Genomic DNA, 57,671 nt, shown 5'->3' on the forward strand with positions numbered 1-57,671 from the left:
CCCGCCGACCGCATCGGCGTCGTCCGCGCGCGCACGTGCGGCGCGGGCGAGCAGCGGATCGGCGGCCGCGAGGTCGCCGCGCGCGAGCGCCTGCAGGCCGCGCTGCTGCGCGATGTAATCGGGATCGCGTTCGAGCCGGCGCTGCGCATCGCGCCGGCTGTCCAGTTCGGCAGCGCGGTCGCGGAATTCGGTGTCGTCCGGCACGAGTGCAAGATACGCATGCAGCGCGTCGAGATACGCCGGATCGCTGCCGGCCGATTGCAGCACGCGCCGCCACAGCGCCATCGCCTCCGTATGGTCGGCGTCGTCCCGCTTCGCGAGCGACCATGCGATCCGGTTCGCCTCCGCGCGCGTGTCGGCACGCTGGTTCAGCAGCCGCGCGAGCGCCATCGACGCGCTCGTATCCTGCGGATCGGCCGCGGCCGCGCGGCGCAGCGCGGCGATCGCCGGCTCGCGACCGCGCGGCGCATTCGACACGATCTGGTAATACTCGGCGCCGAGCGCACCCGACGGCGCGCCGTTCGGAAACAGCGCGACGATCCGCCGGGCTGCCTCGTCGGCGCGGCCGCTGCGCGCGAGCAGGCGGATCTGCGCCATCTCGCCGCGCCCGCTCGTCGCGACGCGATATTCGTCGGCCACCCGCCGCGTCGCGGGCGCATTCGGCGACTGCGCCTGCAGGCGCGCGAGCGCGGCCTGCGCGCCCTTCGCATCGCCGAGCCGCAGCAGCACACGGACCTGTTCGGCAAGCAGTTCGGGATCGCCCGGCGCGATCAGCAGCCCCTTGCGCAGCGCATCGTGCGCGAGGTCGTCGCGATGCTTGACGCCCCACATCCGCGCGGTATCGAGCTGACGCTGCGCATCGGCGGAAGCGGCGGCCGCCGGCATGGCGGTTTTCGGCGTCGCCGCGTCGGCTGCGGTGCCCGGCGCTGCCGCGCACACCGACGACGCGAGCCATGCGAACCCCGCGACATGCGGCGCGGCGCACTTCAGCGGGCGGCGCACGAATGGCCTCCCCAGCGGGCGTCGAGCGTGCCGTCCGCGCCGAACCTGTAGCGTCCGTCGCGCCAGCCGAGGCCGAACAGCGTCAGCACGCTCGTGTAATAACCGGGCGCCGACTGGCGCGCGAGCGACTCGACGCGGGCCGCCTGCGCATCCGCGAGCGCGCGCTGGCCGCGCGCGTCGAGAAACGGCACGGCCGCTGCGGAAAATCCGCCGTTGCCGTCGTTCGGCTCCGCGACGCCCGTCGTCGTATCGACCTTCTCCGGCGGCGCGCCATGCGCGGCGATATGGTCGGCGAACGGCGCGAAACGCGCGAGCAACGGCGCGGCGAGCGGATCGGCGCGGTCGAGCATGCCGGCCCACAAGTACACGCGGATCGCGTTGTACGCGCTCTGCGCATGCGTCTGCGGATCGGGCCCGAAGCCCGTGCCCGCGCGATACAGCGCCCAGTCGGGCGAAAAACCCTTCGGCGCCGTGTCGAGCAGCACGCGCCCGGTGCTGGACGCCAGCGCGGCCCAGCGCCGGTCGTCGGGCAGGCGCGCGCCGAGCGCGCGGATCACCTGCGGCGGCGAATAGCTCGGGTTCACGCGCCACTGGCCGTTGGGCAGCCTGAAGCCGGTCGGCCCCGGCAGCAGCGTGACGCCGAGGCCCGGCACGGTCGCGGTTTCCTCGTCGAGCACGCGCTTCGCGAGCAGCGCGCCGCGCGCCGTGTAGCTGCGCTCGTGCCACAGCCGCCCGGCCTCGACGAGCGCGTACGCGATCCACAGGTCGGCGTCCGACGCCGCGTTCGCGTCGAGCACGCGCCACGCGCCGTCGGGCGCGCGGCCCCACAGCCACGCCGGCAGATGCGCGCTCAGGTCGCCCTGCGCGAGGTTGTTCTCGGTCCATGCGAGGATCGTGTCGAACATGCGCCGGTCGTTCGCGACCAGCGCGAAGAAAAGCCCATACGCCTGCCCCTCCGACACCGTGCGTGAATCGGCCGAACCGACGTCGATCACGCGGCCGTCGGCCGAGATGAAATCGCGCTTGAACGCGTCCCAGCGCGGCCACGCCGCGCTGCATCCGGCGGCGGCCGCATCGGTCGCGCTGGCTCCCGCGGCCTGCGCGCGAGCGGCCATGCCGCCCGCCGCACACGCCATCGCAACCGCCAGCGCGAGTGCCGCGCCGACGCGCCGCGCCGGCCGCGTTGCCCGTCGCTTCGCCATAACCCGCGCCATCCGTTACATCCCCCGTCGACGCGCGGCGATTCTCTGCAGCACGCTGAACACGCCGAGCGCGAGCAGCAGCCCCGCGACGACACCGACCGCGCCGAGCACGACCGGATGCCGCGCCGCCTGCGTCCAGACGCGCGCATACCACGGCACGAAGCCGACCACGTAAGGCTCGCCGACGCGCAGGCTGTCGACCTGCCCCGGCCGCACCAGCGCGAGGTCGCCCTGCAGCTGCGACACGAGGCCCGAGTTCTCGAACACGTTCAGCAGATCGCCGAGGCGCGGCTGGTCGGTCGCCGTCAGCGCAACGACGCTGCGGCCATGGCTGCCCGGCAGCTCGAAACCGGCGAGCGCCGCGAGCGGGCCCGTCTGCTCGATATGCGCGCCGCCGTCGGCCAGGCCGACGCCGTTGCGCCAGCGCTCCTTGACCGTGAACGCGACGCGCGTCGCGCCGTCGCCGCCCTGCTCGCCGATCGCGAGCGGCAGCGCCGAGCGCCAGTGCGCGAGCAGCGGCGACGCGGGCGAGCCGTCGATCACGAGCAGATCCTTGCTGCCCGACAGCGCCGCGACGTCGCCGGGCCGCGCGACCTGCACGCGCAGTGCCGGGAAACCCGTCCACTCGCCCATGTGGCCGAGCATCGTCAGGTAGGCCTCGAGCTCCTGCGGCGACGGCCGCTCGGGTATCACGACGGCCGTCTGCGACAGGTCGGCGAAGCGCGTGAACGGAAAACCGCTGTTCGCGAAATACGCGAGGTTCGGCAATTGCGCGTAATGGACGAAGTGCGAGAAGTCGATCGTCGAATCGGGATCGATCGCCGCGCGCTGCGGCTCGGTGGCCGTGCTCGAGCACAGGCCCGTCTTCTGCGAATCGAGCGTGAAGCGGAACTGCAGCTGGTTGCCGCTGCCGACACGGAACGCCGGGATGTCGACATCGCTCGTCACGCGCCCTTCCGGCACCGACAGCAGCGGCAGCTGCATGCGGCCGCGCGCGTCCTCGGCATGGGCCGGCCCGAGCCGGTACGACTTCACGAGCTGGTCGTTGATCTCGACGGCGAGCGTCGAGTTGTCCTGCAAGGTCGGCGCCGTGTAGCGGTAGCGCAGCGTGATCGGCACGCCCGAGCCGTTCCATGAATGGAGATCGGCCGGCACGCGCAGGTTCAGGCGAATCGCGTCGGGCGTCGTGCCGCGCGCTTCCAGCTCGCGCAGATCGGACACGAGTTCGCGGAACGCGATCGGCCGGTTCACCGGCAGCCAGCGCGGCGCGTCGTACGGCTTGCGCGGCGCGCCGAGATCGACGTGCGCGACCGTCGCCGCCGGCCCCGACAGCGCCGCGCGGCCGAGCACGAGCGTCGCGACCGCGTCGTCGACCTCGGCCGCCGTGCGGCCCGTGACGACGAGCAGCTTGCGCCCCGGCGCGGCCGGGTTGTCGGCAACCGCGAGCAGCGGACCGTTGACCGACGGCAAAGCGAGACCGGCCGGCAGCGTCGCGGTCGTGCCGACCACCACCGCCTGGTCGTCGGCCGGCAGCGTGGACGACACCGGGAAGCGCGCATGCCGGTAGTCGGCCAGCGCGCCGAACCACGACGCGAGCACACCCGCGCTGCGCAGCGTCGCCGAATCGGGCGCCCCCGGCAGCACGAACGGCAGCCGCACGCGGCCGTTGTCGCGCCGGTCGAAAAACGGCGCGGGCAGCAGCGCGAGATCGTTCGGCAGGCGGACCGGCGATTCATCGAGGATCAGCTCGCTCGTCGGGCTCACGTCGGCCCACAGCGCCGAATTCGACGGATCCTCACAATGGTCGAGCGTGTAGTGCGCGATCAGGCGCAGGCCGATCTGGTTGAAATCCGAAAAATAGCGCGGATCGATCGGAATATCCTGCGTGACCGTGCGGCCCGCGCGCGCGGCGTCGAACGGGACGGTCGCGATGACCTCGCCGTTCACCGACACCTTCAGGTGCGACATCGGGAACACGAGCGACGGCGAATACGCGTAGGTCAGGCGTAGCCGCGCGCCCGTGACCACGCGGTCAAGACGCACGCCCGCGTGGATCGTGCGCGCGTCGTCGGCGCCGCGCAGGCGCAGCGGTTCGAACGCGCCGAGCGACGCGAACGGCACGCGCACGGTCGTCGCCGGCAGCCCGGCGGACGGCGCACTGGCCGCCGTCGGCGCAGCCGCGAGCACCGACGCACCGCCGGGCGACGCCGCATTACCGGCACCGGGCGCCGCAGCGGTCGCAGGCACCGCCGGCATCGGAGCGGCCGACAGCGCGGCCGCGTGGAAAGCGCCGACCATGGCAACCGACAGGACGAACAGCGACGCGACCGGCTTCATGCGCCGCTCCGTTTCGTCAGGGTCATCCCGTCATCCGTCGCGTCGACACCGACGCGCGCAAAGCAGCCATGCCCGTGAGTGAACATCCCCACTGCTTCCCCTCATATAGCTAACTGGCCTGATTCATTTATCAAAACGAAGCGGCCCATTCTTTAATCGGCTGTCGTCGTGTTGCGCGCGCGCCTGGCACCGGCACGCGCCCATTCGTCACACTATCTCAAAAACAGGACAAAACTTACCCCGATTCGCGACGATGAAGCGGAAAAAACCTCAATCCGGTCGGAAATGCTGCGCGAGAAGCACGAATGGCAAGAATTGCGCCGTTGTCGCCGGACGGGCCGAACGGCATGCTGCCGGCGCGGTGCGGCTTGCCGGCGGCAGTCCGTTGCAGACCGCCCGGGCCCGGGGCCGCACTGCCGCGGGGCGGCGCGTATGCTACCGCAATCCCGTTACGCCGAACGTGCTTTCTTTCATGGAAAGCTGACCTGTATCAAATCACCGACACCGCCACTCCGTCCCCCGATACGCTGCTGCGCATCATCACCGTGCAGACGGAGATCGCGAAGCTCGGTCTCGACCTCGGCAGCGCGATGGCCCAGGGCCTGATTACATTAACGACAGGCTTGCGCTGGCCGCCCCGCGGACGATTTATTTGAATTCGGGGGAACGTGCGTTGCGGGCCCGTTGCAACCGTAAAGAGGCGCTAGCCGATCTGCGGCACCGCGATCGCGAGCCCGACCACAACCCACTGCACAACCGCGACGAGCACACCGGCCCGGCACAGCCCGACCGCGCCGCGCACGCGCGCGTCGAGTGCGCGCCCGGCCTTCGCTGCGTCGATCCAGCCGAGATCGGCAAGCGCACGGTCGAGCGCCGCAAGCCCGTCGTCGACCGACGCATCGCCCGCCGCCGCCCGCGCCAGCGCGGCGAACAGCCGGCGGTCGATCTCGATGCGCACCGCGTACCACAGCGCCGCGATCCCTGACCCCGTGCTGACGACGGCCAGCAGCACGCGCGCGATCGTCGCCGGCGCCCAGCCCGATGCAACCCACCAGCCCGCGCCGGCCGCGGCCAGCGCAGCCGCAATCGCCCACACGCCCGCATCGAGCGCGCCGCGCGCGGCGGCAATCCGAAATGGAGCGGACGGATCGCGCATCACACACCTCCCGCGCTGCGACGGCGATCGATCCAGTGCTGCAGCACGGCCACGCCGTCGTCCGACCACACCGCGTGCGGCCGCACCGGGCGCACCGCGGCAAGCGCGTCGCGCGCATCGCCGAGCCCGCGCCGCGCGGCGAGCCATGCGGCCGCGCACAGCACGCTGCGCCCGTAACCGAGCGCGCAGCAGACCAGCACGTCGCGCCCTTCGCCGTGCAGGCGTTCGAGCGCCGCGACTGCCTCCGCGAGTTGCGCTGCGGTCGGTGCGACGAGGTCGAGCTGCGGCACGGCCGCATACGCGAGCGCCGCATCGGCCGCCGCCCAGCGCGGCATCTCGGCGGTGAGGTCAACCAGCGCCGTGAAGCCATGGCGCCTTACGTCGCGCGTCGTCGGCGTGCGGCCGATCGACACGCGCTCGTCGATCCGCACCGGCGCCGGCTGCCGAAACGTCCACAGCCGCGAATTGACGAACGCACCGGCGATCGTCGGCGCGAGCAGCCCGCGGATGAAGACCGGGAAACGCCCGTGCGCATCCTTCTGGAATGCACCGGGCGCGCCGCGCCGGTAGAGCCACGCGACGCACGCGAGCGCCAGCGCGATCCACCCCGCCGCCAGCGCCCAGCCCGGCGCGCGCGGCACGCACCACAGCGCCACGAGCGCGACCAGCACCGCGCCGAGCGCATAACGACGCGCGAGCGCGCGGCCCGCCGCGCCCGGCGACGCATCGGCGCCCGGCAGCCGGCCCGCGGCATCGCGCAGCGGAAACAGGAACAGCGCGAGACAGCCGACGGCCGCGCCGGTCGGCACGTCGATCGCGTGATGCTGGTAGGTCGTCAGCACCGACACGCCGATCGCCGCGAACCACAGATGCAGCACGACGCGCGCGACCGTGCCGCGCAGATGCTTCGCATAGACGGCCCACAGCACGACGAGCAACCCGATGTGCAGCGACGGCGCCTGGTTGAACGGCTTGTCGAACCCCATCAGCAGCGTGAACAGCGCGCCGGCCGCGCCGCCCGGGTCGGGCCGCTCGAAACCGAAGCGCAGCGGCCACGCGATGAAGCACGCGACCGACACCAGTTGCACGGTCAGCAGCCGCTTCACGTGATCGAGCAGATCGGCGCGGCGCGTCCAGAAGAAGAACGACAGCGCATACAGAAGATCGATCGACCAGTACGGCACGATCGTCCACGGCACGAACGGGATCGCGTGCTCCCAGCCGAACGCGAACGTCGGCACCGCCGCGCGGCGCGCAGCGAGCCAGTTCGCGAAGCCGTACGTCGAGAAGAACACGGCACCCATCGCCGCGAGCCAGCCGAAGCGCAGCGCGAACGACGCGTCGCGCGCGCCGGCCGCCGGCTCGGCGAGGCCGCTCGCGCCGCCGCCGAGCGCGCTCATGACGCGTCGATCCGCTGCGCGAGGCTGACCGTGAAGATGCCCATCTCGTCGATCCGCTGGTCGAGCTTGCGGAAGCCCGCGCGCGCGACGAGTTCGTCCATCTCGGCCTGCGAGCGGCGGCGCATCACCCAGGTCGCCTCGCCGCGGTGATTGTTCAGCGCGCGCGCGATGAATTCGAGCTGCGGATGCCACGGCTGCCCCGTATAGACGAGATAGCCGCCCGGCGGCACGGCCTGCGCGAGCCCGCGCAGCGAACGTTCGATCAGCGCGTTCTCGCCGAACAGTTCATAGAGACCCGACACGATCGCGAGCGTCGGGCGCGGCTCGAGCGTCGCGAGCGACGTCTCGTCGAACGCGTCGCCGCGCTCGAAGCGCGCGATCGGCTCGAGCCCGCGCTGGGCGATCAGCACGCGCCCGGCCTCGACGTTCGGCGGGCTGTAGTCGCGCAACGTGATGTCGTCGGGCGCCGCGCCGTCGCGCTCGGCGGCCGTTGCGATCGCGTCGAGCACGTAGCGCCCGTGCCCGGCCGCGATGTCGACGATCCGCACCGGCGTGCCGTGGCCGCGCAGGCGGCCGATCGCCGTGCCGATCAGCTCCTGCAGATGCACCTTGCGCTGGCGGATGCCGACCCAGCCCGGCGAATCGAGATACGTACGGTCGATCAGCGCGCCGACGCCGAGCCGCCCTTGCGCGCGGTTGCGATACACGTAGTCGAGCGTCGAGCCCGAATCGAAGCCGAGCCGCAGCCCGAGAGCGATGCCGTCCGACAGCGCGCCGCCCGCTTTCAGGCCGGCGCGCGTGAGCGCCCAGTACGCCCGCGCAAACACGTTCGCGGGCGGGCGGCCGAGCGCCGCGTATTCGTCGTGGAACGCGCCGCGCCGATCGGCGTCGGCGAGCGACACGCGCGGGCTCGGCGCATCGAACTCGCGCAGCACGAACGCGCGCAGCGGCGCGAGCGCCTGTGCGCGGTCGCGCTCGCCGAGCGTGTCGTGATAGAAGCCCCGCAGCACGATGCGCTCCTTGCGCGCCGAGCCGAGCCGTTCGAAGAAGCGGTCCTGCGGGCCGCGATGCACGACCCAGTCGGCGCCCGAGATCAGCAGTTGCGTCGGCACGGTGATCGCGGCCGCATCGGCGACGATCCGCTGCGCGGTGTCGTGCAGGTCGAGCAGCATGTTGACCGCGATCGGCCGCGTGATCAGCGGATCGGACGCGTAGCTCGCGATCCGCTCGGGATCGTGCGTGAGGAATTTCGGCTTCACGTAGCTGTTCACGTAGAACAGCCCGCGCAGCTTGTGCATCAGCCGCAGCCCCGGCCGCGCGAACGGCACGTAGAGCTTGATGTGGAATGCCGGCGACGCGACGACGAGGCAGCGGATCGGCGGCGCGTAGTCGTGCGCCCAGGTCGCCGCGAGCACGGCGCCGACGCTCTGGCCGACCACGGCCATGTCCTCGATCGCGATGCCGTGCGTGTCGCGGATATGCTCGACGAAGGTCTGCAGGTCGCGCACCGATGCGGCCGCGCTCGGGCTATAGCCGCGCGCGCCGGGCGAGCGGCCGTGGCCGCGCGCGTCCCATGCGAAAAACGCGAAATCCGGCAGGTCGAGCTCGCCGACGAGGTGCGCGACGCGCGCCGAATGCTCGTGGCCGCGATGCAGCAGCACGATTGCGCCGCGGCAGCGCGGGCCCGTCGCGGGCCAGTGACGATAGAACAGCGTTTCGCCGTCGTGCGTGATGAAGTCGGCCTCGCGGGCCGTGCGTGCGCTCATGTGATCTCTCTCGTTTCGTTATTCGAATCATGTGGCGCCCCCCTCCGGCGCCTCGTAGGTCAACCGCCCTTTTCGGCGATGCCGGCCTGCACGCGCCGCACCACCGTCACGATCGACAGCACGATCAGCAGCCGCCACAGCCACGCGGCGATGCTGCCGACCGGCAGGCCGAAGCCGATCCACAGCGCGAACGCGCCGAGGGCCAGCGCGCGGTCGCTCTTGCCGAACGGGCCGTCGTAGCGGCGCGTTGCGCCGACGAGCGGCCCGATCAGCCCTGCGCATTCGACGATCACCGCCGTCAGCGCGAACAGCCAGACGTCCGCCGCAGCGAACGCGGAAACGGCGAGGAACGGCAGCACGAGCGCGACATCGGACACGATGTCGCCCAGCTCGTTCAGGTATGCGCCGAGCGTGCTCTTCTGCCCGTGTTCGCGCGCGAGCATGCCGTCGATCGCGTTGAGCGCCATCCGCGCGAACAGCCACAACGGAATCAGCAGAAACAGCACGCGGGCGAATACGCCGAGCCCGGCGAGCGCACCGACGACGATCGAGCCGCCGGCCGCGAACAGCGTGACCTGGTTGGCGGTGACGCCGCGTTCGGCGAGCGAATTCGCGAACGGGCGCAGACGGTCCTGGAATTTGGGTTTGAGTGCGTAGAGGCTCATCGTTTCGTATTCGTATTTTTCGCGCGGCACAGTCGGACACGTTTCCCGCCGCCATGCCCCGGGCGGCGAAACGGCCTTCGTCGGCCTTCAATGGACGGCCCTCATCGTCGCCGAGCCGCTCCGATGCGTCAAGCACGCCACGGGCCGCCCGCGCGGCGCCAATCTGGCGTTTTTGACGGAAACTCGCGATAATCCGCTGGCCCGATCGCAGCGAAGATCCATTCGAACTGCAAACGGGCGCTCGTGCAATGGCCGATCATCACGCCGCCGACCGGCACATTCGCCGCTACGCAACGTGCGTGTGACGGCGAACCGTCCGATTATCGCGGACCTGCGACAGGCAGCCACGAACTTGAAAAAATTTAAACAAAGGCCGTCCGGCGCGCATCCTGCCGCGCCGGCATTCCGGGATCCCGCCCGCCGCGCATGCGCGGCAGGCCGGGCATGCAGGCAGGAGGCGCCGCGCCGATGAACATCGTCAACGTCTGGCAGCGCGACTTCCTGCTGTCCATCGTGCGGCTCGTCGCCGGCGCGTATCCGGTCTGGCATCAGGCGCCGCCGTCCCCGACGCAGAAGATCTATTTCTCGAACCATACGAGCCACATCGACACGCTCGCGATCCTCGCCGCGCTGCCGCGCGACGTGCGCGCGGTCGTGCGACCGGTCGCCGCGCGCGACTACTGGGACAGCAGCGACATGAAGCGCCACATCGCGCAGAAGCTGCTGAACGTGGTGCTGATCGACCGTCACCGCGAATCCGGCGGCGACCCGCTCGAGCCGGTGCGCGACGCGCTGCGGCAGGGCCACTCGATCATCATCTTCCCGGAAGGCACGCGCGGCGCCGACGTGCTGCCGCAGCCGTTCAAGAGCGGGCTGTTCCATCTCGCGACCGAGTTCCCGAACGTCGCGCTCGCGCCGGTCTACCTCGAGAACCTGCAGCGCATCATGCCGAAGGGCGCGATCTGGCCCGTGCCGCTGATCTGCAAGGTGCACTTCGGCGCGAACGATGCGCTCGGCGACCAGGAAGACAAGCCGACGTTCCTCGCCCGCATGCGCGACGCGGTCGTCGCGCTCGCGCCGCAGCGGCCCGCAGGCTGAACGCGGCGCCCTCCTCTCCCTTTTTCCGGATATCCCCATGCGAACACTCTTCTGGGAACTGGTCGCGGGCGTCACGGGCGTGCTCGTCGTCGCCACCGTGATCGGCGCGATCCTCGGCGCGCGCAGCGGCGGCACGAGCTCGACCATCGTCAACCTGAACCAGCGCATCCGCGCGTGGTGGGCGATGATCGCGATCATGGCCATCGCGATCGGCCTCGGCAACAACGTCACGTATCTCGTGTTCGCGCTGCTGTCGTACCTGACGCTGCGCGAATTCATCACGCTCACGCCGACCACCGCGAGCGACCACACGACGCTCTTCATCGCGTTCTTCGTCGCGATCCCCGTGCAGTACCTGCTGCTCGGGATCAACTGGTACGGGATGTATTCGATCTTCGTGCCCGTGCACCTGTTCTTCGCGATGTCGCTCGTGTCGGCGCTCACGCAGGACACGCGCGAATTCCTGAGCCGCAACGCGAAGATCAACTGGGCGCTGATGGTATGCGTGTACGGGCTGAGCCACGCGCCGGCCGTGCTGATCCTCGACATTCCGCGCTACGCGGGGCAGAACGCGCTGCTGCTGTTCTTCTTCCTGGTCGTCGTGCAGATCAGCGACGTGCTGCAGTACGTCGTCGGCAAGCTGTTCGGGCGCCGCAAGATCGCGCCGCAGCTGTCGCCGTCGAAGACGGTCGAAGGCTTCGTCGGCGGCGGCCTGCTCGCGACGCTGTGCGGCGCGTCGCTGTATCGCGTGACGCCGTTCAGCTTCGGCGCGGCGTTCGGGATCTCGCTCGCGATCGTGATCGCAGGCTTCGTCGGCGGGCTCGTGCTGTCGGCCGTCAAGCGCTCGCTCGGCACGAAGGACTGGGGCTCGATGATCGCGGGCCACGGCGGGATGCTCGATCGCGTCGACTCGATCTGCTTCGCCGCGCCGGTGTTCTTCCACCTGGTGCGCTACCTGTACGTGTGATGCGCGGAGGGTGCGACGCGGCCTGCGCGTCGCGCTGCAACCACTCAATACCCTTCCCGCACCGCCTTCGGCACGACGTAGCGGCCGCGCGCCGCGTCGAATTTCACCACGTAGCGCGCCCGGACCGCGCGATCGCCGCGCGTGCCGGTTTCGGTCACGATCAACGGATAGACGGCGCCGGTGCCGGTCAGGTCCGGCGTGATCTCGAAGCGCAGCGCCTCGCAGCGCACCGGGGCGTTCGCGCATTCGTTCGACTCTGCATTGTCGAGCGCCTCGTTGATGCGCGCCGCCGCAAGCACCAGCGCATCGCCGTACGGCAGCCAGATCGAGCGGATACGTTGCGTATAGCCTTGTCGCGAATCGCCGTCGCCGATGACGAAACCGAACAGATGCGGCCCGAGCCGCTCGATGCGCGGCGTGCCCGGCTCGCCGCGCGTGCCGGACGCGATGTCCGTCTTCTTCGACACCGCTTCGAGCCCCTTGCCGTCCGGCGAAGGCCGCAGCACGTACAGATCGCCCGTGCCCGGCGTGGCATCGCTGTCCATGCCCGGCATTCCGTTCTGCACGGCCGCTTCGGTCTCGCCGCACATCGCGAGCAGATACCGCGGGCCGTCGGCAGTCGCAACGCGCAGCGAGCCGCACGGCGAATATATCGAATCCCCCGCGTCCGACTGCCAGCCCTTGCGGTCCGCGCGCCACGTGCCGTAGCTGTCGCTAATGAACTTCTGCAACTGACGGTCCGGATGAATCGGATCGGCCGCGTGGACGGGCGACGACGCGGAGAGCGCGGCGAGCACCGTGAGTGCGGCAAGTGCGGCTAGCGAAGCCGCGAACGGCTTGCCGGATTCTTTTCGGTGCTGGGCAGTCATGACGAGGTCCGGTCGAATCGGGAGGCGTGTAACAGATGGATGCAGGCGCACACGATCAGGGTTGGCGTGGCGCGATGCCGGTGCCGTCCGGCTTCAGCCGCGCGGTTTGCACCCACCCTTCGGCAATGCCGTTCGTGCGCGGATTCAAATAGACGACCGACGTGAAACGGCCGTAGTCGGTTCGCGCATCGACGTGGTCATGCTCTACGATGAACAACCCGTCGATCCGGCATGCGTCATCAGGCGCGGAAAAGAACGGCAGGCGCCCCTTGCCCGTCACGACGCGGCCCGCATCGCTGCCCGTCACGTAATCGCCCTGCGCTTGCGCACGGCGATTCAATGCGTCGCAATCGACGGCGCCGTGCAGGGGTGCGGCCGGTGCAGCACACGCGGACACGAAGCGCGCCAACGCGCGCCGGTCGATCACGAGCACGTCCGGCCGGTCGGGGTCGCGCGTAACGTCGAGCGCACGCATCGCTTGCGTATCGAGCGTCACCCAGCCGATCGTCGCATCGCGGTTCGGCGTGCCTGGGTGGTCGGGCGTGACGAACAAGCGAATGCGCAAGATGTTGCCGTCGCGCTCATCCACATTGGCGTGGATCGCGCGCCGGTCCATCGCGGTCTGCCGCAGCGCCGGCACGATCAGTTGCGTCAACTGCTCGTCGCACGATGCCGGCTGCGCGGCAGCAACAGCCTGTGCGACCGTCACGCCCATGCACGCCAGCGCGGCGAGCACAGCGACGGCCGCGAACCGGCGACGACGCCCGGCCTCGCCATTCGCGCCGGCCGGCGTTACGATTTCGTTCTTCATTGCAGGACCCGGTCGATGCGCGCGGCCCGCGCCGCGCGCGCGGGCATGCACCCGCGAGCCCGTAGCGTACACGCACGGCGCCCGTTCCGCCGCTCCCCCTTCGTGCATCCCTCTCGCAGCCTTCGGCGACCGCGGCCGGATCACGCCGATACCGTCTCGGCCCGGTGCGAACCCGCGAGCTTGAATTCGCCGACCGTCTGCGCGAGCTGCGCCGCCTGCTCGCGCAACAGCGCCGCGGCGGCAGCCGATTCCTCGACGAGCGCCGCGTTCTGCTGCGTCGAGTGATCGAGCTGCGACACGGCCTGGTTCACCTGCGCGAGCCCGGTGCTCTGCTCGTTCGCCGCGACCGTCATTTCCGCGATCACGCTCGTGATGCCGCGCACGCCCTCGACGATCTCGTCCATCGTCGCACCGGCCGTCTGCACGAGCCCCGAACCGCCCTCGATCTTCTCGACGGACGACTGGATCAACTGCTTGATTTCCCTGGCCGCCACCGCGCTGCGTTGCGCGAGCGTGCGCACCTCGCCCGCGACCACCGCGAAGCCCCGCCCGTGCTCGTGCGCGCGCGCCGCCTCGACGGCCGCATTCAGCGCGAGGATGTTGGTCTGGAACGCGATGCCGTCGATCACGCCGATGATGTTCGAGATCTCGGCCGACGCCTTCGTGATCTCGTCCATCGTCGCGACCACCTCGCTCACCACCTCGCCGCCGCGCACGGCGACACCCGACGCCGATTCCGCCAGTCGGCTCACCTGCGTGGCCGCATCGGCCGAGTTGCGCGCCGTGCCGGCGATCTCCTCGAGCGCCGCCGCCGTCTCCTGCAGGCTCGATGCCGCAAGTTCGGTGCGGCTCGACAGATCCTGGTTGCCCTGCGCGATCTCCGCGCTCGCCACGTTCACGGATTCGCTGAAGCCGCGAATCTGCAGCAGGATCGCACTGATCTTTTCGGCGAACATATTGAAAGCGTGCGCGATCTGCGCGGCCTCGTCGCGGCCGTCGGCCGGCAGCCGCTTCGTCAGGTCGCCGCTCCCGCTCGCGACGTCGGTCAGCGCATCGCGCACGAGCAGCACGCGCTTGAACGCCGCGTTCGTCAGTGCGCCGACGAGCGCTACCGCGACGCAGGCGACGACGAGGATCGCAACGAGCGTCGTCGTCGCGACGGCCCGCATGCCGGCCGTCACGTCCGACCGGTCGAGCGCCATCACGAGCGACCAGTCCGTCCCGGCGATCGGGCGCGCGCGGAGCAGCTTGGTCACGCCGTCCACGTCGATCGCCACCGGTTCGGTCGCCGCCTGCAGGCCGGCGAGGCGCTCCGGCGTCAGTTCGGGCGACAGCTCGACGGCCGGCTTCATGATCAGATCGGTCTTCGCGCCCGCGATCAGGCGCCCGCTCTTGTCGACCAGGAACGCGAAGCTCGACGGCGTCGGGTGCATCGATGCCACGATCGCGCTCGCGCGCTCCATGTAGAGGCTCGCCGCGAGCACGCCCTTCAGCGTGCCGCCGCGCACGATCGGTGCGGCGAACGCGAAGGCGGGCTTGCCGGTCGACGCGTCGCGGTACAACGCCGTGACGACGAGCCGGCCGGCCTCGACCGCCTGCTTGAACCACGGGCGCGCGGTCGGATCGTAGCCGGCTGCGAGCGGGACGTTCGAGTACGCCGTGCGGTCCGGTAGGCCGAGCGTGAGCACCTGGAAGCCGCCCGATTTGCCGAGCAGCGTCAGCGCCGGCAGCGGATCGCCTTCGCCCGGCGCCAGCGTGTCCGCGAGCGCCTGGGTCTGCTGAGCGCGGCTCGCGACCCACTCGTCGAGCGCGAGCGCGTGGCCGGTCAGGACGGACTGCAGGTTCTGGTCGATGGTTGCGTCGTTGTGTTGCTTGACGACGTAGTACACAAGGCCGCCTGTCACGGCCAGGGCCGTGACCACGATGGCGACGCAGGTCGCCAGAATCCGGGCGCGAATCGATGACAGCATGATGACGTTGATCTCCGGTTGCCGCGTTGTTTTCGATTGGTCAAATGGGCACTCAATCGTCCTTAACGACCGCGCGAGACGCAACTTGAGGTCCGACTGGTCGGACCGGCGAAAAAAAGCGAAACCGGGCCTGGAGAAGGCACGCGAGATCAATACCCGCGACGGGTCAACACGCCGACTGGATGGGAAAACCGGCGGTTCAGCGTTGTGCCCGCACCCCGGCGCCGACGCCGCCCGTCACGCCGGGTCGGGCACCTCGATTGCCAGCAACGCCGAACTGACCGACTTGCCGTGCGCATCGAGCGCGAGCGAGCGCGTCACGCCGCCGCCGAGCGCATCGCGCAGCACGAAGTTGAATGCACCCAGCGCCGGCAATTCGTAGCGCACGACGTCGCCGTGCACGATGCCCGCGAGCCACGCCTTCACCGTGCCGGCATCCAGATGCGTGCGCAGATGGTCGTAATGACGCGGATCGCGACAGATGACCGATACATTCAGCGTATTGCCCTTGTCGCCGGTGCGCGCATGCGCGAGTTCACGCAGTTGCATCATGCCTCCACGAATGAAAACGACGGCGTCACCGCCGCGCGCGGCAGCAGCACCGACTGCACCGCGATCACCTCGCGCGTCGACTTGAACGCGCCGCCGCCGCCGGCCGGCCCGTTCGTATAGAGCGTCTCGACTTCGTTGCCGATCCGCACCGCTTCGTCGGCACTCGCCGCACGGCCGGCCACCCGCACGCGCACCTCGGCCGGCTCGCCGCGCACGGCCGGCGTCGCGTCGCCATACAGCGAATCGACGCCGATCAGGTCGAAGCGCAACTCGGTCGCCGCCACGCCGGTCAGCGCCAGCCGCTCGCGGACGATGTCGAGCGCGAGACGCGCGCGTTCGAGCGCGCCGGGGCCGCCGTACGAGATCTGCCCTTCGCCGATGTAGCCGTCGACGTACGCCACCGACACCTTCAGCGTATCGGGCCGCGCGGTACCGCGCCCGCCCGTCACGTGCACACGGTCCGTTGCTTCCTCCGCGACCGCGACCCGCGTGAAATCCGCGACGACGTCGGGCTGCAGATACCGCGCCGGATCGTGAATCTCGTAGAGCAGTTGTTCCTTGCAGGTCGCCGCGCTCACGCGGCCGCCCGCGTGCGCCACCTTCGTGATCACGACCGAGCCGTCCGCCGAGACTTCGCCGATCGGGAACCCGAGGCGAGCGAGATCCGGCACGTCCTTGTAGCCGGGATCGGCGAAATAGCCGCCCGTCACCTGCCCCGCGCATTCGAGCAGATGGCCGACGACCGTCGCCTGCCCGAGCGTGTCCCAGTCGTCCATCCGCCAGCCGAACGCGTGGATCAGCGGTGCGGCGAACAGCGACGGATCGGCGACGCGCCCGGTCAGCACGACGTCCGCGCCGGCCGCGAGCGCGTCGACAATCGGCGCGGCGCCGAGATACGCATTCGCGGACACGATGCGATTGCGATACGCGGCGACTTCGTCGCCCGATTCCTCGAAACGGAACGCGCCGCGCAGCACGACGTCGAGCACGTCGTCGCCTTCGACCGCCGCGACTTTCAATCGAGCAATACCGAGCGATTGCGCGATCTGCGCGGTACGTCTTGCCGCTGCGCGCGGGTTCGCCGCACCCATGTTCGATACGATGCGCACGCCCTTCGGCACGGCGACCGGCAGCACCGCACGCATGCGCGCGTCGAGCAGCGGATCGTAGCCAAGCGCCGGATCCTTGCGGCGCGCCTGCTGCGCGATCGCGATCGTGCGCTCGGCCAGGCATTCGAAGACGAGATAGTCGAGCTGCCCGTGTTCCGCCAGTTCGACCGCGGGCTCGATCCGGTCGCCCGAGTAGCCGGCGCCCGCGCCGATGCGCACACGCCGTTCAGGTTGCTTTGCTGTCATGTCCGTACCGTCGTCCGGCGGGTGCGCCGCCGGGAAAAATCAAAAGATGCCCAGCACGACGCACGCGATCGTCATCACGATCGAGGCGCCGAACAGCAGCGGGAACGTGAATTTCTGATGCTCGGCCAGCTCGATGCCGCACAGGCCGACGACCAGGAACGTCGCGGGCGTCAGCGGGCTGACCGGAAACCCGGTCGTCATCTGGCCGAGCAACGCGGCCTGCCCGACCTGCACGGCCGGCACGCCGAGCTGGCCGGCCACCTCCGCGATCACCGGCAGCACGCCGAAGTAAAACGAATCGGGATCGAACAGCATGCTGAGCGGCATCGACGCGAGGCCGAGCACCACCGGAATATGGCCGGCCATCGACGGCGGCACGAAACCGACCGCGGCCTGCGCCATCGCCTTCAGCATCCCGCTGCCCTGCATGATCCCCGTGAACACGCCGGCCGCGAGCAGGATGCCGGCCATCATCAGCGCCGCGCGCGCATGCGCGTCGACCCGCTTTCTCTGCATGTCGACGTCCGGGTAATTCACCATCAGCGCGATGCACAGCCCGACCATGAACATGATCGCCGGCGGAATCTTCTCGCCCATCACGACCATCGTGCCCAGCACGACGAGCGTCAGCACGAGGTTGAACCAGAACAGGTGCGGCCGCCGCAGCGCCTGCTCGTCGGGCGTCAGTTCGCGCGTCGGCAGCGGGATCGATGCATCGTCGCGCGTGAGGCCGAGCCGCTTCTCCTCGCGCCGCCCGAGCCAGTACGCGACGCCGAACACGAACACGAGTCCGATCGCCTGAACCGGAATCAGCGGATTGAACAGCGCCGACACCGGCAGGTGCAGCGACGCCGACGCGCGGATCATCGGCCCCGTCCACGGCAGGAAGTTGATGCCCGCGGCCATCGACACGGCCGCGGCCAGCACGCGCCTATCCATCTTCAGCCGGTCGTACAGCGGCAGCACGGCCGGAATCGTCACGAGAAAGCAGACGGCGCCCGAGCCGTCGAGATGGATCAGCAGCGCGAGCAGCGTCGTGCCCGTCACGATGCGCGTCGGCCGCGTGCCGACCGCGCGCAGGATGCGGTCGATGATCGGGTCGAGCATGCCGGCGTCGGTGATCGTCCCGAAATACAGGATCGCGAACACGAACATCCCGACGACGGGCGCGAGGCCCTTCAGCCCGTCGATGACGAACTTGCTGGTGTGCAGCCCGAAGCCGCCGATCAGCGACGCCGCGATCGGCACGATGATCAGCGCGACGAGCGGCGACATCCGCTTCGACAGAATCGCGGCCAGCAGCACGACGATCGTGCCAAGCCCGAGTAACGGCAGCATCCGTGTCTCCTACCTTGTCTTTTGTTGGAGACGAGCGTAAGGTCGGCGCAGCGATAGCACAATTGAAATGATTTGATCGCAGCAATCACGAATCGTTATGGATCTGAATCTTCGCGACATCCGCGCGTTCGTCACCGTCGCGCACGCCGGCAACTTCACGCGCGCGGCCGCGCGGCTGCACCTGTCGCAGCCGGCGCTGACCGTGCAGATCCGCCGGCTCGAGGAAATCGTCGGCGCGCGCCTGTTCGACCGCAACAGCCGCAGCGTCGCACTCACGCAGACCGGGCGCGAACTGCTGCCGCTGCTGCAGCGCTCGCTCGACGACATGGAGCGCGTGCTGCGCGATGCGCGCGCGCTCGGCGAAGGCGCGAGCGGCACGGTGCGGCTCGCGTGCCTGCCGACCTTCGCGTCCAGCGTGCTGCCTGAGTTGATCCAGTCGTTCCGGCGCGACGTGCCGCGCGCGGGCTTCGAGATTCGCGACGGCGTCGCGAGCCTCGTCACCGCGCTCGTGCGCAACGAGGAAGCCGATCTCGGGCTGACGGGCGGCGATGCGTTCGATGCGTCGCTGGAAGTGTTGTACACAGGCGCCGACCGGCTCGTCGTCGTGTGCCCGAAAGATCATCCGCTCGCGCGCAAGCGCCGCGTGAGCACCGCCGACGTCGCGGGCGTGCCGCTCGTGCTGACCGCGCAGGGCACGAGCGTGCGCAGCGTCGTCGACGCCGCGCTGGAAGCGGCCGGCTGCACGCCCGACATCGCGTGCGAGCCGACCTACATGATGACGGCCGTCGCGATGGTGCGCGGCGGCCTCGGCGTGACGATCCTGCCCGCGACCGCGCGCGAGGTGCGCGCCGAACCGGAGCTGGTCGCGAAGCCGATCGACGATCCCGCGTTCGTGCGGCCGATCGCGCTCGTCACGAAGTGCGGGCGCACGCTGCCGCGCGTCGCGCAGGCGTTCGCCGAAGCGATGCTGGCGGAATTGAAAAAGCGCGCGTGAGCCGCGCGCCCGGACCGGGAAAGAAAGCCTGCGTAACGCTTATTGCGCGTCCGGATCGACGTGCAGCGACTCGCCGATCGCATAGAAATTGCCGCCCGCGATGTAGTGCAGGCTGCGCAGCGCCGGATCGGCCGATTCGAAATACCAGTGGCCGTCGCGGAACACGCGCGTGTCGGACCACGCAGCGACCACCTCGCCGATGAACAGGTCGTAGGTCTGCTGGTTGTGCGGCTCGGGAATCAGCCTGCACGCGAGCCAGCCCGAGCAGCCGGCGACGAACGGCAGGTCATGGCCGTCGACGTCGAACAGCGTGACGCCCGCTTCACGCAGCTTGTCCGGCCGCTCGGCCAGACTGTGGCTGCCGACCGCGTGCGTGAGTTGCAACTGCGCGGCCGTCGGCACCTGGATCACGAACGTGCCGCTACGCTCGACGAGCTCGCGAGTCTTCGCGGACTTGTCGAGCACGACCGTCAGCTTCGGCGGCAGGAAGTCCAGCGCGCACGCCCACGCGGCGGCCATCACGTTGTCGACGCCGTCGTGGCGGGCCGACACGAGCACGGTCGGGCCGTGGTTGAGGAGACGGTAGGCTTTCTTCAGCTCCACCGGAGCGATGTGACTGTCCATACGGGTTCCTTGGAGAACGGCACGCACGGATGCCGTGCGGCACGGCGCCGGCCGGCGCGCCTGCGCGCGGCCCGGTACGAGGCCGCATTCTCGCACCCATTTTCAATCGGCGCAGACTCGCCCGATCCGTCACTTCGCGAACAGTTGCCCGATATCGCGGAACGCCTTGAACTCGAGCGCATTGCCGCACGGATCGAACAGGAACATCGTCGCCTGTTCGCCGACCTGCCCCTTGAACCGCACATACGGTTCGATCGCGAATGTCACGCCGAACGATTTCAACCGCTCGGCCAGCGCTTCCCAGCTCGCCCAGTCGAGCACGACTCCGAAATGCGGCACCGGCACGTCGTGACCGTCGACGGCATTCGTATGCGCGCCTTCCTGCGACGCCGTCTTCGGATGCTCGTGAATCACGAGCTGGTGCCCGTAGAAGTCGAAGTCGACCCACTGCGTGCTCGAACGCCCTTCTTCCAGCCCGAACACGCGGCCGTAGAAATCGCGCGCGGCCGGCAGGTCGTAGACGGGAATCGCCAGGTGAAACGGGGAAAGACTCATGGTTGCCTCGTGAAGGAACGCTCGCGTGGCGCGAGGATCGCACCATGGTAGACAACGCCAGGCAAAAATTAAATCAATATATAGTTTTGCCATTCACAAACGGAATTGATCAATGATCCGCGAGCTGAAAACCCTTGTCGCCGTCGCCCGCGAAGGCACGTTCGCCGCCGCGGGCAATCGTATCGGGCTGACGCAGGCGGCCGTCAGCGCGCAGATGCAGCGCCTCGAAGCCGAACTCGGCTTTGCGCTGTTCGACCGGCAAGGCCGCTCGGCCCGTCTCAACGAGATGGGCCATCACGTGCTCGACCAGGCGCAGGCGCTGATCCGCCAGTACGAGAACCTGAGCTCGACCGCGCCCGGCTCGCCGGCCGCCGTGCGCGTGACGATCGGCGCGATCGCGTCGGTGCAGGGCGCGCTGCTGCCGGCCGCGCTGGCCGATTTCCATCGCCGGCATCCCGCGTGCCGCACACGCGTGATACCGGGGCTGTCGATCGAGCTGGTCAACCGCGTCGACGCGGGCGAGATCGACATGGCCGCGATCATCCGGCCGCCGTTTTCGCTGCAGAGCGACCTGCACTGGACGACGCTCGCGCAGGAGCCGTTCCGGCTGATCGTGCCGCGCGGCGTGAAGGGCAAGGATTGGGCCGCGCTGCTCGCGAACGAGCCGTTCGTGCGCTACGACCGCGCGTCGTTCGGCGGCCGCCAGGTCGATCGTTTTTTGCGGAAGATGCACATCGCAGTGCGCGACACCTGCGAACTCGACGAGCTCGACGCGATCGTCAAGCTGGTCGAGAACGGTGTCGGCATCGCGATCGTGCCGCAGACCGCCGTGTATCGCCGCTGGCCGGCCGGCGTGCGCGCGATCGACCTCGGACACCACACGTTCCACCGCGACATCGGGCTCGTGCATCGCGCGCGGCGGACGATGTCGGAACCGGCGCAGATGCTGGCCCAACTAATAGAAGAGGCGTCGCGACGGCGCGCGCCGCCGCGGGCGGCCTGAGTCGCGCGACCGCACGGCGACGCCGTCGCCGTTGCGGATCAGCGCCGCCCGGCCGCCCAGTCGACGGCCGCGTCGAACAGCGCGAGCCCGGCCGGCGACAGGTTCGTAAACGTGTCGTTGTCGAGGAAGAACATCACGCGGCGCGCCGGCGCAAGCGCTTCGTAGTCCATCGTCGCGCCCTTCTCGTATGCGAAGATCGTGGCCTTGTCGGGTTGGCCGTACACGGTCGCGATCGTGATCGCACCGAGCCCCGGCTTGCCCCAGCTCATCGGCGCCTGCTTGCCGTACACGTTCGTCGCGCCGGCCGGCAAGCCGGCCGAAACCGGATGCGGCGCGTTGACGAGCCACAGGTAGCGCTCCTTGCCCGTTTCGCCGAAGTCGACGTCGTGACGCTTGCCCGTCATCGCGAGATCGTCGAGCAGGTCGTTTTCCCAGGTCACGAGCGGCTTGTCGAGCGTGCGCCAACCCGGCCGCACGTTCTTCGACGACACCGTCGACGAGATCACGACCAGGTCGGCATCGCGCGCCGCATCGGGCGTCGCCGATTCGTCGATCAGGCGCACCGCGTAGCCGCGTTCGCCGAGATGCTGGCCGATGCGCTCGTCGACCTTCAGGTTCGGGCCGCGCAACTGCACGAGCATCGCGACGCGCGTGACGGCCGGCGGTGCATCGGCTGCAAGCGCGGATGCCGGTACACCAGCGCCCAGGCCCGCACACAGCGCAAGCACCGACCCCGCGATCGTACGCAATGCGCGGCGCCGCGTGCCGGCGGCAACGGCGCGCACGGCGCCGGTCTTCATCTTCCGGTTCATCTGGATCTTCTCCGAAGCCGCGCGCCGTCGTTTCGGCCGCGCGGCGATTGCCTGGTCAGAACTGCAGCGTGGTCAGCAGCGACACCTGTCGCGCATCGCCGATCGCGACGAAGTAGCGGTTCGCGCTCGACGGGTAGTACGTGCGGTTGAACAGGTTCTTCACGTTGAGCTGAAACGACAGCTTCTGCTTGCCGATCCGCGTGTCGTACGTCGCGAACGCATCAGCAAGCACGTACGACGGCAGCGTGAAGCTGTTCGCCGAATCGCCGGGCCGCGCGCCGACGTAGCGGGCCGCCGCGCCGATGCGCAGGTCGTCGCCGCCGATCAGCGTACCGACGTCGTAGACGGCCGCGAGCGACGCGGTGTGCCGCGCGACGTTCCACAGCCGGTTGCCCGCGTACAGCGGATCCTCGACCGTCTTCGCATCGATGTACGCGTAGCTCGCGATCACGTTCACGCGTTCGCCGATCTTGCCCGTCAGGTCGAGCTCGACGCCGCGCGAGCGCGCCTTGCCCGACGTGCGCCAGTCGGTCAGCTTCGTCGTGTCGTTGAACTGCGACACGAGCACGTTCTTCTTGTCGATGTTGAACAGCGCGAGCGTGCCCGTCATCCCGCCCGGCAGATCGAGCTTGCCGCCGACCTCCCACGCGGTCGCCTCCTCGGGCGGCGTCGCGCCGTCGATCACGTAGCCCGATGCCATCGGCGCGATCGACGAAGACGGCTTCAGCGATTGCGAATAGCTGCCGTACAGCGAGAACGAATCGGTCCACTTGTAGACGACGCCCGCGCGCGGCAGCCACTTCGAGCCGCTGAGGTCGGTGTTGGCCTTGAACGGCCGGCCGCGCCCCGCGACCTGGTTGTACGTGATGTAGCGGATCCCGCCCGACACGATCCACTTGTCGGTCAGGTGGATGCTGTCCTGGAGGAACACCGACGTGTCGTGCAGCGTGTCGGTCTGGTCGCTGTCGCTCGCGGAAACGGTGCTCGACGGCGGCAGCAGCCCGTACACCGGATCGATATAACTGAACGGCGCCTTCACGGCCTGCCGCAGCAGGTCCTTGCGATAGATGCGGCGGTACTCGCTGTCGACGCCGAGTTGCACGTCGTGGCGCATCCCCGCGAGCGTCACCTTGCCGTTCACGTAAGCGATGCCGTAGCTGTCGGTGCTGAGCGAACCGTGCGTCGCGTCGTTGCTGCGCGACAGCGTGCCCTTCACCGGATCGACGCCGGTCGTGCGCAGCTGGTTCGCGTCGTAGGTCTCGCGGTTGTAGCTGTAGCCGAGATGCGCGCTCCAGTCCGCGTTGAACTGGTGATCGATGCTCAGTTGCGCGAGATGCGATTCGCCGTCCATGTTGTTGAACGGCTCGTCGATCCGCCGCCGCGCGGGAATGTCGAGCGGCGCATTGGTGCGCGGGTCGAGCGCGGTGCCGCGATCGAACGGCGAATGGAACTTGCGGTACTCGTAGGACACCACGACCTGCGTATCGCGGCCGTACCACGCGAGCGACGGTGCGACGAAGGTCTGCCGATATTCGCCGAAGTTGCGCCAGTACTGTTCGTTCGACTGGTCGACGATCAGCCGGTACGCGAGCCGCGAATCGCCGACCGGCCCCGTCGAGTCGAACGTCGCGCTGCCGCCGTTCTTGCCGTGCCCGAACGTCGACGCGCCGAGCGAGATCGCGTTGTAGCGCGTGAGTTGCGGCTGCTTGCTGACGACGTTGACGACGCCGCCCGGATCCATCAGCCCGTACAGCAGCGACGTCGGCCCCTTGAGCACCTCGACGCTGTCGACCGCTGCGTTGAACGAACGCCCCTGCACGATCGGCATGCCGTTGTGCATGACCGAGCCGTCGCGGTTGTCGCCGAAGCCGCGCTTCATGATCGTGTCCTGCGTGCCCGCGAGCGTGTTGCCCTGCGTGATGCCGCTCACGTTACCGAGCGCGTCGTCGAGATTGCGCGGACGCTGGTCGCGCAGCACCTGTGCGGGCACGATGTTGACCGCCTGCGCGGTGTCGAGCAGCGGAATCTCGGAACGCAGCACGCCCGCTTCCTTCGGCGCGCGATAGCTTTCGGCCCGCAGCGCGCGGGTGCGCACCGTGATCGCCGGCAGTTCGGCGGCGGCCGCCGCGCCGGTCGCCGCGGGCCGTGCAACCGAACCGTTCGCGCGCATCAGCGTGTAGCCGCCGCCCGGCTGGCGCAGCGCGACGAGCCCCGTACCCGCCAGCAGGCGGTCGAGCGCACCGTCGACGTCGAACCGGCCCTGCACGCCGCCACTCGTCAGGCCGGCCGTCAGCTCGGTCGGAAACGCGAGCAGGATGCCCGCGTCGCGCCCGAACCGGTTCAGCGTCGCTTCGAGCGGGCCGGCTGGAATGTCGAGCGCGCGACGCGATGCGCGCTGCGCGGCAGGCGCCGCATCGGCGTCGGTGTCGGCCAGCGGGGGCAGCGGCAGCAGCGCCGACAGAAGGACGGCGCCGGCCAGCCGGCACGCGAAGCGGCCCGGTGCGGCGGGCGCGGCCGGGCGCAATGCACGCGGCAGATGACGGGCGGGCGCCGGGCGGCGCCGATACGTGAGACGGATGGAAACCATGATCGGAGAGTCGGTGGACGATGGGCCAGTGCTGCTTTCATTACCCATGTCACGCGAACATCGAGAAACAGCTCAGGTCGGCGGAGAATTTTTTCGCAGCGCTCACGATCGGGCCGGCACGACCGTTGCCCAGTAGCGCGTCAGGTAGTCGACGTCGATCGGCAGCGTCGCCTTCAGCGTGTCGAGCACGCGCGCCGGATCGTCGAGCGGATAGGTGCCCGACACGAGCAGGTCGGCCACGGCCGCATCGCAGCGCAGGCTGCCGCGGCGATAGCGGTCGAGCTCGGCGACGAGGTCGGCCAGCCGCATGCGCGACGCGACGAGCATGCCGTCCGTCCACGCGGACGCATACGCAGCGAGCGGCGCCGGCTCGCCGATGGCGTCGCGCGTGAAATCAGCACCCTCTCCCGCCGCGATCACGCGCGCGCCGGCCGTCGCGTCGACCGGCTGCACGCGCACGGCCCCGGCGAACACCTCGATGCGCGTCGCGCCGTCGCGCTGCCGTACCGCGAAGCGCGTGCCGAGCGGCCGCAGCTCGCCCTGCGCGGTTGCGACGACGAGCGGCCGTGCGGGCACGCGATCGTCGTGGCCGCTCGTCACCATGATCGTGCCGCGCAGCAGGCGCAGGCGACGCACGGTGTCGTCGAAGCGCACGTCGAGCGCCGTATCGGTATCGAGCACGACGACCGTGCGGTCCGCGAGCGTCACCGCGCGCCGTTCGCCAACCGCCGTTCGCAGATCGGCCGGCCAGATCGCCGCACGGCGCGCGGGCTCGGCCATCCACGCGGCACCACCCGCAAACAGCAGCACGGCCAGCGCCTTCACGGCCGCGCGGCGGCGGCCCGCACGCGGCGGCAGCAACGCCGCGTGCGCGGCCTGCGTATCGATCCCGGCCGCCAGCCTGCCGAACCTGCGCTGCATCGTTTCGATATGACGCCATGCCGCGTCGTGCGCCGGATCCTCGGCACGCCAGCGCGCGAGCGCGGCCTCGAATGCGTCGTCCGTGCGGCCGGTCTGCCGGTCGACCCACCATTCGACTGCACGACGCGCGACATGCGGCGGCACCGCCGGCGCTCCCGGGGCGGCCATCGGTCAGGCCGCCATCGCGAAGAAGCACTGCGTGCCGGCCTTCACGAGATGGCGCTTCACCGTCGCGAGCGACACGCCGAGTTCGCGCGCGATCTCGGCCTGCGTGAGGCCATCGAGCTGCGCGAGCAGGAACGCGCGCTTCGCCGCGAGCGGCAGGCCGTCGAGCAGCCGGTCGATTTCCAGCAGCGTCTCGAGCACGACGGCCCGCTCCTCCGGCGACGGCGCATGCGCTTCCGGACGCTGCACGAGCACGTCGAGATACGCGCGCTCGATCTGCTCGCGCCGCCAGTGGTTGCTCAGCACGCGTTGTGCGACCGTCGTCAGGAACGCGCGCGGCTCGTCGGCGCCGATCGGCTCGTCGCGCACGAGCAGGCGCATGAACGTGTCGTGCGCCAGGTCGGCCGCGCGGTGCGCGCAACCGAGCTTCCGGCTCAGCCAGCCGCGCAGCCACGCGTGATGGCCGGCATAGAGGGCGTCGATTTCTCGATGGAGAGACAGCTTGTCAGCGGACATGGCCGGGTTCCGGAGTGTGCAGGCGGCGGCAATTTTGTAAATGAGAATGATTATTATATACAAAAGCGAGCTTACGACCGTGGTTTCGGTGCGCGGCGGCTACGCGACAGCGATGGATGGCGAAGCCGCGGTGCCGTCGCCGGCCGCAGGCGACACGCCATTAACACATTCATTACAGTCCGGCCAATTCAATTCATTAAACAATTATTTGACGGATCCATAACAATAGTCCGGCCGCCGCCATTCCTCCGAAAATCACCGGAAATTATCACGAGATATGTAAAACGCCATATATAAATCGCGAAATGAAAACCAATTGATACACGATCGTCAATAATTCAAATCCATCAATAGTGAATTTCGGGGTACATCACTGTCTGCGTCAGGCCACAAAAGAGAATTTCATTTTTGCCGTTTTATTCCGAATCTGTAGTCTCCTGCCATTCCGGATCACGAACACGAGCCAATGCGCAAGGAGATGAAATGAAACGCACGACCCTCTCTCTGATTTCCGTCGCGTCATTCGCGGCAATGCCCGTCGCGCATGCGCAGTCGAGCGTCACGCTGTATGGCGTGATCGACACGTCGATCACCTACGTGAACCATGCGCAGGGCAAGGACAACGCGTGGATGCTCGGCAACAGCAGCGCGGGCAACCTGGCCGGCAGCCGCTGGGGCGTGAAAGGCACCGAGGATCTCGGCGGCGGGCTGAAGGCGCTGTTCCAGCTCGAGAACGGCTTCGACCCGAGCAACGGCCGGCAGGGCCAGGGCAGCCGCCTGTTCGGCCGCCAGGCGTTCGTCGGCCTGACGAGCGACCGCTACGGCACGCTCACGTTCGGCCGTCAGTACGATCCGCTCGTCGACCTCGTGCAGGGCATCACCGCCGATAATTACCTCGGCAGCGTATTCGCGACGCCGGGCGACGTCGACAACTACGACAACAGCTTCCGCGTCGACAACGCGGTGAAGTACACGTCGGCCGTCTATTCGGGCCTGCAGTTCGCGGCGATGTACTCGTTCGGCGGCATCGCCGGCAGCACCGGCTCCGCGCAGTCGTATTCGGCCGCCGTGTCGTACAACAACGGCCCGTTCAGCATCGCGGGCGGGTACTTCCACGCGACCAACAGCCCCGCGTCGAACGGCCTGCGCAGCGGCTGGACCAGCTCGTCGGACGGCACGTTCGACGGCCCGATCAACAACGGTTATGCAAGCGCGCACTCGATCGGCATCGCGCGCATCGCCGGCCAGTACGTCGCCGGCCCGTTCACGTTCGGCCTCGGCTACAGCAACGCGCAGTACCGCCGCGACGCGAGCTCGGTGTTCGGCTCGAACGAGCACTACAACACGGGGCAAGGCTTCGTGAACTACCAGGCGACGAACGCGCTGCTCGTCGGCGTCGGCTACAGCTACACGCGCTCGGGCGGCGACACGTCGGCCACCTATCACCAGGTATCGGCCGGCGCGGACTACAACCTGTCGAAGCGCACCGACGTCTACCTGACCGCCGCCTACCAGCACGCGAGCGGCCAGACCGGCGACGGCAACGGCGGCTCGATGGCCGCACAGGCATCGATCGGTTCGTACGGCTATGCGGGCACGAGCTCGCAGACGATGGTCAACCTCGGCCTGCGTCACCGCTTCTGATGCGAAGCGGCCGGTTGCGCGCCGCGCGGCCGGCCGGAACCGCATGCACCCGCACGGCGGCTTCGGCCGCCGTTGTCTTTCGGTCGTCTTTTCATCGCCCTTTCCGGCCCGGATACCGACTGCCGGGCGATTTCCATTCCGCTTGATTCAGCGCCGTTTTCCCGGCATGACTGACGCGATGCGTCAGTATTCAGCGCATCGCCACCGCACCGGCATTCGCCTGAAAGGCGGCCATTTTTACCGATCCAACTTTGTCGCGGCCGGTGATCCGACGCGATAAAAAGGCGGGGCGAGCGCCTGGGCAAATGCAAAGGAAAGTTTGACGCGAGCCATTTGTCTGCGCGCTATGGCACACTTCGCGTCTCTCGTCATTTCCTTGCACCGGGCGGCCGGATTCCGCCCCATCCTGCCATGCCGCGTCAGACAACCCGTTCGATCAGCCGCGAAACGCTGAAAGTCGCCTCGACGATTGCGATGTCGTGCGTGCTGCACGGCGTCGCGCGCGCCGATTGCCTCGACGACGCGGCCGCGTTCCAGCACGTGAGCGTCGCCCTGATGCGCGGCATCGCGCAGGTCGAATCGGGGATGAATCCGAACGCCGTCAATACGAATACGAACGGCACGGTCGACATCGGCCTGATGCAGATCAACAGCACGTGGCTGCCGACGCTCGCGCGCGAAGGCATCACGCGGGAGAGCCTGTTCGATGCATGCACGAACGCGTATGTCGGCGCGTGGATCCTGTCGCAGAACATCCGCCAGCTCGGCCCCAACTGGAACGCGATCGGCGCGTACAACTCCGCGTCGCCCGACAAGCGCCTCGCGTATGCGCGCAAGGTCTATGATGCAATCCGGACCATGCCGGATTCGCCGGATACTCCCATGCCCATCCTTCCGCCCTCCTTTACGCCGCCGCAACAGCAACAGGCGTACAACCCGTTCGCGAGCCTGAGCGTGTCGGCGCCGCAGCCCGTCACGCGCCCGCGCACGATATCGTCGGCCCCGCCTCCTCCTCCGCCGCAAGGCGGACCTGCCGGTCCGGCCGGTACGTACAACTTCGGATGGACGGTCACGGGCGCGGACCAGGCGAAGCCGACCCAGGTGTTCGACGACGGTGCGCGGATCTACGTGCAGTTCAGCGACATGAAACACGTGCCGGCGATCTTCACCGAAACGTCGTCGGGCCGCGTGCTGATGTCGTGGGAGCTGCAGTTTCCGTATGCCGTCTTGACGCGCCCCGCGCAAACGTTGATCTTCCAGTTGGGGCCGTTCGAGGCGCGTGCGCAGCGCGGCGCGGCCGGGATGACGGCACAGGCGGCCGGGACGCAGCGGCCCGGGGCTTCGACTTCGGCGCAGTCCGCATCGAAAGCGGCTGCGAATACGCCGGCGACGCGTACGGCGTCGGCCGATGCGCTGTGGTATCTGAACACGCCGTCGACGTCGGGCGCGACGGCGACGGCGTCGAATACGCCGAGTACGGCCAATATGCCGAATACGGCCGCCACGTGGCCGACTGCGGTGACGTCGAATACGCCGCCGACGACCCCAACGACCAAGGCGCCGGCTGCGGCCGCTCAGCCGGCGCGCGTCAGCACGGATGCGCTGTGGTACATCTCGAAATAGCGCACCCGCGCTGCCGGCTGCACACTGGTGGCGGCGATCGCCGCTTGATGGTCGGCCGCCATTCGATGGCGCTCATGCGGTCCGCCGGTTGCCGTTCCGCAGTGCCGTGGTTCATCGAGAATCACACGCGGATAGTGTGAGCGATGCCGGCAGCGAACGCACCTCCCGCCGACCGCGTCGATCACCCGCGCCGCACCCACACCACCTTTCCGTCGCGAATGCCGAGATCGCGACGATCTTCCCGATAATCCATCGTGCCCGGCAACGACTTGCCGTCACGCTCGAGCACGCGCCACTGGCAGCCGTCGAGCAATGCGGCCGCTTCGGCCTCGCTCTTGCCGATCAGCGCGTCATCCGGCCCCGCGTCTGCCTTGCATGCGCGCGACACGCCCGGCTGCCCGGCGTTCGCCGAAGCGCCGCCGCCATTCGCGTTCTTCGTGTTCATGTCCGCACATCCGGCAAACGTTGCGCCCGCAACGAGCGCAACCATCATCGTGATCGCTTTCTTCATCGATTTCTCCGTTATGCCCGGCCGGCGAACGCGCGACGTTCCGGCCGACCGGGCCTGTTCCATCCGTGACCGGTTGCGCGCGCAACCTGCATTGCCGAAGCGGCGCCGTCACGGGCCCGGCTCGATGCCGAAGCCTCGAGCATGTTACCGCACGCGATTGACCATGACGACGCGACGCCGAATCCTGCTTCGCCTGCGCGTGCGCGATCGAACCGCGCAGCGGATCGGCGTCGGCCGCGCTCAGAACTTGTACGTCACGCCGGTCATTCCGGAATAGTTGCTGCGCGTCTGCACGATCGGGCTGTCGCCGTAGCGCCCCAGCAGCCGCGTGAAGCTGCCGGTCGCGTGCACCGACCAGTGCCGCGACACGTCCCAGTTCCACGCGACCGACATCGTCGCGCTGTCGACGCCGCCGCTCGTCGAGTAGGGTCTGAATCCGCTCGTCATCGACTGCGCATCGGTCACGCCGTAGAACGTCTGCATATACCGTCCCGTGCCCGCATGCACGCTGCCCGTCACGACGATCTCGTGCCGCCCGGCCTTGAACACGGGCACCGCGAGATCGAGGTGCCCGGACAGGCCGCGCGACGTATGCGTGACCGGCGCGTCGACCGTGACGCTCAGTTCGCCGCCGTCCAGCAGCTTCACGCCCGCACGCATGCCGACCAGCACCGAGCCCGGAACACGGCCCATTCCCTTCAGGTGGTCCGAGCCCGGCAGACCGAAGCGGTTTTCGTCAGCGCGGCCCGCGTCGTAGCCCACCGCCGCCGACACAAACGCGCCGTTCGGCAGATTCAGCCGATAGCCGGCCCCCGCACCGGTGTCGATGAAAAAGCCGTTGCCGAACATCGCCGAAAACGACGGCCCGACGACGACGCGATACTGGTTGCTGCCCTGGTAGCGCGGCGCGACGCCGCCGCCAAGCGATATCGCGTACTGGTTTTCGGCGTGGGCGACGGCGGCCAGGGTCAGGCCGGCAAGCGGCATGCAATAGCGGGAGAAGTGGAGGAATGGACGCACAATATCGAGATAAGAATGACGAAGCCCGAAGTCTAGGTGCGGCCGCGCGGCGGAACTGTCCGGAATCTGCGGTGAATCTGTGCCCAATTGTGTTCGAGTGTTCCCGATTGTCTTGCGGTGGCTCAGGCCGCCGCAACGCGGATAGAATTCGAGTGCCGCGCCGCGCCCGCCTGCCGGAGTGCCAGACGACGCGAGCATTTCGGGGAGACCATGAACGACAATCCGCTCAAATACCGTGTGCTGCTGATCGAGGACGACGACCGCCTCGCGCAGCTCGTACGCGAATATCTCGACGGCTATGAATTCGCGGTGACGGTCGTGCGACGCGGCGATCTCGCGGTCGCCGCGGTGCGCGAACACCGGCCCGCGCTCGTGATACTCGATCTGATGCTGCCGAATCTCGACGGGATGGAAGTCTGCCGGCGCATTCGCGCGTTCACCAACGTCCCGGTGCTGATTCTCACCGCGCGCGCCGACGTCTACGACCAGGTCGCCGGCCTCGAACTCGGCGCCGACGACTACGTGACGAAGCCGATCGAGCCGCGCGTGCTGGTCGCGCGTGCGCGTGCGCTGCTGCGGCGCGCGCAGCCCGCCGCACCCGCATCGCCCGCCGATGCGCCGCAAGCCCTCGTGTTCGGCGAGCTGACGATTTCGCCGCCGAACCGCACGGTCACGTGGCGCGGCGAACTCGTCGACCTGAAGACCGCCGAATTCAATCTGCTGCTGATCCTCGCGCGCGCGGCCGGCACGGTGCTGAGCCGCGACGACATCCTGAAGCAGCTGCGCGGAATCGAGTTCGACGGGCTCGACCGCTCGGTCGACTCGGGCATCTCGAAGCTGCGCCGCCGCTTCGAGGACGCATCATCGGAGCCGCACCGGATCAAGACGATCTGGGGCCGCGGCTATCTGTTCAGCCCTTCCGCGTGGGACGAGTGAATGCTGCGCCCGTTGATCAAGCTGTACCTCATCGTGATCCTGTGCTGCGCGGCATCGATCGTGTTCATTCAATACGCGTTCGACCGGATCTTCTCCGAGCGCGTTGCTCAGGCGCAGCGCGATTCGCTGACCACCTACGCGTTCGTGCTGAACGACTACCTCGAACGTCATCCGGGCGCGCAGCGCGCGCTCGCCCTGCGCGAACTCGCGCAGCACGGCAACGAACGATTCGGCTTCCTGACGATGGCCGACGCCCGCACCCAACTGAGCGGTGCGCCGCTGCGCGACCTCGAAGCGGGCAGGATCGCAATCAGCTACAACCGCAAGAACTACTACATGCCGCTCGCCGACGGCTCGGTGCTGCACGCGCGCCCGATCGAGCCGGCCGACCTCGACATCAGGATATATGCGTATCTGGTCGTCGCGCTCGCGGCGCTGTTCGCCGTCGCGCTGTGGACCTACTATCACTGGCGCGACCTGCGCAAGCTCCAGGCGGCCGCGCATGCATTCGGCGCCGGCGATCTGTCGACGCGCATGAAGCTGTCGGGCCGCTCGAACGTCTATGCGTTGTCGCAGCAGTTCAACGACATGGCCGAGCGGATCGAGGCGTCGATCACGCAGCAGCGCGAAATGATGCACGCGATCTCGCACGAACTGAAGACGCCGCTCGCACGCCTCGAATTCGGGCTCGCGCTGCTCGCCGAGCCCGACGAAACGGGGCGCATGCGCGCACGCCGCGATGCGCTGCGGCACGACGTGCGCGAACTCGACGAACTCGTCACCGAGCTGCTGACGATCGGCCGGCTCGAACAAGGCGCGAGCCAGCTCGCGCCGATGGAAGTCGTCGTCGATGCGCTGATCGACAGCGTCGCCGGCAACGTCGCGAACGACATCGCCGATCGCGGGATCACGCTCGACGTGTCGACGTGCGGCGCGCCCGCCACCTACGTATGCGATCCGAAGCTCGTCGCGCGTGCGTTGCTGAACCTGATCCGCAACGGCGCGCGCTATGCGTCGCACACGGTACGGCTGTCCGCGACGAGCGACGCGTCCGGCATGCTGGTGCTGAGCGTCGACGACGACGGCCCCGGCATTCCGGCCGTCGAGCGCGCGCGCGTGTTCGAACCGTTCCAGCGGCTCGACTCCAGCCGCGACCGGCAGACCGGCGGCTTCGGGCTCGGGCTCGCGATCGTGCGGCGCGTTGCGCTGGTGCACGGCGGCTATGTGCGGCTCGAGGATTCGCCGCTTGGCGGCGCACGCTTCGTGATCACGCTGCCCGCGCGAACGCTGGCGGACAGTCTCTTCGACGTAGCGGGAACCATCGCCCGCGCCGACGCGCCCGGCGACAGCACGAGCACAGCCACACCGCCGCGCTGAAGCGCACGACAGGGCACCGCCCCGCCCTCGCCTGACGGCGTGCCGCCAGCGCGTGCGCTGCCGCTCAGCGTCGGCGCAGCAGCGCGACGAAGAACAGGCTGCCGAACAGCGCGGTCACGATGCCGATCGGTAAATCCTCCGGCGCCGCGAGCGTACGGGCCGCGACATCGGCCCACACGAGCAGGATCGCGCCCGTCAGCGCGGCGACCGGCAGCAGCCTGCCGTGCTCGGCGCCGACCACGCGACGGCACAGATGCGGCGTCACGAGCCCGACGAAGCCGATCGCGCCGCTCACCGCGACCATCGCGCCCGTCGCGAACGATGCGACGACAAACACCTCGCGCCGCATCGGCGCGCTCGCCACGCCGAGCGCGGCCGCCGCGACATCGCCCGACATCAGCGCATTCAGTTCGCGCCGGCGGGCGTACATCACACCGCCGGCGAGCGCCGCGCACACGGCCGGCACCGGCAGCAGATCCCAACGCGCGAGCCCGACACCGCCGAGCATCCAGAACAGCACCGACGACGTGGCGCGTTGGTCGCCGAGATACAGCAGCAGGTTGCCGAACGCGGCCATCATGAACGACACCGATACGCCCGCGAGCAGCAAGCGATCCGATTCGAGCCGGCCGCGCCGGTAAGCAAGCGCGACGACGCACGCGGTCGCCGCAAGCGCGCCCGCGAAGGCGGCGGCCGACAGCGTGAACGGGCCGAACGCCGCGCCAGTCACCACCGTGACCGCGACGGCGCCGAGCATCGCGCCCGCGCTCACGCCGAGCAGGTGCGGATCGGCGAGGCGGTTTGCGGTCGCCGCCTGCAACGCGACACCGACCGCCGCCAGCGTCGCGCCGACAATCGCGGCCAGCAGCGCACGCGGCATCCGGATCAGCCACACGATGCTGTCGTCCCCCGCGCCCGCCGCAAGCGCGCCGGCAGCGCCGAACGCCGACGCGATATGCGTGGCGACGATCCGCACCGCGACCGGCATCGCGATCGGCGCGGGACCGAACGCGGCCGACACGACGATCGACACGATCAGCAGCACGGCAAGCGCCGGCAGCACCACGCGCATGCCGGGCCGCGACGCCTGCATGGCCGCGCTCATCGCGCCGGCCCGGCGAACGCGGCCGGATACAGCGCGCGCGCGAGCGTCTCGACGGCCGCTACGTTCTCGGGTCCCGGCGTCGCCGCATCGTACGGAATCACGACGAAGCGCCGGTCGCGGATCGCGGCCACGCGCGCGAGCGCCGGCTGGCTCGACAGGAACTGCTGCTTCTGCACGGCCGTCACGGCCGAATAGTCGACGATCACGATGACCTGCGGATCGCGTGCGACCACGCTCTCCCAGTTCACCTGCGTCCAGCTGCGCGGCACGTCGTCCATCACGTTGCGCGCGCCCGCCGCCGCCAGCAGCGCGGTCGGCATCGCAAGCGCGCCCGCCGTCATCGGCTTGTCGGTGCCGCTGTCGTAGACGAACGCGCGCAGCGGCTCCGGGCGCCCGATCGCGCGCGACACTGCCGCGAGACGTGCGCGCATCGCGGCGACGACCTGCGCGGCGCGCGCATCGACGCCGAAGATCCGGCCGAGATTGTTCAGGTCCCGGAACACGTCGTCGAACGACGCGGCTGATTGCTTCATCACATGCGAGCACGATTCGGTCAGTTCATACGTGCGGATGCCGAACGGCGCGAGCGTCGCGGGCGTCACCGGGCCGCCGACATGCATCCCGTAGTTCCAGCCCGCGAGATAGAAGTCGGCGCGCGCGGCGGCCAGCACCTCGAGCGACGGATACTGGCTCGCCAGTTCGGGCACGCCGCGCAATGCGTCACGCACTCGCGCGGTGCCCGTCTTCCAGCCACCGATGCCCGTATAGCCGACGAGCCGGTCCTTCAGGCCGAGCACGAGCATCATCTCGGTCAGGTTCACGTCGTTGCTCACCGCGCGGGTCGGTGCGCGCTCGAACGTCACGTCGCGGTTGCAACTGCGCACGGTGACGGGATACGCGCCCGCGTGAACGGCGGCGCAGCCGAGCACGGCCGCGGCCACCAGCCGGCGGGATACGAAGGACGAGGCAGGTAACGGCATGGCGGTCATTCCGGATGAAGCGGCGTGATACGCGGCCGGCCCGTGACGGGATGCCGATCGACGAGCGCGGCGACGCCGAACACGTCGCGCAGCAGCGCTTCGGTCAGCACGTCGTCCGGCGCGCCGGACGCGACGACCCGGCCGTGCGCGAGCACATGGAGCCGGTCGCAATACGCGGCCGCGAGGTTGAGGTCGTGAATCGTCGCGAGCGTCGCGATGCCGAGGCGCCGCACGCGCGCGAGCAGTTCGAGCTGGTGACGCAGGTCGAGATGGTTGGTCGGTTCGTCGAGCAGCAGCAGTTCCGGTTGCTGCGCGAGCGCACGGGCCAGCAACGCACGCTGCTTCTCGCCGCCCGACAGCGACGCGAAGCGTTGCGCACGGCGCTCGGCGAGGCCGACGTCGTGTAGCGCGGATTCGACGATCCGGCGATCGTCGGCCGACTCCGCATCGAACGGCCGCTTGTGCGGCGTGCGGCCCATGCCGACCAGTTCGTCGACCGTCAGCCCGAAATCGTCCGGCGTCTCCTGCTGCAGCACCGCGATCCGTTGCGCGACCGCGCGCGGCCGCATGCGCCACACATCCTGCGCATCGAAGGCAACATCGCCCGCATCCGGCCGCGCGTAACGGAACACGCAGCGCAGCAGGCTCGTCTTGCCGCTGCCGTTCGGGCCGACCAGCCCGACGAACTCTCCCGCGGCGACGCTCAGCGTCACCGAATCGAGCACGGCGAGCGCGCCGCCGGGAGACCAGCTCACGCGATCGATGTCGAGCATGTGCACCACTGAAGGCTCGCGGCGCCGCACTAGAAGCGCATCGTCGCGACGAGCTCCGCCGAGCGCGACGGACCGAGCAGCCATTGCTCGCCGGCGTTCGACGTCGTCACCGCGTACGTGCGGTTCGCGAGATTGCGCAGATACAGCGCCAGCTCGGTGCGCGACGTCGGCCGCCACCGCAGCGACGCATCGAACACCGTGTACGACGGCACCTTCAGGCGGTTCGCATCGTCGCCGTACGTCGCGCCGACATAACGCACGCCCGCGTTCGCCTGCCAGCACTCGGCGAACGCCCAGCCGAGCCACAGGTTCGCCGTCTGCCGCGGCACGTTGGACGGCACGTTGCCGGCCCGTGACACCGTCGCGCCGCCAGCTACCTGGTTGAATTCGTCGTAGCGTGCATGCAGCAGCGCGACGTTCGCATCGATCGTCCAGCCGTGCGGCAACCGCGCGCCGCCCGTCAGCTCGACGCCGCGCGACGATTGCCGGCCGACCTGGTGGCGCAGCGCGGGATTGACCGGATCGGTGCTGAGCAGGTTGCGCTTCGTGATGTCGTACACGGCGAACGTCCAGTATGCGCGGCCGTCGAACAGCGTCTGCTTGAGGCCCGCTTCCCACTGTTCGCCGGTCGCGAGCCGGTAGTTCGCCTGCGACGCGGACAGCGTCACGAGCGAGCCGAGGCCCTCCGCGCCGGTCGTGTACTGCGCATACGCGCTGAGTGTCGGCGCGACCTCCAACACGAAGCCCGTGCGCCAGCCGACGTTCGCGAAACGTTTGTCGAAGCCCGCGCCGGTCGCCGCCTGCTCGCGGCTGAACGCGATGTGGTCGTATCGCAGGCCGCTCACCCACGCGAGCCGCGGCAGCACTTCGAGCCGGTTCTCGGCGAACACCGCGGCCTGCCGCGCACGCGTGCCGAACTGCGGCACCGTCGGGTCGGGGCTCGCGAACACGCCGGGGTCGAAGCCGTGCGCCGCTACCGTCGATTCGCCGCCGTACGGCGAATTGTTGATGCCGTCGAACGTGATCTGGCTGAACTCCGTGCCGACGACGAAGCGGTTCGCGCGGCCGAACAGCGTGCCGTCGAAGCGCGCGCTCAGCCGGTCGCCGATCTGCTGCTGATGGTGACCGATGTCGAGATAGTCGCCGCGCGTCACAAGCCCGGTCGCAGGGTCCAGTGCATACGATTCGGCGTTGCGCCAGTGGCGGTTCGAAGTCAGGTAGTAAAGCTGGTTGTCGATCGTCACGCCGGCCGTGGGCCGGTAGCGGGCCGACAGGCGTGTCCACTGGTCGTAGTACGCGATCGTCGCATCGCCGACGTTGTAGTTGAGCTTGCGCAGCGATGGATCGAGCACGCCGTTCGGCGCGGGCACGCCGTAGTACGTCGCAGGCATCTGGCGGCCGTAATCGTAGTCGAGCGTCAGCGTGAGTTGCGGGCTCACGTCGAATCTCAACGCACCGCCGACCGCCGTCGTATGCGTGTCGGCCCGCTCGGCAAGACCGTTGGCACGCGCATCGCTCGCGTAGAAGCGGTACGACAGCCGCGGGCCGAGCGCGCCCGTCATATCGAACGCGACGCGCTTCGCGCCGTCGGGGCCGACGCCGACCTGCAGCGTCGTCTCGCGCGTGCGCTGCGGCCGCTTCGGCACGACGTTCACGACGCCGCCGATCGCCCCTTCGCCGTACAGCACCGACGCCGGGCCGCGCAACACCTCGATGCGCTCGACCGACCACGTATCGAACGGAAACGTGATCGTGCCGGCGGCCGGCATCAGCCGCACGCCGTCGAGCAGCGTCATCACCGATTCCTGTCCGCTGAAGCCGCGCACGCTCAACGCGGTGCCGCCGTTGCCGGGCGCCATCGCGCTCGAGAATCCCGCCGTGCGCGTAACCGCATCGAGCACCGTGCGATCGCCGCGCGCTTCGATCGTGTCGGCCGTGACCGTCTCGACGCTCGCCGGCGTATCGAGGCTTGCCAGCCCGAGCCGCGAACCCGTTTCGAGCGGCTGCGTCAGCGGGTCGGCCTGCGCCGGGCGCGCGGTCACGCTGATCGCCGGCAACGCGTGCCGGTCGTCCGGTGCGGGGGCTACCGCTTCGGCAGCCAATGCGCCGGAGGTCGCCATCGCGCAACCCAGCAGGGTCGTGCAGCCGCGCGCCGCGCGTGCGCGCCAGGCGCCGGTGTTCCGGCGCGACGCAGCATGGTGCCGCCCCCCGCACGCCAGGTTGTTTCTGGATTTCGTCACGTCGTATCGATCTTCGTTTGGTGTCGTCGCCGGCGAGGTTGCCCGGCACGGCCGGCCGACGACGAAAACGTCAGATGATACAATATATCAATTTGCTTCGTCAGGATTTTGTCAGCTTGGGCCTGCGTCCGGCAGGATCACCACCTTGCCCTTCACCTGCCGGTTCGCCATCCGCGCGATCGCGTCGGCCGCGCCGGCCAGCGACACGCGCTCGGTGATCGCGGGCCGCACCTTGCCGGCCGCGAACCATTCGGCAAGCAGGTGCATGTTCGCGACATGCTGCGCGGGGTTGCGGCGCACCGCGTCGCCCCAGAACACGCCGAGAATGTCGCGCTCCTTGAGCAGCGCCAGGTTCAGCGCGATCTTCGGGATCTCGCCGGCCGCGAAACCGACCACGAGGAACCGGCCGTGCCACGCGGTCGCGCGCAGCGCCGCCTCGCTGTATGCGCCGCCCACCGGATCGTAGACGACGTCGGCGCCGCGTCCGCCGGTCAGCTCGTCGACGCGGCGGCGCAGGTCTTCGGTCGAATAGTCGATCGTCTCGTCGGCGCCCGCCGCGCGGCACAGCGCCAGCTTGTCCGCACTCGACGCCGCCGCGATCACGCGCGCGCCGAGCGCCTTCGCGATCTCGATCGCGGCGAGCCCGACGCCGCCCGCCGCGCCCAGCACGAGCAGCGTCTCGCCTTGTTGCAGGCACGCGCGCTGCTGCAATGCGTGCAGCGACGTGCCGTAGGCGAGCACGAGCGCCGCGCCCTGCTCGAACGTCATGCCCGGCGGCAGCGCGGCGATCTGGTGCACGTCGGCCACGCACTGTTGCGCGAACCCGCCGTGCCCGGTGAACGCGACGACCGAATCGCCGGGCCGCCACGCGCTCACGCCTTCGCCGACTGCATCGATCACGCCGGCAAACTCGGCGCCCGGCGAGAACGGCAGCGCCGGCTTCACCTGATACAGCCCCTGGACGATCAGCGCATCGGGGAAATTGAGCGACGCCGCCTTCACCTGAATCCGGACCTGGCCCGCAGCCGGTTCGGGAATCGCGACGTCCTCGATGCGCAAGCGGTCGATCGGGCCGAATGCGGTACACAACAGGGCTTTCATGCTCTCCTCTCTCCTTGCGCGGCGTGGCCGGGCATCGGTACGGTCTGCGGGATACGCCCGCACGGCCGGTTCACGACGAATACGCGGCGGCCGGCAGGCCGGCATCCGCTACATCTTCAGCATTCCGGAATGTCGTCACGACAACGTTCAGAACCACGCGTCGTGCATGTCGAGCGTCGTCGTGTCGACGCTCGACAGCAGATCGAACTGCGCATCCACCTTCGGCAATTCCCAGCGGAAAAAGTATCGGGCCGCCGCACGCTTGCCGTCGTGGAAATCGCCGTCATGCCCGTGCGCGGCGAGCGTCACGTCGAGCCACAGCCAAGCGACGACGAGATGGCCGAACGCTTCGAGATAGACGCTCGCATTCGCGAGTCGCGTCTGCGGATCGCCGATCGCGCCCAGCTGCCGAGTGACGTCGCACAGCCGCGCCCAGCGCTGCGCCAGCGCATCGGCCTGCTCACGTGTGCGGGCATCCAGCGCCCGCGCGCGTTCGACGGTCGCGCGGATCCGCGCGTCCAGCGCACGCAGCAAGGCGCCGTCGTCCTGCGCGACCTTGCGGCCCAGCAGATCGAGTGCCTGGATCCCGTGCGTGCCTTCGTGAATCGGATTGAGGCGATTGTCGCGATAGAGCCGCTCGACCGCGTAGTCGCGCGTGTAGCCGTAGCCGCCGTGCACCTGGATCGCGAGATCGTTCGCGGCGAGGCACCACTGCGACGGCCAGCTTTTCGCGATCGGCGTCAGGATGTCGAGCAGACGCGCGGCATTGGCGCGCACCGCCGCATCTTCATGCGCGCGCCCTTCGTCGACCAGCTTCGCGCAGTACAGGATCAGCGCGAGGCCGCCTTCGACATAGGCCTTCTGCGCAAGCAGCATGCGCCGCACGTCCGGATGCGCGACGATCGGCGCCTGCGGCGCCGCGGCATCCTTGCCGGCCGGCCCGAGCGGACGCCCCTGCGGCCGGTTGCGCGCGTAGTCGAGCGCGTGCAGATACCCCGTGTAGCCGAGCGCCACCGCACCCGCGCCGACACCGATGCGCGCCTCGTTCATCATGTGGAACATATACGCGAGGCCGTGGTTCGGCTCGCCGACCAGATAGCCGATCGCGCCCGCGCGCCCTTGCGGACGATAGCGCGTGCCTTCGCCGAAATTCAGCAGGCAGTTGGTCGTACCGCGATAGCCCATCTTGTGGTTCAGGCCGGCGAGCACGACGTCGTTGCGTTCGCCGGCTGCGCCGCCGTCGGTTCCCGGCAGGTACTTGGGCACGATGAACAGCGAGATGCCGCGCGTGCCGGGCTGCAAGCGGCCGTGCTCGTCGGGAATCTTCGCGAGCACGAGGTGGACGATGTTCTCCGCCAGCTCGTGTTCGCCGCCGGAAATCCACATCTTGTTGCCGGTCAGCCGGTAGCGCGGGCCGAGCGGCGAATCACGTTCGAAATCCGCACGCGTCGCGATGTCGGACAGCGACGAACCGGCTTGCGGCTCCGACAGGCACATCGTGCCGAGGAAACGCCCTTCCAGTTCCGGGCGCGCGAACGCGTCGATCTGTGCGGCGCTACCGTGCGCGATGAGCAGGTTCGCGTTCGCGACGGTCAGGAACGGATAGGCGGCGGTCGCGATGTTCGCGGCCTGGAAGAACAGGAACGATGCGGCTTCGATCAGCTTCGGCAACCGCATGCCGCCGAGCGCTTCGTCGTGGCCGGCGGCGATCAGCCCGGCGTCCGCAAACGCTCGCACGGCCGGTTCGACTTCCGGGATCAGCGTCACGCGCTCGCCGTCGAAATGCGGCTCCTCGCGGTCGCCGCGCGCCGCGTGCGGCGCGAACAGATCCTCGGCGATCCGCGCGCTGGTATCGAGTACCGCATCGAAGGTCTCGCGGCTGTGCTCCGCATGGCGCGGCAGCGCGACGAGCGCTCCGGCATCGAGCCAGTCGTACAACAGGAACGCGAGGTCGCGTCGCGACATCAACAGGCTCATCGTGCCGTCTCCCGGGTGCCGGCCTTGTCAGCCGAATGAATGGATCCGCGATTGCAAGTGCTGGCAGGAATTTAGCACGACCGTTCGCAAACGACAACGACAGGCGCGCGACTCCGCGTACCCGGGATGAGCCGATCGTTCAAGGATCGAGCATGCGGGCCGCACGATGCGGCCCGGCCTCGGGTATTGCGTCAACCAGCCTGCGGCTTCGCGAGCTGATCGGCGACAGGCAGGCTGCGGATGCGCGTGCCGGTCGCCGCGAAAATCGCGTTGGTCAGCGCCGGCGCGACGGGCGGCAGGCCCGGCTCGCCGACGCCGCCGAGCGGCGTCGCGAAGTCGTCCGGCGCGACGAGATGCACGCGGATTTCGCGCGGCGCCTCGTTCATTCTCAGCACCTGGAAGCCGTTGAAGTTGCTCTGTTCAGGATGCCCGTCCTTGAACGTGATCTCGCCGTGCAGCGCAATGCCGAGCCCCATCACCACCGCCCCCTCGAGCTGCGAGCGCACGCGCTCCGGATTGACCTGCGGCCCGCAGTCGATCGCGATGTCGACGCGCGGCACCGAGATCTTGCCGTCCGCACCGACCTGCACCTCGCACACCGCGGCCGTGTACGACACGAAGCTGCGATGCGCGGCTATCCCGAGCCCGTGCCCCTTCGGCAGCTTGCGTCCCCAGCCGGCTTCGCGCGCGACCGTCTCGACCACGCGCCGCAGCCGCCCGGTGTCGACCGGATACAGCGCGGGATCCTCGCCGTAGTTCACGTTCTTCACCGTGATGTGCGGCTCGAAACGCCGTGCGGGCCCGATCAGCTCGAGCAGGAAATCCTTCGGGTCGCGGCCGGCCGCGTGTGCGAGCTCCGACACGAAGCTCTGGACTCCGAACGCATGCGGAATGTTGTAGACCGAGCGGAACCAGCCGATCCGCGTGTGCGCTTGCGCGGCCGGATTCTCGATCCGCACGTTCGGAATCGCGAACGGCAGATCCGCGATCCCTTGCGCGAGCTCGCCCGGCTGCTCGTGCACGACGCCGGCCCTGAACGTCGACTGGATCGACGGCGCGACCGTGCGATGCTGCCACGCGACCACGTTCCCCGACGCATCGATCCCGCCGTCGAATGCTTCGAGCGACACCGCGTGGAAATAGTCGTGCGCGATGTCGTCCTCGCGCGTGAACGTCAGCTTGACCGGCGCGCCGACCGCCTTCGACAGCAATGCCGCCTCCACCACGTAGTCCGGTTTCGACTTGCGGCCGAAACCGCCGCCGAGCAGCGTCACGTTGACCGTCACGTGCTCCGTCGGCAGCCCGAGCGCCTTCGCGATCTCGTCGCGCGTGGTCTGCGGCGCCTGCGTGCAGGTCCATACTTCGCAGCGGCCGTCCGCCACCCGCGCGACGGCCGCGGGCGGCTCCATCGTCGCGTGCGCGAGATGCGGGATGTAGTACGTCGCGCGCACGCGTTTCGCGGCACCGGCGAGCGCCGTGGCCGCGTCGCCGTCGTTGCGGATCACGTCGCCCGGCTGCGCGGCGGCCGCTTCGAGCGTCTTGCGATACGCGGCCGAGTCGTAGTTCGCGTTGGGTCCGTGCTTCCAGTCGATCTTCAATTGCGCACGCGCCTGGATGGCCGTCCACGTGTCGCGCGCGACGACGGCTACGCCGCCGAGCGGCTGGAAGCCGGACGGCAGCGCCGTCGACGCGAGCTGCACGACCTTGACGATGCCCGGCAGCTTCTCCGCGGCCGAGGCGTCGAACGACGCCACCGTGTCGCCATAGGCCGGCGGTCGCGCGACGACCGCATACAGCATGTCGTCGAGCCGCGTGTCGATCCCGTAGTGCGCACGGCCGCCGACGATGTCGCGGCCGTCGATCAATGCGGTTTTGCCCTTGCCGATATAGCGGAATTCGGCCGGCGCCTTCAGCATCACGGTGGCGGGATCCGGCACCGGCAGCGCGGCCGCTTTCGCCGCGAGCTCGCCGAAGCCGAGCTTGCGTCCGCTCTTCGTATCGACGACCTCGTGCACCGTCACCTTGACCTGACGCGCGTCGACGCCCCACGCCATCGCGGCAGCCTGCTCGAGCATCGTGCGCGCGGCCGCGCCCGCGCGGCGCAGCGCGGCGAAGCTCTGGCGCAGGCTGCGCGAGCCGTCGGTGTTCTGGTTGCCGTAGCGCGGCTCGTCGCCGACTGCCTGCGCGACCTTCACGCGCGCCCAGTCCGCGCCGAGTTCGTCGGCCACCACGAGCGCGACGCTCGTGCGCACGCCCTGCCCCATCTCGGAGCGGATGCAGGTCACGGTGACAGTGCCGTCCGGTGCGATCGCAACGAACAGGTGCGGATCGTCGCGCAACCCGTGCGGCATCCCCGCGCCGCCGTATTGCGGATTCGCGCTGACGGGCGGCTGCACCGGCGCGGCCGCGCGCGCGAGCGACGGCACGCCGAACGCGAGCAGCAGCCCGCCGGATGCGAAGCCGAGCAGCAGCGCGCGGCGGCTTTCGTTGCGGACGGAGAGTTCGGGTGCGCTCATGCGGCACCTCCGCGGCGCACGGCCAGCCGGATCGCCGCGCGGATGCGCGTATAGGTGCCGCAGCGGCAGATGTTGCCGGACATCGCATCGTCGATGTCGGCGTCGCTCGGATGCGGATTCGTCTTCAGCAGCGACGCGGCCTGCATGATCTGCCCGGACTGGCAGTAGCCGCATTGCGCGACGTTCAGTTCCTGCCATGCCTGCTGCAGCGGATGCGTCAGGTCCGTCGACAATCCCTCGATCGTCGTCACGCGTTTGCCGGAAGCGGCCGCGACGAGTGTGATGCACGAACGGATCGCGACACCGTCGAGATGCACGGTGCACGCGCCGCACAGCGCCATGCCGCAGCCGAACTTGGTACCGGTGTGGCCGAGGACATCGCGCAGATACCACAGCAACGGCATGTCGGGATTGCCGTCGAAATGCTGTTCGCTACCGTTGACGGTCAGCATGATCATCGTTCACCTCCTGGTTGCGACACCCGCGTCGGACAGGCATCGAGTGGGGATTCGAACGGCGCGGCGCACATTCCGAACAACCAGGCAGGCGTGGCGCCGTTTCGTGGATCGTGTCGCCTGCAGACACGATCGGGCCGATGCCGCAAACGAGGCTGTCGTCCGGTTGCCTTCGCAACCTTTCGATGACATCCCGGTCAACCGCTCGTCCGCATGGATCGCCGATCGCATTATCGAACCATTTCGAATTTGCCGTCGGATCGAGACGATTCGAGAGTTTTAGGCAATCGGGAAGGAAGTTCAGCCGGGAAAGGGATGTTGCGACGGGTCATGCCTGTCGGTGATGTCGCCCGTGGCTTGCGTGCCGGCGTCTCGATGCACGGCGGAAGGCGATTCTTTCTCGTTCCCGCACGCCGCCCGATGCGATCAACGGGCCGACGAACGGGAAATGGTCGATCGCGAAATCGCGCAAATGCAAAGGTCCGGCCGGCCTCCCGGCCGGACCGGACCTTCGCACGACCACATCGAACGGTTCGGACGCTACCGCGCGATCACGTTCATCGCGACCTCAACGCCTGCAACCCCAGCGTGAGCGCGTTATACGGCATTTCCGCGGCGCCCATCGAAAAACTCGTCGTCTTCGCGGTTGCCCCCGGCGTACGCATCAGCGCGTGAACGATCCGCTCGCTCGCATGCCCGTCGCCATACGGATTGCTCGCGCGCGACATTTCCTCGTATGCCCTTTCGTTGTCGAACAGTCGCGACGCCTCCCAGACAATCCGCTCCTGATTGGTGCCGACGAGCCGCGCGGTGCCGGCCTGGATCGCTTCGGGCCGCTCGGTCGTGTCGCGCGTGACAAGCACCGGCTTGCCCAGCGCCGGCCCTTCCTCCTGAATGCCGCCCGAATCGGTGATGATGAAATGTGCGCGCGACATCAGGAATACGAACGACAGATATTCCTGCGGCTCGATCAGGTAAATGTTCCGCGCACCGCCGAGCAGCGCGCGCGCCGGCTCCCGCACGTTCGGATTCATATGCAGCGGATAGACGAACTGCGCATCGCGATAGCGGTTCGCGAGCGTGCGCAACGCCTCGCAGAAATGCCGGAACGGCTCGCCGAAGCTCTCGCGGCGATGGCCGGTGATCAGCACGACGCGACGCGACGGTTCGAGGAACGGAAAACTCGCGGCAACCTTTTCCGTCAGCTCGGCATTGTGGTCCAGCATGCGCTTGACCTCGTGCAACGCATCGATCACGGTGTTGCCGGTCAGCACGACCGCGCCCCCCGGCACGCCCTCGCTGAGCAGGTTGTCGCGCGCCTTCCCGGTCGGCGCGAAATGCCACGACGATACCGCGTCGGTCACACGGCGATTCAGTTCCTCCGGCCACGGCGACCAGATGTCCCCGCTGCGCAAACCGGCCTCCACGTGCCCGACCGGCAAGTAGCGGTAGAACGCCGCGAGACTGACCGCAAGTGTGGTCGTCGTATCGCCGTGCACCAGCACGACGTCCGGACGCAATTCGTCGAAGACCACGCCGATCGCCTGAAGAATACCGGTCGTCACTTCGGTCAGCGTCTGACTTTGACGCATCAGGTCGAGATCGTAGTCGGGCTTGATGTCGAACAACGTCAGCACCTGATCGAGCATTTCCCGATGCTGCGCGGTCACGCATACCTTGACGTCGACATCCGTCTGCGCCTTCAGCGCGCGCACCAGCGGCGCCATTTTGATGGCCTCCGGCCGAGTCCCGAACACAAGCAAGATCTTTTTCATCGTTGTCCTCGTTTAGCCACCTCGCGCCGAATGACCCTGCTCGTGGCGCGAAGCATGTATTCAGGCGGCGCCTCCCGGACTCGCACGCGATCAACGCGTAGCGACGTCGCGGGGCGAGCGCGCCGTCCTGTCCGCGCGGTCTCCGCCACGCGAATCGTCGTACTACCGGCGTCCCGTTGCACTTGATCGGTCACGCCTCAACCACTACAGCAATAATCAAACCAACCGCCCTGCGGCCGGGTCGCGTTCGTTCGACGCACGCGGCGCACATGCCGCGCGTGCGGAATGTTTCACAACTGCTACGAGCGTCGCATCGCCCGGCGAGCACGGCATGGATAAACATCCGGTCGGTCGTACGATCCATCCGGCGACGTCGTCCGATAAATAACGAATTCATGTCGAGCGCCCATTGCGCCCCGGACCTCGCGCATCTTTCGAAGTGCTTTGCGCCGCCTCGATTCGAAACTTTTGTCTGTGCAGTGTGCGGCGTGCAATCGACCGCTCGGCCACTGTCGTGCACGAAAGATTTCCCGACATGCGGCGGCATTCGCGCCGCATGAGTCCGCGGGAGCGAAATGTTGCGAATGTGTAACGCAAATCCGGAACCGGCGGTTACATCCGAGTCCGGTCCAGTCGGCGCTCGCGGCAACCGGCACCGCCCCGGCTTCCCGTCCTCTGCATATGCAGCGAATAGCGCGTGATGCACCGACCGCGCAAAGCCGCCCCCGGCAAGGTGGCACCGGTTCGGCAGACAAATCGCACGCCGCATGGCGCGTGCGGGCCGCGACGTCGACCGCGTGCCGTCGCACCGCTTGCGCACAAGCTGATACGCCGGTGAATCAAAACCCGCCGCCGCCGCCCGGTCCGCATTCGCAGCCCGCCCTCCCGCCCCTTGCTGCACGGTGCATCGCGGCCGATGGCTCACGCCTTGCTTAATACCGGACAGGTGTGTCCCGAAGTACTCGCACGACAGCGGACAGACGGAGGCGCCGAAGCAACGAAACCGGGAGGCGACGCGACGCGTCCGCCCGGGGCGAAAGACAGCCGCCCCTGCGCGACGAACGTGCGGTCGTTTCCCGTCGAGATCCGCGCGATCCGCGGGCCGCCTTCAAGCGCTCATGCGACGAACCGGCTCGTGAGCGCGAATAGCGGCACCAGCCTCAAGTTCACCAGCACCAGGGTGCACTGAGCCACAACGTCGACACGCTCGCCGGGCGCGACGCGGCCAACGCCGCACCCGGCGACGATTGCGAAGGACCACCGCGCAGGAGCCCCCGATCATGAACCGGCCCGCGCTTTTCCCGGCTGCACGCGCATGCGTGACGGCCGCCGCCCGGCTGCGCCGCCTGTGGCACGTCGCCTGCTGTGTCGCCGCGTGCGGCTTCGCGCTGCACGCGAGCGCCGCCGAGCTCCTGCTCAACGGGCTGTACCAACGCCCCGACGGAGCGATCACCGTACGCCTGAACGGCGCCGGCATCGATCCTTATTTTGCGGCGAAGGCGCTGCTCGCCGCCTCCGATGCGCGACTCGACGCGCATCAGGCCGCACTCGCATGGATCGCCTGGCTGTTGCCGCGTCAGCGTCCGGACGGCGGCTTCGATCGCTACTGTGTGCAGAACAGCCAGTACAGCCCGTGCGCCGAAGCGGACACCGACGACGCGATGATGGCGACCTGGATCGAACTGCTCGCCCGTTTCGCACCGCCCGACGGCATGCCCGCTGCATGGGAACTCAGCCTGAGCCGCGCAGGCGCGCATCTGGACACCCTGCTCGACAAGCCTGCCGGCGTCTATCAGATCTCGTCGTCGCAGCACGTCGCGCTGCTGATGGACAACGTCGAGGTACACAGCGCGTTCCGGGCGCTCGCGGCGTACTACGCCCGGCGCGCCGACTACATGCACGCGGGCCCGTGGAGCCAGCGCGCCGACCAGCTCGCGTCGGCGATCCTGAAGGTGTTCTGGCTCGGCACTCAATCCGGTTTTCGCGCAAGCACGCAGCGAGTCGGCGGTACGAGCTTTTATCCGGCGAAAGTCGCGCAGATCTTCCCGCTCCTTTCAGATATTCAGGTTCCCGAACAATCGAGCGAGACGATTTATGTGCAATGGATGAGGAAGTACGGCAGGACGTGGCAGCAACTCGCCGGCACCGATTATCCGTGGGGCTTGATCGCACTGGTCGCGTTCAAGATGAACGACTGGAGCACGGTCGCCTGCTGGCATGCGCGATCCGGCCCGTACCGTCACGGTGCGCACTGGAACGTACTGGAGGAATCGCTTTATCTGGCCTTCGAAAGCCGGATGGCGGAGCCCGTCACACCTGCTCAATGCGGATTCACGACGGCGGCGGCAACGGCAACCGCGTCGCACTGATGCAAGGGTGCGCGGTCCATGATGATCAAAAGGGAAGGAGACGTGTAATGTGTGGCATCGTCGGCGCGGTCGCGCAACGGGACATCGTCCCGATTCTGATTGAAGGTTTGCGTCGCCTCGAATATCGCGGCTACGATTCATGCGGCGTCGCAACGGTCGTCGACGGCCAGGCGCGCCGCGAACGCAGCATGTCGCGCGTCGCCGATCTCGACGCACACGTGCGCAGCACCGGCCTGACCGGCAGCACCGGCATCGCGCACACCCGCTGGGCGACGCATGGCGCACCGGCAACCTGCAACGCGCATCCGATTTTCTCGCGCGACGAAATCGCGCTCGTACACAACGGCATCATCGAGAACCACGAAACGTTGCGCAAGCAACTTTCCGACAAGCACTACGAGTTCGACGGCCAGACCGACACCGAGGTCGTCGCTCACCTGATCCACAGCAAGTATCGCGGCGACCTGCTCGCCGCCGTGCGCGATGCGACGTCGCAGCTTCACGGCGCCTATGCGATCGCGGTGTTCAGCAAACACGAGCCGCAGCGGCTGATCGGCGCGCGGGCCGGCTCCCCGCTCGTCGTCGGCGTGAAGGACGGCGAGTGCTTTCTCGCGTCCGACGCGCTCGCGCTCGCCGGCATCACCGACCGCTTCATTTTTCTCGAGGAAGGCGACGTCGTCGAGTTGACGGCAGGCGGCGTGCGCGTGCTCGATCGCAGCGGCGCGCCGGTCGAGCGCGCGATACAAACCGTTTCCTCCGCGCAAGGCGTGGTCGAACTCGGGTCGTACCGGCATTTCATGCAGAAGGAGATTTTCGAACAGCCGCAGGCGGTGGCCGCGACCATCCCGGATGCGGGGCTGTTCGATCCGGCCGTATTCGGCCCTGACGCCGCGCGGGCGTTCGGGCAGATCGACAACGTGCTGATTCTCGCGTGCGGCACGAGTCACTATTCCGGCCTGACCGCGCGCCGCTGGCTCGAAACGATCGCGCGCGTGCCCGCGCAGGTCGAAATCGCGAGCGAATACCGTTACAGCGACGCGCTCGCCACACCGAACACGCTGGTCGTGAGCGTGTCGCAATCCGGCGAGACCGCCGACACGCTCGCCGCGCTCAAGTACGCGCAGGCGCTCGGCCATATCGACACGCTGGCGATCTGCAACGTGCCGACCAGCGCAATGATGCGTCAGACGGGCCTGCGGTTCCTGACGCGGGCCGGCCCGGAAATCGGCGTCGCGTCGACCAAGGCGTTCACGACGCAGCTCGTCGCGCTGTTCATTCTCGCCGTGACGCTCGGGCGGCTGCGAGGTTATGTCGACGACGCGCAGCTCGCACGCTACACCATGCAGTTGCGGCGGCTGCCCGATGCGCTCGACGACGTGCTCAGGCTGGAGCCGCAGATCGAGCGCTGGGCGGCGGAATTCGCGCAGCACGAGAATGCGCTGTTTCTCGGGCGTGGGCTGCATTACCCGATCGCGCTCGAGGGCGCGCTGAAGCTGAAGGAGATTTCGTATATCCACGCGGAAGCGTATCCCGCGGGCGAGCTGAAGCACGGGCCGCTGGCGCTCGTCACCCATACGATGCCCGTCGCGACGATCGCGCCGAACGATGCGCTGCTCGAGAAGCTGAAGTCGAACATGCAGGAAGTGAGGGCGCGCGGCGGGCAGCTTTATGTGTTCGCCGATGCCGATACGCGGATCGACAACAGCGAGGGTGTGTCGGTGTTGAGGATGCCGGATTACTACGGGCTGTTGTCGCCGATTCTTCATGTGGTGCCGTTGCAGTTGCTTGCGTATCACGCGGCGTGTTTGCGTGGGGCGGATATCGACAAGCCGAGGAACCTGGCGAAATCGGTGACGGTGGAGTGATGGGGTTGTGTAACACGGGGCGGGACCGCGATGGTCTTCAAGGGATCTGACTGGCCCGCCCTGCACGATTCGAGCGTGTGACGTACGACTTAGATGGCCGAACAAGTCGAGTTGGACCTATCCGTCATTTCGTGGGCGGGCATATCACGAGGGGTAAAGGTCATGGATATGCCAATGAAGAAGAAACGGCAACCTGTAGCGCGTCGGGCAGCGGCCCGCGGGCCGCTGCCTAAACTGCCACAGGAACTGCTGGACCAGTTGGTCAAGGGGCCGATGACGCCGGCCGAGGTGCAGGACCTGATGTTGGCGTTCAACAAGGCGGTCATCGAACGTGCGATGGGCGCCGAGATGAATCTGCATCTGGGCTACCCGCCGGGTCAACCTAAGCCGGCCGGCCAAGCCAACGAGCGCAACGGCGCCAGCGGTAAAACGGTCATCACCGATCGTGGCCCGGTCCGAGTCGACGTTCCCCGTGATCACGACGGCAGCGTCGAACCAATCCTGATTCCCAAGCACGAGCGCCGCTTCACCGGATACTTTGATCTACGTCGGTAGTACTATGCAAAATTCCCCGGCTGACGCCATATCGGTGTTCGGATGTCCAATCTGGAAATCAAGATATTATGCGAAAACGCGTGCATTTGAGCTGCAAAGCGTTGCAACTGCGTACCCGAGCGGAAAATCCGGCCAACATGATCGGGGTTCACAGCGGACGATCCTACCAACCACGGAGTTCCGCTCTTGAAGTGAGCCCGATTTTTATTCCACCAGGAAGTAATTGCGCCATGGTCCGGTTGCAATCGCACCGAATCATGCTGCTGCAGCACAGTATCCTCGTCGTGCGTCGATGTCGTTCTAATCAGAAACTCGCTGTCATCAAGATCGATGCCAGTAATTAAATGCATCGCCTGAAATGCAGCGTCAGACAATCCGTTCGTCGCTAACTGGGCGATAAGATCGTCGACAAACGCCGGATCACCGTGATGAGCGACAAACGGCATTTTCAGTTCAGCAGGAAGCATTTCAAATACTTCTTGAGCCTCATGGTCGCCATAGCTCACCGCATGCCCGAGGTATCTGGCTAGTCGGTCCAGTCTTGCAAGTGCGATTTGCTTCGCCAAACCGCGCTGTTCCTCAGCCAGCGGCTTACATCGCCGGACTATGTCGACAAGCCGTCGCTTCACTCGCGTGTCACGTCCAAACGTCATTAAACCGTCAGCAGCGGCGATTTGGACATCTAGGTCATCGTCATCGAGTGCACGAAGAAGGAAATCTCGAGCAGATGCTGCGGGGAGTTCCGCCGCGAGATGGCAGGCAGCGACCCGCACCCAATGCGACTCATGATCGAAGTATCGAGCCACGTCCGGTGAGGCGGTCGGCAAAGCAAGCTCCCGCCGAGCGATTATCGACAGCGCCAATGGAAGCGAGTGCGCAGCTGCCTTCCATTGCTCGAGTCGGGCAAAGACAGCCTTACGCGATGCCCATGAGATCGCGCAACTGAATCCGTGTACAGTCGACTCGGCATGCTCGTCGAGCAAATCCCACGCAGGTTCAAACTGGCTGTCGGCGTATTTCTCGAACGAGAGCACTCCGTATACGAACGCGTCGCCGTGGGATTTCCAGCGATCAAGCTCTCTGCGCGCCATCAGCATTCCGGCGTCGCCCGCCACACGTAGCCCATCGAGGTTTGCCTCAAGCAGACTATGAAACGATGCCAATTTCGTGATCGACACTGTCGGCGAACATAAGCTGCTGTCGCTCTGGCTCCAGTAGAACGCGGCATCCTGCGCGTGCCGCATCAGCAGTGGTCGTATAACAGGAGAGCCTGCAACCATAGAAACCGTCATTATCGAGTGGCCCGTTCATCCATCTCGAAGCGGTTGAAGATCAGCCGCCACTCATTTCCGTCGTGATACGCCGCGCCATGTACACCAGCCATCAGCATCATTCCATCCGCGACCGATAAATTACCGGCAGATATCTTGATTTCGGCTGGCAGCTCGACTTCGACGACCTTGTCGTCGATGACGTTCCACACACCGTAATCGGATGTGCACCAAAGCTGGTCTGCGTGCCACACAATGTCCTTGAACGGCAACGTCATATCGCCGCGGTGAATCATGACCCAAGTATCTTCTCGACCTTTAAAAAGCGTTCCCGACTGCGCCCCAATGTACACATCCCCACCCGGTGTACAGCAGACGGACGTCAGAAGCATGTTGGTCGGGAGCGGCACGCGCTTCCATTTCGAACCGTTGAAGCGCCATGCATTGCCGCGACCACCCACAGCGTAGAGATCATCGTGTGAAAATCCATCGATATCCGCGAAGCTTCCATCTTCGACGGCGTCGACGTTGTCAGGATCAGGGATCGGCAGATTGAGGCACAAAGAGGTCCAGTCGTTGACATCCGCCCGAACGCATGCGGTGTTATATCCACCGACGGCGTAGAGCCTGCCACCGATCATGCGGACGCGTCGGATCCCTCCGCGGCGAGGTCCTTGCTTACTGACCGGAATCGCGGCCTCGACTTCGGACCGTCCGCCCCCGCTTGCGTATACTTGTCCGCCGGCATCCACGGCAACAACTTGGTCTTTCCCGGATGCCAGTTTGGCCGCACCGACATGCAGCATACCGAACCCGGTCAGGCCACGTGACCCCATTCGTTTGTCGAGCGGCTCATCGAGATAGAACCCGACAATCTTCTTCGATACTTTCTCTTCCGACAGGGGACTGGCGTCCTCTCCTTCAGTCTCATTTCGCACAGCAAAATGAAAGTAATCTCGGTTCCGGACGACACAGTCGGTAACGTAGTACCCGTGCAGACTGTTCTTGTACTCCCGGTCCGTGATCATACCGCTTCCTTGAGTGTTCATTTTTCGGTATCCGTTGCGCTATCGTCCTGCCCGCCACCACCGGAGCTTCCCGAAACCGCAGGCAGGTCTTGGTTGCATTTACTTCGATAGTACGAGTCCAACTGGGTCTTCAGGCACTTCCTGCTGCACTGAGACTCAGGAAAAGTATCTCGAATGCTTCTAATGCCGTAGTCTCGCGCCTTTTCATACGATAGTGTGTTGCTGCCGAATAACCCAGAAGTATGGTCCTTGATCATGATGGCCATCGCCTTATGGATCAGGCCGTGGGAACCGTTATTGTTGTTCGTACCTTCCACGCAGACCGTCGGCGCCGAGTTCTTGTCGTATCCCGGGCAGCGACCGCCTTTCGTCATTTCATCAGGGAGAATATGGTGGCCCGTTTGTCCTGGGCAACATCCTTTCCCATTTAGGTTCTTCGGTGCCTTAGTCTCGTCATAGGTGACAAGGATACAGCGGCGCGCTCGCGTGCAGGCGTTGAAACGCGACAGAACGCCCATGCCTGTGGCCATGGCCTGCGTCGGTGACATCTTGGCTGCATCAACAGCAAGCGCTTCGAGTTCCTTCGAAGCCTGTCCAACCATATCCTTGATGTCGCCGATTTCCTGGACGGCTTTGTAAGCCTCTTTGCTGAGCTGGTAACCCTGATAGGCGGTGCTCGCCCAGTCATACGCATTCAATGCTGTCGCGCCAATTTCAGTTACCTCATCGAAGATACCGCCACCCGCGACAGCGCCTACGCCCCACCGCGTCAGCGCCCGCTCCCCGAGTTCTGCTCCGCGCTTCGCGGCTGCTTGGCCGACCTTTTGCTCGACCTCAGCTTTTACCTTGTCGACCAAGGGGGTCAACATGTTCTTCACGGTTTCCTTGAAGTCGGACGTCATGTCCTTCAGCAGGCTGTTGAACTTGTCGATCACATCCTTGACGCCGCCGCTGGGCTTAATCCAAAGCCCAGTGCAGTGCTCCATCCAAGCGGTGTTGCTATTGCTCTCGAGCTTCTTTTTGATGTCGCCTTCGAGCTGATCAAGTTTTTGGAGGGTTTTCGGGCTCAGGAATTTATTCAAGACTGCGTGCTTGGGCACCTTGTCGTCGCCAGCCGGTTTGCAAGCGTCCTGAACCTTCTTGAGCTCGCCAGAACAATCGCGGCGAATCGCATCGCTGTCCATGTAAATGTGAGGTGGCGTGTTCCCCGGATCTGATGCGTGGTTGTGCGTCATCAGATCCTCATGTCGAGGAACCCCTTTACCCTCGAACATCACATCATGGGACCACGAGATGAAATACGCCTTGCCTTCGATCGCACCAGTCGCAACGCCTTTCGGCAACGATTCGGTTGCCCCCTGGTCGCCGATACTCGTCGCAAAATACGAAGTGTCGGCCTGCGCAACCATCGAGCCACAGATAAATACCGTGCTCGTCCCGTTTGCGAGATCTTTCGCGTATGCCGTGTTTGGATACGGTACAACGATCGGCCCTGCAGGCGGATTCGGTGGACTCCAACACGGGTCTGGAAACGCTGCCGTGGACTTGCCCTTGGCAGCTTTCGAGCAGGCCTCGCGATTGTTCACATATACGTTCGTGCTCATCGTCCTACCCCTGAAGCCACAAAGCTCGCATCATTTTTCTTGTGGAAGGGTTCCGGCCGATATTCGACCATGACGGCGGCCCGCCGTCCGTCGTCATTGCTGAAGTGAAGAAGGCCTCGACGGCCGGGACTATCCCAGCGACCGGCAACTGCACTTAGATAAGCGAGCAACAACGGCCCAACAGCAGCACCTGTTTCTCCAATGCTGCTCGCCGGAGTGTAGTGAGGGAAACTTTCCACCTTCGTTTCCAGGCTACCTGCGATGGCTAGCGACGCTTCTTTGAAGTAGTATGACTCACCGCTGATGTCGCTCATATGGAAAGCGCACTCGCTCACCGCGAAACCACTCATTTGACTTGCATCGCGGATCGCTCTCTTGAGTCCTAAACCACGAATTGGCTTCTCTGACTGGCTAATCCGGGCGTTCTCCTCTGCGCATCCGACGCCGGTAATTAGCAGCCGCCCCGGTGCTCCATCGTCGAGACCTAACAAAACTGCGCCCGCCCCCTCTCCGGGAATGTACCCGTCGCGGTTTTCAGTTGAGAGAATTCGCTCACCCTCGAGATGCTGGACGACAACGTCCGTATGCAGGTAGCTGTCTATGCCTAAGACCATCACATGTCCAACACGCTGCTCGTCTAGCAACGAATGCGCGCGCAAGAGGGCTTCTCCAATTCCTGCCTTTCCGGCCCGCAAGATTCTCGATTGTCGGTTAAAAGTCAGGCCGGTTTCCTCAGCACAAGAGGTCAGGATCTCATCGGGCCAGTCGTCATCGGTTCCGGGGCGGCTTGGCTCGGGCACCAGTAGGAACAGTGCCGTCGTTTCCGGTGACCAGCTCACGCCAGAACTGGTGCGGCATTCTTCGACAACAGCGTGAAACATCTTAGCCAGTCGGGCGGGCCCCCACTCTTCGATTCCGTCCAAATAAGCACCTACAATCGGCTCGCCATCAAAGCCGACGAAGCGGGTCTCCCGGAAGTGATTGATGTTCGCGCGTATCGCAGCACAGGCTGATAGCGATGAATGGCCGACTGCACAGCACATTCCGATCTTTTGAATCGCAAGAGGCGTCATAATTTTTCGACCAACGTGATCTCATCTTCGCAGTCGTCAGGTGCCGATTTTGTGCTGCGCTTACCTCCACACCCGGTACATCCAGCTGCCCCCCCAATCTTCGCCATCCACCAGTTTTTGCAGATTGGTCCGACGGCTACCGTATCAATCTCCTGAATCCGGCGTTGAAGTGGAATGCTGGTCCGCCAGACGACGCTGAAGCGTTCTTCGTCTGGTTCGAAATAAAGCGTATCGACATGCACTTCTGGTTCGTGCACCTGATAGTCAGTTCCCAGAATTCGAACCGGCATCTGACCCAGATTCGGGAGCTTGAAGCGAACGTGCGGTCTACCCTGCATCAGATTGAGCAGTTCCACGATCTCACCGCCCCGAGGAAATTCGATTTGTTGGTCCTCTGGTGCACACTGATAGTAGCGGTCGTCAAAATCCTCAGGCAAGAACGGGAATACGTCACGGCGCCATCGCTCATCGTATGTTCCTGCATATGTAGTTCGCTTCGGATCGGATCGGCTGATTGCTGACAGTGCACGAGGCTGATAAATCTTCTTCGGAGATTGAATCGGGTCGTCAGCAGATTCGAGATTCGGCATTGAAACGCCGACCATCTCTTTACTCGATGGCCCGTACCCGATGCCTATCGGATTTTCCCGATGCGTGAACGATTGTCTTCCACTATCGCCCTCGACAATCTGAACCCCGCCGTAGGCCCTCCCATAATGCAGCGGCACACGCGTGATCGGCGCAGGCTTGCCCGGCCTAATTCCAGTCAACCGCTTTTCCCAGAGACGATCGCCAAAGACGCGCAACGTCTTGTTCATTGCACCGACTTGAACTCGAACATCCAATTGCGTCACGGGACTACGATCAGACGCGTAGGCGTTGGCGTTAAACAGCACGTCGCACCGCTGTTTGCGCAACACGAAGTCCGCTTCGTAGAGTGACGCCGATAGACCTGGTTCACCAGCGTAGACGTCAGCCATAACGAACGGTTGGCTTTCGATCGGCTTAGCCGCGCCATCATTAGCGGGTATGCCATATGTGCCCTTCGCAACGATGATCAGATGCTCACGCCCCTCGACATCGAGGGCAGTAGAGACCTCGACCGAGGAGTACTTGCTTCCATTCACGATGTCCACTGCGACGTCTCCTCGTCGCGTCAGTTGAGTTGGACCGATCCACCTCGAATGCGCTGCGTCGCACTCGCGTGG

Annotated in this window: 45 protein-coding genes and 2 pseudogenes (1 of these 47 running past the window's edge); 11 read left to right on the forward strand and 36 right to left on the reverse strand. The window is 67.2% G+C overall.

Features of this window, described 5'->3' with window-relative positions; translation table 11 throughout:
• The 7 genes and pseudogenes from ACPUER_RS15305 to ACPUER_RS15335 all read right to left on the reverse strand — a co-directional run.
• Nucleotides 1-1,002, reverse strand: a pseudogene (locus ACPUER_RS15305) (cellulose biosynthesis protein); the annotation flags it as partial.
• Nucleotides 987-2,216 carry a cellulose synthase complex periplasmic endoglucanase BcsZ gene (gene bcsZ, locus ACPUER_RS15310; RefSeq protein WP_425131491.1) on the reverse strand — a complete coding sequence of 410 codons (1,230 nt, stop codon included), beginning with the start codon at nucleotides 2,214-2,216 and terminating at the stop codon, nucleotides 987-989. The pseudogene ACPUER_RS15305 and the gene bcsZ, both read right to left, overlap by 16 nt.
• Before the next feature lie 3 nt (nucleotides 2,217-2,219).
• Nucleotides 2,220-4,541 (reverse strand): cellulose biosynthesis cyclic di-GMP-binding regulatory protein BcsB, encoded by a 2,322-nt coding sequence (gene bcsB / locus ACPUER_RS15315; protein ID WP_425131492.1) that lies wholly within the window; start codon nucleotides 4,539-4,541, stop codon nucleotides 2,220-2,222.
• Nucleotides 4,542-5,244: 703 nt separating this feature from the next.
• On the reverse strand, nucleotides 5,245-5,697 hold the full coding sequence (locus tag ACPUER_RS15320) for a hypothetical protein (protein WP_425131493.1): 453 nt from the start codon (nucleotides 5,695-5,697) through the stop codon (nucleotides 5,245-5,247).
• Nucleotides 5,697-7,097, reverse strand: coding sequence for a phosphatase PAP2/dual specificity phosphatase family protein (locus ACPUER_RS15325; RefSeq protein WP_425131494.1), 1,401 nt, complete (start codon nucleotides 7,095-7,097; stop codon nucleotides 5,697-5,699). Before ACPUER_RS15325 ends, ACPUER_RS15320 begins: the two co-directional genes overlap by 1 nt.
• Nucleotides 7,094-8,863, reverse strand: a complete 1,770-nt coding sequence (locus tag ACPUER_RS15330; protein ID WP_425131495.1) for a bifunctional alpha/beta hydrolase/class I SAM-dependent methyltransferase — start codon at nucleotides 8,861-8,863, stop codon at nucleotides 7,094-7,096. The genes ACPUER_RS15325 and ACPUER_RS15330 overlap by 4 nt, the downstream gene beginning before the upstream one ends.
• 59 nt (nucleotides 8,864-8,922) lie before the next feature.
• Nucleotides 8,923-9,528: a CDP-alcohol phosphatidyltransferase family protein gene (locus ACPUER_RS15335; RefSeq protein ID WP_310134757.1), complete on the reverse strand. Its 606-nt coding sequence runs from the start codon at nucleotides 9,526-9,528 to the stop codon at nucleotides 8,923-8,925.
• A 468-nt stretch (nucleotides 9,529-9,996) separates the two neighbouring features.
• Between ACPUER_RS15335 and ACPUER_RS15340 the strand changes: the two genes are divergently transcribed.
• Both ACPUER_RS15340 and ACPUER_RS15345 read left to right on the forward strand, forming a co-directional pair.
• Nucleotides 9,997-10,626 (forward strand): lysophospholipid acyltransferase family protein, encoded by a 630-nt coding sequence (locus ACPUER_RS15340; protein ID WP_425131496.1) that lies wholly within the window; start codon nucleotides 9,997-9,999, stop codon nucleotides 10,624-10,626.
• Nucleotides 10,627-10,663: 37 nt separating this feature from the next.
• Nucleotides 10,664-11,593, forward strand: coding sequence for a phosphatidate cytidylyltransferase (locus ACPUER_RS15345; protein ID WP_034183328.1), 930 nt, complete (start codon nucleotides 10,664-10,666; stop codon nucleotides 11,591-11,593).
• Between the two features lie 44 nt (nucleotides 11,594-11,637).
• On the opposite strand, the gene ACPUER_RS15350 is transcribed toward ACPUER_RS15345, so the two are convergent.
• The 6 genes from ACPUER_RS15350 to ACPUER_RS15375 form a co-directional block, all read right to left on the reverse strand.
• Nucleotides 11,638-12,462, reverse strand: a complete 825-nt coding sequence (locus ACPUER_RS15350) for a topoisomerase IV (protein WP_425131497.1) — start codon at nucleotides 12,460-12,462, stop codon at nucleotides 11,638-11,640.
• Between the two features lie 55 nt (nucleotides 12,463-12,517).
• Nucleotides 12,518-13,273, reverse strand: a complete 756-nt coding sequence (locus ACPUER_RS15355) for a hypothetical protein (RefSeq protein ID WP_425131498.1) — start codon at nucleotides 13,271-13,273, stop codon at nucleotides 12,518-12,520.
• 140 nt (nucleotides 13,274-13,413) lie between these two features.
• Entirely contained in the window at nucleotides 13,414-15,243 is a 1,830-nt protein-coding gene (locus ACPUER_RS15360) for a methyl-accepting chemotaxis protein (RefSeq protein WP_425131499.1), read from the reverse strand.
• Between the two features lie 237 nt (nucleotides 15,244-15,480).
• On the reverse strand, nucleotides 15,481-15,792 hold the full coding sequence (locus tag ACPUER_RS15365; RefSeq protein WP_175963906.1) for an AtuA-related protein: 312 nt from the start codon (nucleotides 15,790-15,792) through the stop codon (nucleotides 15,481-15,483).
• Complete coding sequence (locus tag ACPUER_RS15370) at nucleotides 15,792-17,150, reverse strand: acyclic terpene utilization AtuA family protein (protein ID WP_425131500.1); 1,359 nt, start codon at nucleotides 17,148-17,150, stop codon at nucleotides 15,792-15,794. Before ACPUER_RS15370 ends, ACPUER_RS15365 begins: the two co-directional genes overlap by 1 nt.
• Nucleotides 17,151-17,189: 39 nt before the next feature.
• Entirely contained in the window at nucleotides 17,190-18,488 is a 1,299-nt protein-coding gene (locus ACPUER_RS15375) for a CitMHS family transporter (protein WP_425131501.1), read from the reverse strand.
• Between the two features lie 97 nt (nucleotides 18,489-18,585).
• Between ACPUER_RS15375 and ACPUER_RS15380 the strand changes: the two genes are divergently transcribed.
• Nucleotides 18,586-19,482: a LysR family transcriptional regulator gene (locus tag ACPUER_RS15380; protein ID WP_425131502.1), complete on the forward strand. Its 897-nt coding sequence runs from the start codon at nucleotides 18,586-18,588 to the stop codon at nucleotides 19,480-19,482.
• A 39-nt stretch (nucleotides 19,483-19,521) separates the two neighbouring features.
• Here the strand turns inward: ACPUER_RS15380 and ACPUER_RS15385 are convergent, their stop codons facing one another.
• On the reverse strand, nucleotides 19,522-20,106 hold the full coding sequence (locus ACPUER_RS15385; protein WP_175750011.1) for a flavin reductase family protein: 585 nt from the start codon (nucleotides 20,104-20,106) through the stop codon (nucleotides 19,522-19,524).
• A 129-nt stretch (nucleotides 20,107-20,235) separates the two neighbouring features.
• Nucleotides 20,236-20,661, reverse strand: a complete 426-nt coding sequence (locus ACPUER_RS15390; protein WP_175963870.1) for a VOC family protein — start codon at nucleotides 20,659-20,661, stop codon at nucleotides 20,236-20,238.
• 112 nt (nucleotides 20,662-20,773) lie between these two features.
• On the opposite strand from ACPUER_RS15390, the gene ACPUER_RS15395 reads away from it, so the two are divergent.
• Nucleotides 20,774-21,664 (forward strand): LysR family transcriptional regulator, encoded by an 891-nt coding sequence (locus ACPUER_RS15395; protein WP_425131503.1) that lies wholly within the window; start codon nucleotides 20,774-20,776, stop codon nucleotides 21,662-21,664.
• 38 nt (nucleotides 21,665-21,702) lie between these two features.
• Here ACPUER_RS15395 and ACPUER_RS15400 read toward each other — a convergent pair whose 3' ends face one another.
• The 4 genes from ACPUER_RS15400 to ACPUER_RS15415 are packed head-to-tail and all read right to left on the reverse strand — an operon-like array spanning nucleotide 21,703 to nucleotide 26,665.
• Nucleotides 21,703-22,476, reverse strand: coding sequence for a hypothetical protein (locus ACPUER_RS15400; protein ID WP_175963872.1), 774 nt, complete (start codon nucleotides 22,474-22,476; stop codon nucleotides 21,703-21,705).
• A gap of 55 nt (nucleotides 22,477-22,531) precedes the next feature.
• A complete protein-coding gene (locus ACPUER_RS15405; RefSeq protein ID WP_425131504.1) occupies nucleotides 22,532-25,111 on the reverse strand; it encodes a TonB-dependent siderophore receptor in 2,580 nt (859 codons plus the stop codon).
• A 54-nt stretch (nucleotides 25,112-25,165) separates the two neighbouring features.
• Complete coding sequence (locus ACPUER_RS15410; RefSeq protein WP_425131505.1) at nucleotides 25,166-26,152, reverse strand: FecR domain-containing protein; 987 nt, start codon at nucleotides 26,150-26,152, stop codon at nucleotides 25,166-25,168.
• A gap of 3 nt (nucleotides 26,153-26,155) precedes the next feature.
• Nucleotides 26,156-26,665 carry a sigma-70 family RNA polymerase sigma factor gene (locus ACPUER_RS15415; protein ID WP_425131506.1) on the reverse strand — a complete coding sequence of 170 codons (510 nt, stop codon included), beginning with the start codon at nucleotides 26,663-26,665 and terminating at the stop codon, nucleotides 26,156-26,158.
• 483 nt (nucleotides 26,666-27,148) lie between these two features.
• Here ACPUER_RS15415 and ACPUER_RS15420 point away from each other — a divergent pair, with 483 nt between their 5' ends.
• On the forward strand, nucleotides 27,149-28,309 hold the full coding sequence (locus ACPUER_RS15420) for a porin (RefSeq protein ID WP_175963877.1): 1,161 nt from the start codon (nucleotides 27,149-27,151) through the stop codon (nucleotides 28,307-28,309).
• A gap of 411 nt (nucleotides 28,310-28,720) precedes the next feature.
• On the forward strand, nucleotides 28,721-29,932 hold the full coding sequence (locus ACPUER_RS15425; protein WP_310134798.1) for a transglycosylase SLT domain-containing protein: 1,212 nt from the start codon (nucleotides 28,721-28,723) through the stop codon (nucleotides 29,930-29,932).
• Between the two features lie 181 nt (nucleotides 29,933-30,113).
• On the opposite strand, the gene ACPUER_RS15430 is transcribed toward ACPUER_RS15425, so the two are convergent.
• Together ACPUER_RS15430 and ACPUER_RS15435 are read right to left on the reverse strand one after the other, a co-directional pair.
• A complete protein-coding gene (locus tag ACPUER_RS15430) occupies nucleotides 30,114-30,443 on the reverse strand; it encodes a hypothetical protein (protein ID WP_310134801.1) in 330 nt (109 codons plus the stop codon).
• Nucleotides 30,444-30,683: 240 nt separating this feature from the next.
• Entirely contained in the window at nucleotides 30,684-31,430 is a 747-nt protein-coding gene (locus ACPUER_RS15435) for a MipA/OmpV family protein (protein WP_175963880.1), read from the reverse strand.
• 243 nt (nucleotides 31,431-31,673) lie between these two features.
• Between ACPUER_RS15435 and ACPUER_RS15440 the strand changes: the two genes are divergently transcribed.
• Nucleotides 31,674-32,399 carry a response regulator gene (locus ACPUER_RS15440; protein WP_310134804.1) on the forward strand — a complete coding sequence of 242 codons (726 nt, stop codon included), beginning with the start codon at nucleotides 31,674-31,676 and terminating at the stop codon, nucleotides 32,397-32,399.
• A complete protein-coding gene (locus tag ACPUER_RS15445) occupies nucleotides 32,400-33,776 on the forward strand; it encodes an ATP-binding protein (RefSeq protein WP_175963882.1) in 1,377 nt (458 codons plus the stop codon).
• 64 nt (nucleotides 33,777-33,840) lie between these two features.
• Here ACPUER_RS15445 and ACPUER_RS15450 read toward each other — a convergent pair whose 3' ends face one another.
• The 9 genes from ACPUER_RS15450 to wecB form a co-directional block, all read right to left on the reverse strand.
• Nucleotides 33,841-34,881: a FecCD family ABC transporter permease gene (locus ACPUER_RS15450; RefSeq protein ID WP_425131507.1), complete on the reverse strand. Its 1,041-nt coding sequence runs from the start codon at nucleotides 34,879-34,881 to the stop codon at nucleotides 33,841-33,843.
• The gene (locus ACPUER_RS15455; protein ID WP_425131508.1) at nucleotides 34,878-35,870 is read right to left on the reverse strand and encodes an ABC transporter substrate-binding protein; all 993 of its coding nucleotides are present in this window, start codon (nucleotides 35,868-35,870) and stop codon (nucleotides 34,878-34,880) included. Before ACPUER_RS15455 ends, ACPUER_RS15450 begins: the two co-directional genes overlap by 4 nt.
• Nucleotides 35,867-36,634 carry an ABC transporter ATP-binding protein gene (locus ACPUER_RS15460; RefSeq protein WP_425131523.1) on the reverse strand — a complete coding sequence of 256 codons (768 nt, stop codon included), beginning with the start codon at nucleotides 36,632-36,634 and terminating at the stop codon, nucleotides 35,867-35,869. The genes ACPUER_RS15455 and ACPUER_RS15460 overlap by 4 nt, the downstream gene beginning before the upstream one ends.
• Before the next feature lie 29 nt (nucleotides 36,635-36,663).
• A complete protein-coding gene (locus tag ACPUER_RS15465) occupies nucleotides 36,664-38,754 on the reverse strand; it encodes a TonB-dependent receptor (protein WP_425131524.1) in 2,091 nt (696 codons plus the stop codon).
• 231 nt (nucleotides 38,755-38,985) lie between these two features.
• A complete protein-coding gene (locus tag ACPUER_RS15470) occupies nucleotides 38,986-39,975 on the reverse strand; it encodes an NADPH:quinone oxidoreductase family protein (RefSeq protein WP_425131509.1) in 990 nt (329 codons plus the stop codon).
• Nucleotides 39,976-40,122: 147 nt separating this feature from the next.
• Nucleotides 40,123-41,952 (reverse strand): acyl-CoA dehydrogenase, encoded by a 1,830-nt coding sequence (locus ACPUER_RS15475; RefSeq protein ID WP_425131510.1) that lies wholly within the window; start codon nucleotides 41,950-41,952, stop codon nucleotides 40,123-40,125.
• A 191-nt stretch (nucleotides 41,953-42,143) separates the two neighbouring features.
• Nucleotides 42,144-44,468 carry a molybdopterin cofactor-binding domain-containing protein gene (locus ACPUER_RS15480; protein ID WP_425131511.1) on the reverse strand — a complete coding sequence of 775 codons (2,325 nt, stop codon included), beginning with the start codon at nucleotides 44,466-44,468 and terminating at the stop codon, nucleotides 42,144-42,146.
• Nucleotides 44,465-44,926, reverse strand: coding sequence for a (2Fe-2S)-binding protein (locus ACPUER_RS15485; RefSeq protein ID WP_425131512.1), 462 nt, complete (start codon nucleotides 44,924-44,926; stop codon nucleotides 44,465-44,467). Before ACPUER_RS15485 ends, ACPUER_RS15480 begins: the two co-directional genes overlap by 4 nt.
• Before the next feature lie 554 nt (nucleotides 44,927-45,480).
• Nucleotides 45,481-46,698, reverse strand: a complete 1,218-nt coding sequence (wecB, locus tag ACPUER_RS15490) for a non-hydrolyzing UDP-N-acetylglucosamine 2-epimerase (protein ID WP_425131513.1) — start codon at nucleotides 46,696-46,698, stop codon at nucleotides 45,481-45,483.
• A 1,280-nt stretch (nucleotides 46,699-47,978) separates the two neighbouring features.
• Between wecB and ACPUER_RS15495 the strand changes: the two genes are divergently transcribed.
• The 3 genes and pseudogenes from ACPUER_RS15495 to ACPUER_RS15505 all read left to right on the forward strand — a co-directional run.
• Nucleotides 47,979-49,067 (forward strand): hypothetical protein, encoded by a 1,089-nt coding sequence (locus ACPUER_RS15495; RefSeq protein ID WP_425131514.1) that lies wholly within the window; start codon nucleotides 47,979-47,981, stop codon nucleotides 49,065-49,067.
• A 47-nt stretch (nucleotides 49,068-49,114) separates the two neighbouring features.
• Nucleotides 49,115-50,932, forward strand: a complete 1,818-nt coding sequence (gene glmS / locus ACPUER_RS15500) for a glutamine--fructose-6-phosphate transaminase (isomerizing) (RefSeq protein ID WP_175963892.1) — start codon at nucleotides 49,115-49,117, stop codon at nucleotides 50,930-50,932.
• 174 nt (nucleotides 50,933-51,106) lie between these two features.
• Nucleotides 51,107-51,469, forward strand: a pseudogene (locus tag ACPUER_RS15505) (transposase); the annotation flags it as partial.
• A 20-nt stretch (nucleotides 51,470-51,489) separates the two neighbouring features.
• On the opposite strand, the gene ACPUER_RS15510 reads toward ACPUER_RS15505, so the two are convergent.
• The 6 genes in view from ACPUER_RS15510 to ACPUER_RS15535 are tightly spaced (at most 47 nt apart) and all read right to left on the reverse strand, a layout consistent with a single transcriptional unit that may run on beyond the window.
• A complete protein-coding gene (locus tag ACPUER_RS15510; RefSeq protein WP_425131515.1) occupies nucleotides 51,490-52,731 on the reverse strand; it encodes a HEAT repeat domain-containing protein in 1,242 nt (413 codons plus the stop codon).
• 47 nt (nucleotides 52,732-52,778) lie between these two features.
• Nucleotides 52,779-53,807 carry a WD40/YVTN/BNR-like repeat-containing protein gene (locus ACPUER_RS15515; RefSeq protein ID WP_208457437.1) on the reverse strand — a complete coding sequence of 343 codons (1,029 nt, stop codon included), beginning with the start codon at nucleotides 53,805-53,807 and terminating at the stop codon, nucleotides 52,779-52,781.
• Nucleotides 53,804-55,390, reverse strand: coding sequence for a PAAR-like domain-containing protein (locus tag ACPUER_RS15520; protein WP_310134835.1), 1,587 nt, complete (start codon nucleotides 55,388-55,390; stop codon nucleotides 53,804-53,806). Before ACPUER_RS15520 ends, ACPUER_RS15515 begins: the two co-directional genes overlap by 4 nt.
• Nucleotides 55,387-56,463: a hypothetical protein gene (locus ACPUER_RS15525; RefSeq protein WP_310134838.1), complete on the reverse strand. Its 1,077-nt coding sequence runs from the start codon at nucleotides 56,461-56,463 to the stop codon at nucleotides 55,387-55,389. Before ACPUER_RS15525 ends, ACPUER_RS15520 begins: the two co-directional genes overlap by 4 nt.
• A complete protein-coding gene (locus ACPUER_RS15530; protein WP_425131516.1) occupies nucleotides 56,460-57,599 on the reverse strand; it encodes a DUF2169 family type VI secretion system accessory protein in 1,140 nt (379 codons plus the stop codon). Before ACPUER_RS15530 ends, ACPUER_RS15525 begins: the two co-directional genes overlap by 4 nt.
• Nucleotides 57,600-57,619: 20 nt before the next feature.
• A protein-coding gene (locus tag ACPUER_RS15535) for a DUF6484 domain-containing protein (RefSeq protein ID WP_425131517.1) crosses the window boundary here: on the reverse strand, nucleotides 57,620-57,671 show its 3' portion. The gene runs 452 nt beyond the window's last position; only the last 52 of its 504 coding nucleotides appear in the window; the start codon falls outside the window, past its right edge; the stop codon is at nucleotides 57,620-57,622.

This window comes from Burkholderia sp. DN3021 (genome assembly GCF_049805555.1).
Lineage (GTDB): Bacteria > Pseudomonadota > Gammaproteobacteria > Burkholderiales > Burkholderiaceae > Burkholderia > Burkholderia pyrrocinia_C.

Bases quoted from the DNA above. Each gene is read 5' to 3' on its own strand.
- ACPUER_RS15520 (WP_310134835.1), bottom strand. From the start codon at position 55,390: ATGAGCACGAACGTATATGTGAACAATCGCGAGGCCTGCTCGAAAGCT.
- ACPUER_RS15320 (WP_425131493.1), bottom strand. From the start codon at position 5,697: ATGCGCGATCCGTCCGCTCCATTTCGGATTGCCGCCGCGCGCGGCGCG.
- ACPUER_RS15355 (WP_425131498.1), bottom strand. From the start codon at position 13,273: ATGAAGAACGAAATCGTAACGCCGGCCGGCGCGAATGGCGAGGCCGGG.
- wecB (WP_425131513.1), bottom strand. From the start codon at position 46,698: ATGAAAAAGATCTTGCTTGTGTTCGGGACTCGGCCGGAGGCCATCAAA.
- ACPUER_RS15385 (WP_175750011.1), bottom strand. From the start codon at position 20,106: ATGGACAGTCACATCGCTCCGGTGGAGCTGAAGAAAGCCTACCGTCTC.
- ACPUER_RS15450 (WP_425131507.1), bottom strand. From the start codon at position 34,881: ATGAGCGCGGCCATGCAGGCGTCGCGGCCCGGCATGCGCGTGGTGCTG.
- ACPUER_RS15395 (WP_425131503.1), top strand. From the start codon at position 20,774: ATGATCCGCGAGCTGAAAACCCTTGTCGCCGTCGCCCGCGAAGGCACG.
- ACPUER_RS15390 (WP_175963870.1), bottom strand. From the start codon at position 20,661: ATGAGTCTTTCCCCGTTTCACCTGGCGATTCCCGTCTACGACCTGCCG.
- ACPUER_RS15375 (WP_425131501.1), bottom strand. From the start codon at position 18,488: ATGCTGCCGTTACTCGGGCTTGGCACGATCGTCGTGCTGCTGGCCGCG.
- ACPUER_RS15470 (WP_425131509.1), bottom strand. From the start codon at position 39,975: ATGAAAGCCCTGTTGTGTACCGCATTCGGCCCGATCGACCGCTTGCGC.
- ACPUER_RS15515 (WP_208457437.1), bottom strand. From the start codon at position 53,807: ATGAACACTCAAGGAAGCGGTATGATCACGGACCGGGAGTACAAGAAC.
- ACPUER_RS15400 (WP_175963872.1), bottom strand. From the start codon at position 22,476: ATGAACCGGAAGATGAAGACCGGCGCCGTGCGCGCCGTTGCCGCCGGC.
- bcsB (WP_425131492.1), bottom strand. From the start codon at position 4,541: ATGAAGCCGGTCGCGTCGCTGTTCGTCCTGTCGGTTGCCATGGTCGGC.
- ACPUER_RS15405 (WP_425131504.1), bottom strand. From the start codon at position 25,111: ATGGGTAATGAAAGCAGCACTGGCCCATCGTCCACCGACTCTCCGATC.
- ACPUER_RS15350 (WP_425131497.1), bottom strand. From the start codon at position 12,462: ATGACTGCCCAGCACCGAAAAGAATCCGGCAAGCCGTTCGCGGCTTCG.
- ACPUER_RS15495 (WP_425131514.1), top strand. From the start codon at position 47,979: ATGAACCGGCCCGCGCTTTTCCCGGCTGCACGCGCATGCGTGACGGCC.
- glmS (WP_175963892.1), top strand. From the start codon at position 49,115: ATGTGTGGCATCGTCGGCGCGGTCGCGCAACGGGACATCGTCCCGATT.
- ACPUER_RS15380 (WP_425131502.1), top strand. From the start codon at position 18,586: ATGGATCTGAATCTTCGCGACATCCGCGCGTTCGTCACCGTCGCGCAC.
- ACPUER_RS15370 (WP_425131500.1), bottom strand. From the start codon at position 17,150: ATGACAGCAAAGCAACCTGAACGGCGTGTGCGCATCGGCGCGGGCGCC.
- ACPUER_RS15445 (WP_175963882.1), top strand. From the start codon at position 32,400: ATGCTGCGCCCGTTGATCAAGCTGTACCTCATCGTGATCCTGTGCTGC.
- ACPUER_RS15475 (WP_425131510.1), bottom strand. From the start codon at position 41,952: ATGAGCCTGTTGATGTCGCGACGCGACCTCGCGTTCCTGTTGTACGAC.
- ACPUER_RS15410 (WP_425131505.1), bottom strand. From the start codon at position 26,152: ATGGCCGCCCCGGGAGCGCCGGCGGTGCCGCCGCATGTCGCGCGTCGT.
- ACPUER_RS15435 (WP_175963880.1), bottom strand. From the start codon at position 31,430: ATGCCGCTTGCCGGCCTGACCCTGGCCGCCGTCGCCCACGCCGAAAAC.
- ACPUER_RS15455 (WP_425131508.1), bottom strand. From the start codon at position 35,870: ATGACCGCCATGCCGTTACCTGCCTCGTCCTTCGTATCCCGCCGGCTG.
- ACPUER_RS15425 (WP_310134798.1), top strand. From the start codon at position 28,721: ATGCCGCGTCAGACAACCCGTTCGATCAGCCGCGAAACGCTGAAAGTC.
- ACPUER_RS15335 (WP_310134757.1), bottom strand. From the start codon at position 9,528: ATGAGCCTCTACGCACTCAAACCCAAATTCCAGGACCGTCTGCGCCCG.
- ACPUER_RS15525 (WP_310134838.1), bottom strand. From the start codon at position 56,463: ATGACGCCTCTTGCGATTCAAAAGATCGGAATGTGCTGTGCAGTCGGC.
- ACPUER_RS15360 (WP_425131499.1), bottom strand. From the start codon at position 15,243: ATGCTGTCATCGATTCGCGCCCGGATTCTGGCGACCTGCGTCGCCATC.
- ACPUER_RS15485 (WP_425131512.1), bottom strand. From the start codon at position 44,926: ATGATCATGCTGACCGTCAACGGTAGCGAACAGCATTTCGACGGCAAT.
- ACPUER_RS15420 (WP_175963877.1), top strand. From the start codon at position 27,149: ATGAAACGCACGACCCTCTCTCTGATTTCCGTCGCGTCATTCGCGGCA.
- ACPUER_RS15345 (WP_034183328.1), top strand. From the start codon at position 10,664: ATGCGAACACTCTTCTGGGAACTGGTCGCGGGCGTCACGGGCGTGCTC.
- ACPUER_RS15325 (WP_425131494.1), bottom strand. From the start codon at position 7,097: ATGAGCGCGCTCGGCGGCGGCGCGAGCGGCCTCGCCGAGCCGGCGGCC.
- ACPUER_RS15330 (WP_425131495.1), bottom strand. From the start codon at position 8,863: ATGAGCGCACGCACGGCCCGCGAGGCCGACTTCATCACGCACGACGGC.
- ACPUER_RS15440 (WP_310134804.1), top strand. From the start codon at position 31,674: ATGAACGACAATCCGCTCAAATACCGTGTGCTGCTGATCGAGGACGAC.
- ACPUER_RS15480 (WP_425131511.1), bottom strand. From the start codon at position 44,468: ATGAGCGCACCCGAACTCTCCGTCCGCAACGAAAGCCGCCGCGCGCTG.
- ACPUER_RS15340 (WP_425131496.1), top strand. From the start codon at position 9,997: ATGAACATCGTCAACGTCTGGCAGCGCGACTTCCTGCTGTCCATCGTG.
- ACPUER_RS15430 (WP_310134801.1), bottom strand. From the start codon at position 30,443: ATGAAGAAAGCGATCACGATGATGGTTGCGCTCGTTGCGGGCGCAACG.
- ACPUER_RS15365 (WP_175963906.1), bottom strand. From the start codon at position 15,792: ATGCAACTGCGTGAACTCGCGCATGCGCGCACCGGCGACAAGGGCAAT.
- ACPUER_RS15415 (WP_425131506.1), bottom strand. From the start codon at position 26,665: ATGTCCGCTGACAAGCTGTCTCTCCATCGAGAAATCGACGCCCTCTAT.
- ACPUER_RS15465 (WP_425131524.1), bottom strand. From the start codon at position 38,754: ATGGCGACCTCCGGCGCATTGGCTGCCGAAGCGGTAGCCCCCGCACCG.
- ACPUER_RS15510 (WP_425131515.1), bottom strand. From the start codon at position 52,731: ATGCGGCACGCGCAGGATGCCGCGTTCTACTGGAGCCAGAGCGACAGC.
- bcsZ (WP_425131491.1), bottom strand. From the start codon at position 2,216: ATGGCGCGGGTTATGGCGAAGCGACGGGCAACGCGGCCGGCGCGGCGC.
- ACPUER_RS15460 (WP_425131523.1), bottom strand. From the start codon at position 36,634: ATGCTCGACATCGATCGCGTGAGCTGGTCTCCCGGCGGCGCGCTCGCC.